This window comes from Achromobacter sp. 46006 (assembly GCF_059761975.1).
Map to the genome: position 1 here is coordinate 1 of NZ_JCBANN010000047.1, position 43,511 is coordinate 43,511.

Annotated in this window: 31 protein-coding genes, 1 pseudogene and 1 riboswitch; of the genes and pseudogenes, 18 read left to right on the top strand and 14 right to left on the bottom strand. The window is 66.9% G+C overall.

What is annotated here, in order from left to right:
* On the bottom strand, positions 1 to 975 hold a 975-nt coding region (locus AC6LKG_RS19540), incomplete at its 3' end, for a DUF2157 domain-containing protein (protein WP_498167090.1).
* A gap of 62 nt (positions 976 to 1,037) precedes the next feature.
* Between AC6LKG_RS19540 and AC6LKG_RS19545 the strand changes: the two genes are divergently transcribed.
* From AC6LKG_RS19545 to AC6LKG_RS19565, 5 genes are all read left to right on the top strand, one after another.
* Complete coding sequence (locus tag AC6LKG_RS19545; RefSeq protein ID WP_498167093.1) at positions 1,038 to 3,689, top strand: DNA topoisomerase III; 2,652 nt, start codon at positions 1,038 to 1,040, stop codon at positions 3,687 to 3,689.
* Between the two features lie 133 nt (positions 3,690 to 3,822).
* On the top strand, positions 3,823 to 4,881 hold the full coding sequence (locus AC6LKG_RS19550; protein ID WP_498167094.1) for an ABC transporter substrate-binding protein: 1,059 nt from the start codon (positions 3,823 to 3,825) through the stop codon (positions 4,879 to 4,881).
* Positions 4,881 to 5,651 carry an ABC transporter ATP-binding protein gene (locus AC6LKG_RS19555; protein ID WP_498167097.1) on the top strand — a complete coding sequence of 257 codons (771 nt, stop codon included), beginning with the start codon at positions 4,881 to 4,883 and terminating at the stop codon, positions 5,649 to 5,651. Before AC6LKG_RS19550 ends, AC6LKG_RS19555 begins: the two co-directional genes overlap by 1 nt.
* A gap of 7 nt (positions 5,652 to 5,658) precedes the next feature.
* On the top strand, positions 5,659 to 6,513 hold the full coding sequence (locus AC6LKG_RS19560) for an ABC transporter permease (RefSeq protein ID WP_498167100.1): 855 nt from the start codon (positions 5,659 to 5,661) through the stop codon (positions 6,511 to 6,513).
* A gap of 14 nt (positions 6,514 to 6,527) precedes the next feature.
* Complete coding sequence (locus tag AC6LKG_RS19565) at positions 6,528 to 7,310, top strand: SDR family oxidoreductase (protein WP_498167103.1); 783 nt, start codon at positions 6,528 to 6,530, stop codon at positions 7,308 to 7,310.
* Positions 7,311 to 7,415: 105 nt separating this feature from the next.
* On the opposite strand, the gene ilvB is transcribed toward AC6LKG_RS19565, so the two are convergent.
* Complete coding sequence (ilvB, locus tag AC6LKG_RS19570; protein WP_498167105.1) at positions 7,416 to 9,239, bottom strand: biosynthetic-type acetolactate synthase large subunit; 1,824 nt, start codon at positions 9,237 to 9,239, stop codon at positions 7,416 to 7,418.
* Between the two features lie 93 nt (positions 9,240 to 9,332).
* On the opposite strand from ilvB, the gene AC6LKG_RS19575 reads away from it, so the two are divergent.
* The gene (locus AC6LKG_RS19575; protein ID WP_498167107.1) at positions 9,333 to 9,803 is read left to right on the top strand and encodes an Lrp/AsnC family transcriptional regulator; all 471 of its coding nucleotides are present in this window, start codon (positions 9,333 to 9,335) and stop codon (positions 9,801 to 9,803) included.
* A gap of 121 nt (positions 9,804 to 9,924) precedes the next feature.
* Here AC6LKG_RS19575 and AC6LKG_RS19580 read toward each other — a convergent pair whose 3' ends face one another.
* Positions 9,925 to 10,845, bottom strand: coding sequence for a bestrophin family protein (locus tag AC6LKG_RS19580; RefSeq protein ID WP_498167109.1), 921 nt, complete (start codon positions 10,843 to 10,845; stop codon positions 9,925 to 9,927).
* A gap of 109 nt (positions 10,846 to 10,954) precedes the next feature.
* Between AC6LKG_RS19580 and AC6LKG_RS19585 the strand changes: the two genes are divergently transcribed.
* Positions 10,955 to 11,476 carry an SET domain-containing protein gene (locus tag AC6LKG_RS19585; RefSeq protein ID WP_498167111.1) on the top strand — a complete coding sequence of 174 codons (522 nt, stop codon included), beginning with the start codon at positions 10,955 to 10,957 and terminating at the stop codon, positions 11,474 to 11,476.
* Between the two features lie 638 nt (positions 11,477 to 12,114).
* Positions 12,115 to 12,272, top strand: a riboswitch (FMN riboswitch).
* 108 nt (positions 12,273 to 12,380) lie between these two features.
* On the top strand, positions 12,381 to 13,100 hold the full coding sequence (gene ribB, locus AC6LKG_RS19590) for a 3,4-dihydroxy-2-butanone-4-phosphate synthase (protein ID WP_498167113.1): 720 nt from the start codon (positions 12,381 to 12,383) through the stop codon (positions 13,098 to 13,100).
* Positions 13,101 to 13,208: 108 nt separating this feature from the next.
* On the opposite strand, the gene AC6LKG_RS19595 is transcribed toward ribB, so the two are convergent.
* Complete coding sequence (locus tag AC6LKG_RS19595) at positions 13,209 to 14,417, bottom strand: MFS transporter (protein ID WP_498167116.1); 1,209 nt, start codon at positions 14,415 to 14,417, stop codon at positions 13,209 to 13,211.
* Positions 14,418 to 14,569: 152 nt separating this feature from the next.
* On the opposite strand from AC6LKG_RS19595, the gene AC6LKG_RS19600 reads away from it, so the two are divergent.
* Positions 14,570 to 15,250 (top strand): TetR/AcrR family transcriptional regulator, encoded by a 681-nt coding sequence (locus tag AC6LKG_RS19600; protein WP_498167118.1) that lies wholly within the window; start codon positions 14,570 to 14,572, stop codon positions 15,248 to 15,250.
* Between the two features lie 43 nt (positions 15,251 to 15,293).
* On the opposite strand, the gene AC6LKG_RS19605 is transcribed toward AC6LKG_RS19600, so the two are convergent.
* From AC6LKG_RS19605 to AC6LKG_RS19630, 6 genes are all read right to left on the bottom strand, one after another.
* Positions 15,294 to 15,791: a nucleoside 2-deoxyribosyltransferase gene (locus AC6LKG_RS19605; RefSeq protein ID WP_498167121.1), complete on the bottom strand. Its 498-nt coding sequence runs from the start codon at positions 15,789 to 15,791 to the stop codon at positions 15,294 to 15,296.
* A 4-nt stretch (positions 15,792 to 15,795) separates the two neighbouring features.
* The gene (locus tag AC6LKG_RS19610) at positions 15,796 to 16,365 is read right to left on the bottom strand and encodes a flavin reductase family protein (protein ID WP_063583036.1); all 570 of its coding nucleotides are present in this window, start codon (positions 16,363 to 16,365) and stop codon (positions 15,796 to 15,798) included.
* 11 nt (positions 16,366 to 16,376) lie between these two features.
* Entirely contained in the window at positions 16,377 to 16,829 is a 453-nt protein-coding gene (locus tag AC6LKG_RS19615; RefSeq protein WP_498167123.1) for a nuclear transport factor 2 family protein, read from the bottom strand.
* Between the two features lie 161 nt (positions 16,830 to 16,990).
* Positions 16,991 to 17,602: an NAD(P)-dependent oxidoreductase gene (locus AC6LKG_RS19620; RefSeq protein WP_498167126.1), complete on the bottom strand. Its 612-nt coding sequence runs from the start codon at positions 17,600 to 17,602 to the stop codon at positions 16,991 to 16,993.
* Between the two features lie 164 nt (positions 17,603 to 17,766).
* On the bottom strand, positions 17,767 to 18,693 hold the full coding sequence (gene panE / locus AC6LKG_RS19625; RefSeq protein ID WP_498167129.1) for a 2-dehydropantoate 2-reductase: 927 nt from the start codon (positions 18,691 to 18,693) through the stop codon (positions 17,767 to 17,769).
* Positions 18,694 to 18,920: 227 nt separating this feature from the next.
* Positions 18,921 to 19,835, bottom strand: a complete 915-nt coding sequence (locus tag AC6LKG_RS19630) for a rhodanese-like domain-containing protein (protein ID WP_498167132.1) — start codon at positions 19,833 to 19,835, stop codon at positions 18,921 to 18,923.
* A gap of 449 nt (positions 19,836 to 20,284) precedes the next feature.
* On the opposite strand from AC6LKG_RS19630, the gene AC6LKG_RS19635 reads away from it, so the two are divergent.
* The 9 genes and pseudogenes from AC6LKG_RS19635 to AC6LKG_RS19675 all read left to right on the top strand — a co-directional run.
* On the top strand, positions 20,285 to 21,316 hold the full coding sequence (locus AC6LKG_RS19635; protein WP_498167135.1) for a BMP family protein: 1,032 nt from the start codon (positions 20,285 to 20,287) through the stop codon (positions 21,314 to 21,316).
* The gene (locus tag AC6LKG_RS19640) at positions 21,313 to 22,842 is read left to right on the top strand and encodes an ABC transporter ATP-binding protein (protein WP_498167137.1); all 1,530 of its coding nucleotides are present in this window, start codon (positions 21,313 to 21,315) and stop codon (positions 22,840 to 22,842) included. The genes AC6LKG_RS19635 and AC6LKG_RS19640 overlap by 4 nt, the downstream gene beginning before the upstream one ends.
* Before the next feature lie 31 nt (positions 22,843 to 22,873).
* A complete protein-coding gene (locus tag AC6LKG_RS19645) occupies positions 22,874 to 23,947 on the top strand; it encodes an ABC transporter permease (RefSeq protein ID WP_020925735.1) in 1,074 nt (357 codons plus the stop codon).
* Between the two features lie 10 nt (positions 23,948 to 23,957).
* Positions 23,958 to 24,908 (top strand): ABC transporter permease, encoded by a 951-nt coding sequence (locus AC6LKG_RS19650; RefSeq protein WP_054418758.1) that lies wholly within the window; start codon positions 23,958 to 23,960, stop codon positions 24,906 to 24,908.
* A gap of 16 nt (positions 24,909 to 24,924) precedes the next feature.
* Positions 24,925 to 26,199, top strand: coding sequence for an amidohydrolase family protein (locus AC6LKG_RS19655; RefSeq protein ID WP_498167140.1), 1,275 nt, complete (start codon positions 24,925 to 24,927; stop codon positions 26,197 to 26,199).
* A 13-nt stretch (positions 26,200 to 26,212) separates the two neighbouring features.
* Entirely contained in the window at positions 26,213 to 26,431 is a 219-nt protein-coding gene (locus AC6LKG_RS19660) for a type VI immunity family protein (RefSeq protein ID WP_498167149.1), read from the top strand.
* 115 nt (positions 26,432 to 26,546) lie between these two features.
* Complete coding sequence (locus AC6LKG_RS19665) at positions 26,547 to 26,909, top strand: hypothetical protein (RefSeq protein ID WP_049070384.1); 363 nt, start codon at positions 26,547 to 26,549, stop codon at positions 26,907 to 26,909.
* Complete coding sequence (locus AC6LKG_RS19670; RefSeq protein ID WP_063580940.1) at positions 26,909 to 27,541, top strand: ATPase; 633 nt, start codon at positions 26,909 to 26,911, stop codon at positions 27,539 to 27,541. The genes AC6LKG_RS19665 and AC6LKG_RS19670 overlap by 1 nt, the downstream gene beginning before the upstream one ends.
* A 226-nt stretch (positions 27,542 to 27,767) precedes the next feature.
* A pseudogene (locus AC6LKG_RS19675) lies at positions 27,768 to 28,070 on the top strand (amidohydrolase family protein); the annotation flags it as partial.
* Between the two features lie 973 nt (positions 28,071 to 29,043).
* Here AC6LKG_RS19675 and AC6LKG_RS19680 read toward each other — a convergent pair.
* From AC6LKG_RS19680 to AC6LKG_RS19695, 4 genes are all read right to left on the bottom strand, one after another.
* Positions 29,044 to 29,361: a MafI2 family immunity protein gene (locus AC6LKG_RS19680; protein ID WP_169537794.1), complete on the bottom strand. Its 318-nt coding sequence runs from the start codon at positions 29,359 to 29,361 to the stop codon at positions 29,044 to 29,046.
* Positions 29,358 to 31,628, bottom strand: a complete 2,271-nt coding sequence (locus tag AC6LKG_RS19685) for a hemagglutinin repeat-containing protein (protein ID WP_498167142.1) — start codon at positions 31,626 to 31,628, stop codon at positions 29,358 to 29,360. Before AC6LKG_RS19685 ends, AC6LKG_RS19680 begins: the two co-directional genes overlap by 4 nt.
* A gap of 799 nt (positions 31,629 to 32,427) precedes the next feature.
* Positions 32,428 to 33,027: an immunity 42 family protein gene (locus AC6LKG_RS19690; RefSeq protein WP_498167143.1), complete on the bottom strand. Its 600-nt coding sequence runs from the start codon at positions 33,025 to 33,027 to the stop codon at positions 32,428 to 32,430.
* A gap of 1 nt (position 33,028) precedes the next feature.
* The gene (locus AC6LKG_RS19695) at positions 33,029 to 43,486 is read right to left on the bottom strand and encodes a hemagglutinin repeat-containing protein (RefSeq protein WP_498167146.1); all 10,458 of its coding nucleotides are present in this window, start codon (positions 43,484 to 43,486) and stop codon (positions 33,029 to 33,031) included.
* Positions 43,487 to 43,511 lie beyond the last annotated feature (25 nt).

Sequence of the window (43,511 nt, forward strand, 5' to 3'; positions counted from 1 at the left end):
GGCGGGCGCGGCAGCGGCGGCGGCCCGCGGCGGCTGGGCCAGCCCGCGCAGCCAGCGCGCGGCCCACACGCCTTCGGCCATCAGCAGCGCCGCCAGGGGCAGGGCCGCCCAGACGCCGGGCTCCAGGCGCAGCAGCCATTCGCCGACGATGCGCAGCGACACGCAGATGACGCCAGCCACCAGCATGGCCAGGATGACCAGGTCGCGGCGGCCGCGCTGGTAATAGAAACCCAGGCCCAGCGTCACCGCGATCCAGGCCAGGCCGTTGACGGCGCCCAGGCCGCGCGACATGCCGTTGCCGATCACCAGCACCGTCACCATCGGGCCGAACACCAGTGCCGTCACCAGCGCGCTGATCACCAGCGCCGCCAGGACCCGCGGCCCGACCAAGGTGCTGGCGCGCCAGCGGTGCGCGGCCAGTTCCCAAGCCAGCAGCAGCGCCAGGTTCCAGCCCGCCACGATCAGGCTGGCAACCTGGGGACCGCCCAGAATCAGCCACCAGGTGAAGGCCCGCTCGCCCAGCCACAGGACCAGGGCCACATTGGTCACCAGCGCCCACAGCAGCCACACCGCCTGGCTGGCCGCGGCCAGGGCCCAGGGCAGCAGCAGAAGCGCCCACCAGGCGAACAATTCCCAGGTATCGGCGCCAGTCTGGTAAGTTTGACCCAATAACGCGAGCAACGCGCCCAGCAGGATGCCGGCCAGGGCCAGCAGCGCGCCGGGGATGCTGCGGCGCACGCCCGGGGTGCCGCGCAGGCGCAACCCGGTCCATGCCGCGGCCAGCGCACACAGGGCCAACAGCCCCTGCGCCCCGGCGAAACGCTGCACTTTGGTCATGTCCTGCCAGTTCGCGGCAACCCAGCAAATGGCGGCGCTGCCGAGCAGCAGGACCCCCAGCCAGAGGGTGCTGCGCGCCAGGAATTGGCGCCATGCGTGAAGTTCCGATCCCACTTGCCGTTCAATGCCGACTTGCATATCGCGAAACTCCGATCTTATTATCCGCGCTACTACGGCGGGTCTGCCGCCACTGGATACACATGAATAAAACGCTGATTATTGCCGAGAAGCCCTCGGTGGCCCTTGATATATCACGCGCCTTGGGAGGCTTCGCGCGCGAGGGCGACTATTTTGAAAGCGAACGTTACGTCCTGGCGTCCAGCATCGGGCATTTGCTTAGCTTGGTCGCGCCCAACGATCCGGTCAAGGGGAAGTGGAGCTTCACGCACCTGCCCGTAATTCCGCCTGAATTCGAGCTGGGGCCAACCGACAAGAAATCGGCCGAACGCCTCAAGTTGCTGGTGCGCCTGGCCAAGCGCAAGGATGTCGATGCCATCATCAACGCCTGTGACGCGGGGCGCGAGGGCGAACTGATCTTCCGCTACATCATTCAGTATGCGGGCGTGAAGAAGCCGATCCAGCGCCTGTGGCTGCAGTCCATGACGCAGGCCGCCATCCGCGAGGCCTTCGCCAACCTGCGCGACGACAGCCAGCTCAAGCCGCTGGAGGCCGCCGCCCGCTCGCGCGCCGAAGCCGACTGGCTGGTGGGCATCAACGGCACGCGCGCCATGACCGCCTTCAACAGCAAGGACGGCGGCTTCTTCAAGACGCCGGTGGGCCGGGTGCAGACCCCCACGCTGGCCATCGTGGCCGAGCGCGAGGAACGCATCCGCCGCTTCGTGCCGCGCGACTACTGGGAAGTGCGCGCCACTTTCGTAGCCGCCGCCGGCCTGTACGAAGGCCGCTGGATCGATCCGGACTTCAAGAAGGACGAGCGCGACCCCGAGAAGCGCGAGTCGCGCCTGTGGTCGCAGGCCGCCGCCCAGAGCGTGGTGGCCGCCTGCCGCGACCAGCCAGGCAGCGTCACCGAGGAATCCAAGCCGTCGACCCAGATGTCGCCGGCCCTGTACGACCTGACCTCGCTGCAACGCGAGGCCAACGGCCGCTTCGGCTTCTCGGCCAAGACCACCCTGGCGCTGGCCCAGACCCTGTACGAACGCCACAAGGCGCTGACCTACCCGCGTACCGATTCGCGCTATCTGCCCGAGGACTACATCGGCACGGTGCAGGAAACCATGCGCGCGCTGGCCACGGGCGGCTCCAATGCCGTCGGCGGTCTGTCGCGCCATGCCCAGACCGTGGTCAGCCAGCACTGGGTCAAGCCAAACCGCCGCATCTTCGACAACAAGAAGGTGTCGGATCACTTTGCCATCATCCCGACGCTGCAGATCCCGCACGACCTGAGCGAGGCCGAGGCCAAGCTGTACGACCTGGTGCTCAAGCGCTTCCTGGCGGTGTTCTTCCCGGCCGCCGAATACCGCGTCACCACTCGCATGACCGAGGTGCAGGGCCATCGCTTCCGCACCGACGGCAAGGTGCTGGTCAATCCGGGCTGGCTGGCCGTGTACGGCAAGGAAGCCCAGGGCGAGGACGCCAACCTGGTGCCGGTGGGCGACGGCGAGACCGTGCGCACCGAGGACGTCGAAGCCGTGGGCCTGACCACCAAGCCGCCGGCGCGCTTTAACGAAGGCACGCTGCTGTCGGCCATGGAAGGCGCCGGCAAGCTGGTGGACGACGAGGAACTGCGCGAGGCCATGTCCGAACGCGGCCTGGGCACGCCGGCCACCCGCGCGGCCATCATCGAAGGTCTGCTCAACGAGGTCTACCTGCGCCGCGAGGGCCGCGACCTGGTGCCGACCGCCAAGGCGCGCCAGTTGATGACGCTGCTGTCGGGCCTGGACGTGTCGGAACTGACCTCGCCCGAGCTGACCGGCGAATGGGAACACAAGCTCAAGCAGATCGAGCAGGGCGCGTTGGACCGCCAGGCCTTCATGCGCGAGATCGCCCAGATGACGCAGGTGATCGTCAAGCGCGCCAAGGAATACGAGCGCGACACGGTGCCCGGCGACTACGCCACGCTGCAGACGCCGTGCCCCAAGTGCGGCGGCGTGGTCAAGGAAAACTACCGCCGCTACGCCTGCACCAACTGCGACTTCTCGATCGGCAAGCATCCGGGCGGGCGCACCTTCGAGCTGCCGGAAGTCGAGGAACTGCTGGCCAAGCGCGAGATCGGTCCGCTGCAGGGCTTCATCAGCAAGATGGGCCGGCCGTTCGCCGCCATCCTGCGCATCAGCGGCGAGTACAAGCTGGAATTCGACTTCGGCCAGAACGACGAGGACGACAACGAGGCGGTGGACTTCTCCGGCCACACGCCGGTGGGCAACTGCCCCAAGTGCCAGTCGCGCGTGTTCGAGCACGGCATGAGCTACGTCTGCGAGAAGTCGGTGGGCCCTGAAAAGAGCTGCGACTTCCGCTCGGGCAAGGTCATCCTGCAGCAGGAAATCTCGCGCGAGCAGATGGAAAAGCTGCTGACCGACGGCCGCACCGACCTGCTCGACGGCTTCGTGTCCAGCCGCACCAACCGCAAGTTCAAGGCCTTCCTGGTGCGCCAGCCCGACGGCAAGATCGGCTTCGAGTTCGAACCGCGTCCGGAAAAGCCTGGCCGCGGCCGCGCCCCGGCCAAGACCGCCGGCGCCGCCACCAAGACGGCGGCGAAGAAGGCGCCGGCCAAGAAGGCCGCGGTGAAGAAGACCGCCACCAAGACCGCCACGAAAACGGCCACCAAGACGGCGACCAAGACCGCCGCCAAGAAGGCCGTGAAGAAGGCCGCGCCCAAGAAAACCGCGGCGTAAGCCGCCGCGGTCTACACTTGCGTGGCACGACGAGAACGCCCGGGCAACCGGGCGTTTTCCATTGTTGGACGGCAGGCGCCGCTGCGGTATTGTTGACGCCAAACAACCACACACGTTCGAGACCGAGGAAGACATGAGCACGAGCCCCCACTTCACCACCCGCCGCCGCGTGCTGGCCGCAACCGGGGCGCTGGCCGGCGTCACCCTGATCGGCGGGCGCGTCGCCTTCGCCCAGCCCAAGCTGGGCCGCGTGGTCTACGGGCAGGGCAGTATCGACCCGTTCTTCGCGGCCGGCTACGTGGCGCTCAAGAAGGGCTATTTCGGCGAAGGGGGCCTGGAGGTCGAGTACCTGAATTCGCAGAGCGGCCCGCGCACCAACCAACTGCTGGCGGCCGGCCAGATCGCCTTCGGCGCCACCGCCGCCACCGCCGCGCCGGCCCTGACGCTGGCCGGCAAGGCGGCCACGCTGGTGTTCGGCTTCGACCGCAAGCTGACCTACGCCAACGTGATCGTGCGGCGCGAGGACTTCGACAGCGGCAAGATCAAGTCGCTCAAGGACCTGGCCGGCAAGCGCGTGGGCGCGACCCAGCCGCAGTCCAGCACCTGGCTGATGGCGCTGTACCTGATGCAGAAGGCGGGCGTGGCCGACAAGGTCGACATCCGCCCCCTGGGCGACCTGGCCACCATGCTGGGCGCGCTCAAGACCGGCTCGGTGGCCGCCAGCATGGCCACCATGTCGATGATGGAACAGGCCCGGCAGGAAGGCTGGGGCGTGCCGATCTTCGACGCCACCACGGAAGCCTCGTGGAACGAATTCATGGGCGGCGACGTGCCGGGCATCGCCGCGCTGACGCTGCAGGACACCATCCAGAAGCGGCCCGAGACCGTGCAGGCCTTCGTCACCGGCCTGGTGAAGGCGCAGGACTTCATCACGGCCCATAGCGCCGCCGAGATCACCGACGTGATCTACGACGATTATCTGAACGCCTTCCCGCGCGCCGCCATCGAGAAGACGCTGGGCGTGTACAAGGACACGGTATTTCTGAAGGACAACCTCATCACCGAGGACGCCTACAACCGCATGACCGCGATCATGGGCGACGGCCGCCAGTTCTCGAACGACGAGATCAAGACCGTGCCGTACGCCAAGTGCGTCGACATGAGCTTCGTGCGCAAAGCGCGAGGCCTGTGATGATCACGCTGGACCGGGTGGGCAAGGCCTACCAGACGCGCCAGGGCACTACCCACGCGGTGGGCGAGGTCAGCCTGGAGATCGCGGCGGGCGAGTTCGTGTCGATCGTCGGCCCCTCGGGCTGCGGCAAGAGCACGCTGCTGAACATGATCGCCGGCTTCCTGCCGCCCACCACCGGCCGCATCATGGTCGACGGCCGGGTGGTCGATGGCCAGGTGCCGCCGGCGCTGGGCTACATTTTCCAGAAGGACACGCTGCTGCCGTGGTTCAGCGTGAGGAAGAACGTGGCGCTGGGCCTGAAGTTCCAGGGCGTGCCGGCCGCGCGCATCGCCAGCCGGGTGGCCGAGCTGCTGGAGCTGGGCCACCTGACGGCCTTCGCCGACGCCTTTCCGCATCAGTTGTCGGGCGGCATGCGGCGGCGCGTGGCGCTGCTGATGAGCCTGGCGGTGGAGCCGCGCATCCTGCTGCTGGACGAGCCGTTCGGCGCGCTCGATACGCACACCAAGACCCACCTGCACCGCGAGTTGATGGAGATCTGGCGCAAGCTGGGCCAGACCGTGGTGCTGGTCACGCACGACCTGGACGAGGCCATCCTGCTGTCCGACCGCGTGGTGGTGCTGTCCGGCCCGCCCAGCCGCGTGCTGCTGGACGAGCGCATCGCCATCCCGCATCCGCGCGACGTCTTCACCCTGCGCGAGACGCCGCAGTTCGTCACCCACGTGCAAAGCCTCTGGAGCGTGCTGGGCCAGCAGTTCCGCGCCGCCGCCTGATTCCGCCATGACCGCCCCCGAATTGACCGATACCCTGCAGGACCAACTGCGGCTGGACCGCCGCGCCAGCACCTTGCGGCGCCTGCGCATCACCTTCTGGCAGGTGCTGATCCTGGCCATCATCCTGGGCTCCTGGGAAACGCTGACGCGCATCCCGTGGTTTACCCAGAACACGCTGTTCGATCCGTTCTTCATCAGCCAGCCGTCGCGCGTGGCGCTGCGGCTGTGGGAATGGCTGCAGCCCGGGCCACGCTCGGTCTGGCCGCACCTGTGGCTGACGCTGCAGGCCACGCTGGTCGGGCTGGTGGTGGGCGTGGGCAGCGGCTTCATCGTCGGCATGACGCTCAGCCGCAGCCGTTTCCTGGCGGACGTGTTCAACCCGTTCATCGTGGCCTTCAACTCGATGCCGCGCATCGCCTTCGTGCCGCTCATCACCATGTTCTTCGGCCTGGGGCTGGCGTCCAAGGTGGTGACATCGTGGTTCGTGGTGTTCTTCCTGGTGTTCTTCAACACCTACAAGGGCGGACGCAGCGTCGAGCGCGAGCTGGTGGACTTCTGCCGCACGCTGGGCGGGTCGCCGCGCCAGATCCTGTGGCGCGTGCGCATCCCGACCGCCGCCGCCTGGACCTTCGCCGCGCTGCCCAACGCCATCAGCTTCGCGCTGATCGGCGTGGTGCTGGCCGAGTTCGTCGGCTCCACCACCGGCATGGGCTACCTGATGATCACCGCGCTGGCTACACTGAACGCCACCGACATGTTCGCCGCGGTCACGCTGCTGTCCATCGTCGGCATCGCGCTGGTGTACTGCATCACCTGGCTGGAACGGCGGCTGCTGCACTGGGCGCCCGAATTCCGCGAATGAACCGAGCCGCGACCATGACGACTTCCTTGCCCTATCTGCGCAACTTCGACCTGAGCGGCCAGGTCGCGCTGGTGACCGGCTCGGCCCGCGGGCTGGGCTTCTGCATCGCCCGCGCGCTGGCCGGCTGCGGCGCGCGCGTGCTGATCAACGGCCGCAATGAGCAGGCCGCGGCAAGCACCGCCGCCGCGCTGCGCGGCGACGGCCTGGACGCGCACGCGCTGGCCTTCGACGTCAGCGACGATGCGGCCATGGCGCGGGCGTTCGCGCGCATCGACGCCGAACATGGCCGCCTGGACATCCTGGTGAACAACGTCGGCGCGCGCAACCGCAAGACGCTGGCCGACACCAGCGCCGCCGAGATCCGCGAACTGATCGACACCGACCTGGTGGCCGGCATCCTGCTGGCCAAGCACGCCGCCGAGCGCATGGCGCGCCAGGGCGGCGGCCGCCTGATTGCCATCACCTCGGTGGTGGGCGAGCTGGCGCGCGCCGGCGACGCGGTCTATCCGGCCGCCAAGCAGGGCCTGACCGGCATGGTGCGGGCGCTGGCGGCGGAGTTCGGCGGGCGCGGCATCACCAGCAACGCGATCGCGCCGGGCACCTTTGCCACCGAGACCAATGCGCAGATGGTGGCCGACCCGGGGGTCGGCCCGCGCATCGCGGCGCGCAACCCGACCGGGCGCTGGGGCGAGCCGGAAGAGATCGCCGGCGCGGCGGTGTTCCTGGCGTCGAAGGCGGCCTCGTACGTGAACGGCCACGTGCTGGTGGTGGACGGCGGCCTGTCGATCCAGTTCTGAGGACGCGCTGCCAGCGCCGTAAAAACGAAGGGGCCCGCAAAGGGCCCCTTCATCATTCCGGCGGTCCCGGCAGGGATGTCCGCCTGCCCGGCAATCACCGCCGACTCAGGTCGTCTCGTCCTGGTACCAGACGCCTTCGGCCAGCATCATCTTGTGATGGCCATGGCCGGCCGGCATCATGGGGAAGCAGTTCTCCTGCGCCGTCACCGCCACGTCGAGGAAGTAGGGACCGTCGTGCGCCAGGCACTCGGCCAGCGCCGCGTCCAGTTGCGCCGGGTCCTCGACCCGCGCCGCGCCCCAGCCGAAGGCCCGCGCCAGCGCCACGAAGTCGGGCAGCGAAGCGTTGTAGCTGTGGCTGTAGCGGCCGCCGTGGATCAGTTCCTGCCACTGGCGCACCATGCCCATATAGCCGTTGTTGCACAGCACGACCTTGACGGGCGTCTGGTGCTGCATGGCGGTGGACAGTTCCTGGATGTTCATCAGCACCGAGGCGTCGCCGCTGACGCACACCACGGTCTTGTCCGGATGCGCGACCTGCGCGCCGATGGCGGCCGGCACGCCGTAGCCCATGGTGCCGGCGCCGCCGGAGGTGAGCCAGCGGTACGGCTGGTCGAAGCGCAGGTATTGCGCGGCCCACATCTGGTGCTGGCCGACGTCGGTCGAGACGATGGCGTCGCGCCCGGCCAGCGCCGCGTTCAGGCGCGACATCAGGTGCTGCGGCAGGATGGCGTCGGCCGCCGGGGTATAGCCCAGGCAGTCCTGCGCGCGCCAGGCCTGCACCCGCGCCCACCACGGAGCCAGCCGTGCCGCATCGAGCGGCCCGCCCAGTTCGGCCTGCAGGGCGCGCACCAGCGGCAGGCAGTCGCCCACCAGGGCCACGTCCACCCGCACCACCTTGTTGATGGAAGCGGGGTCGATGTCGATGTGGATCTTGCGCGCATGCGGGCAGAACTCGGACAGCTTGCCGGTGATGCGGTCGTCGAAGCGGGCGCCGATACACACCACCAGGTCGGCGTTGTGCATGGCCAGGTTGGCCTCGACCGTGCCGTGCATGCCGAGCATGCCGACGAACTGCGGATCGGAAGCCGGGAACGCCCCCAGGCCCATCAGGGTCAGAGTGCAGGGCGCGCCCGTGGCGCGCACCAATTCGGTGAAGGCGGCGCAGGCCTCGGGACCGGCGTTCACCAGCCCGCCGCCGCCGTAAAAGATGGGGCGCTTGGCCTGGGCGATCAGCGCGGCGGCGCGGCGCACGGCCGACTGCGGCAGCTTGGGCGCCAGCTTGCCCGACTGGCGCCGAGCGCGCAGCGCCGCCAGGCGCTGTTGCGAGGGCGCATAAGGCTCGCCGTCATCGGCGTCGCGCGGCACGGCCAGTTGCACGTCCTTGGGGAAATCCAGCAGCACCGGGCCGGGACGGCCCTGGCGCGTCAGTTCGAAAGCGCGGGCGGTGACGTTGGCGACATCTTCCACCGAACGCACCTGGGTATTCCACTTGGTCACCGAACGAGAGATGCCGATGGCATCGCATTCCTGGAAGGCGTCGGTGCCGATGGCGCTGGTGGCCACCTGGCCGCTGATGCACAGCACCGGGATCGAATCGCACATGGCGTCCAGCAGGCCCGAGGTGGTGTTGGCCATGCCGGGGCCGGAAGTCACGAACACCACGCCGGTGCGGCCGGTGGTGCGGGCATAGCCCTCGGCGGCGTGCACGGCGGCCTGTTCGTGGCGCACCAGCACGTGGCGCAGGCGCGGCTCGGCGTAGAGCGCGTCGTACAGCGGCAGCACGGCGCCGCCGGGATAGCCGAACACGGTGTCCACGCCGTGCGCAATCAGCGTTTCCAGCAGAATCCTGGCCCCATTCGCGGGGGGAGTTTCAGGGGCGGCAAGCGCGGCGGCGACGGAGGGGTGCAGGCGATCGTTCATGCTATCCATCTTATTGGGAATCCGGGAGAATATTTATCTTCTTTTCCACGAATTGCCGGCAAACGCAGTAAATTTATCTTTGGATCGGAGGAATCAAAGAAAATGAACCTGGACAAGTTTGATTTGGCGATTTTGCGCGTCCTGCAAGAGAACGCCCGCGCCAGCCTCAACGACATCGGCGCGGCGGTCGGCCTGTCGTCCACGCCCTGTTGGAACCGCATCAAGCGCATGGAGGCGGCCGGCGTGATCCGCGGCTACACGGTCGACATCGACCCGGCCAGCCTGGGCTTCATGGACACGGTCATCGTCCACGTGACTCTGGAAAGCCACAGCGAGGAAACGCTGTATGAATTCGGCCGGGCGCTGGCGCAGATCCCGGAAGTGCTGGAAGCCTTCCTGGTGTCGGGCGACTACGACTACTACATCCGCATCGCCGTGCGCGACACCCGCGACTACGAGCGGCTGCTGCGCGAGCAGCTGTACCGCATCCCCGGCATCCGCCACAGCAAATCCTGCTTCGTATTGCGCCGCCTGAAGGAAACCATGCTGCCGCTGAACGGGCCGGCCAGTTGAGCACGCGCGGACGGGCGGCGAGGGCGGCGCGGACGCGCCGTGAACGGGCAGGGCAACGCGTCCTTCGTCCCCGCGCACACGCATGGCGCACCGCCGCGGCATGCACGGCGCCGCGGCGATGTCAGCGCAGCACGCAGTCCACCGGCTGCGCCGGCTCGGGCAGCGGCCGCACGCCCAGCCCGTCCAGCAGGTCGATCTCGATCACCCGCGCCAGCGCCGACAGCGGCAGGTCGTTTTCCTCCAGGCCGAACGGATCTTCCAGCTCGTCACCCAGCGCATCCAGCCCGAAGAAGGTATAGGCGATGATGGTGACCGCCACCGGCATCAGGTATTCCAGCGTGCCCACCAGCCCGAACGGCAGCAGCAGGCAGAACAGCCAGGCCGTGCGGTGCAGCAGCAGCGAATAGGCGAACGGCGTCGGCGTGTACTTGATGCGCTCACAGGCGGCCTGGATCGCCGCGCACTGCGCCACGCGCTGGGTCAGCGCCTGATAGAGAATGTCGGTCAGCTCCCCGCGCCGCAGGCAGGCCGCCAGGTCGCGGTTGATCGCCAGCAGCAGCGCGTCGGGCACATTGCGGTTGCCGGCCAGCGTGTCCAGCTCGTCCGGCTGCACCCAGGGCCGCACCGCTTCCAGCACGTCCTGGTCGCGCAGCCGCGCCGCCAGCGCATAACCGAAGCCGATGCAGCGCCGCACCAGCCTTTCCTGCACCGGATTGGCGGTGCTGGCCGCCAACAGCACCGCGCTCTCGCGCGCCAGGCTGCGCGCCTGCACGATCAGGTCGCCCCATTGCTTGCGCGCTTCCCACCAGCGGTCGTAGCAGACGTTGTTGCGAAACCCCATGAACACCGACAGCGCCAGCCCGAACAGCGAAAACGGCACCGCCGACAGGTGCGTGGGCGAGAACCATTGGCGGTGGTACATCCACACCACCACGCACGACAGCAGCGTAATGACCAGGATGCGGCTGAAGATGCGGGGAATGATCGAACCGCGCAAGACAAAGAACAAAGCCAGCGCGGAAGGCCGCGGACGGACAATCATGGTGCGGGTAAACAAAATAACGGGGCGGCGCCCACTATACGCCTGTCATCGTGTCATGAGCGCGCCGATATAATTCTGTTTCGTCTCACCGCCACACTGCCGCCACTCAATGACCTCCGAAGACACCCCCATCAAGCCCTGGTACGTCGTGCGCCGCTCCAAGCTGCACGGCAACGGCGTCTTCGCCGCCCGCAAGATCCCCGCGGGCACCCGCATCATCGAGTACGGCGGCGCCCGCATCAGCGCCAAGGAAGCCGACCGCCGCCACCCCACCAACCCCGACGATCCCTTCCACACCTTCTTCTTCGCCCTCAGCTCCGGCCGCGTCATCGACGGCGGCGACCAGGGCAACGACGCCCGCTGGATCAACCACTCCTGCGAGCCCAACTGCGAAGCCCAGGAAGGCAAGCACGGCAAGCGCGTCTACATCGTCGCGCTGCAGGACATCCCGCGCGGCACGGAACTCTCCTACGACTACGGCCTGGTCCTGGACGGCCGCATCACCAAGGCCCTGAAGGAAGGCTACAAGTGCCTCTGCGGCACCCCGCCGTGCCGCGGCACCATGCTGGCGCTGCCCGAAAAGAAGAAGAAAAAGAAAAAGGCCGAAGCGGAAACGGAAACCACGAAGTAAGCAAGCGGCGCGGGCGCCAACAGCACAGCCACAACGGCTGCGCTCGCCCAACACCCGGTATCCAGCCCGCCCCAACCACGCTCGCGCCACCGCCATGCGGCCCGCGGCCGAGGCGATACCCGCCCCGCCCGAATCTACGGCCCACCCATCACCAAGACCACGCGACGCCCATCCCTAACGCCAGCCGCTGCGCCGCCACGCCGGCCCGGCAGCCAACCCGGCACCGCCCCGACGCAACACACCCAAATGCCAAAGAAGGCCGCCCGCGCGGCCGCCTTTGGCGACCCCGCAACCCCCTCCGACCCAGCCCGGCTCTTGGCCAAAACGCCAAGCAAGCCACCCGCCCCCACGCCCGTGAAGTGACAACCGACCGAGCCGGGGGTGGCGGGGCTTGGGGGGAGCGGGGCGTGTAGATGCGCCCAACGGAAACCGAAGGGAGCCGAAGGCGGACGAGGTTGAGGCAGGGGCAGTCCGGAGCGAACGCTCCGGACCGCAATCGTAGCCCCGCTCCCTCCAAGCCCCGCCACCCCCGGCGTCTTAAGAACCCAACCCCAAAACCCCACGCGCAATAAGCATATTCAGCTCCACCCCCAAGACCAGCGTAAAATCCCCGATGTCGTTAACACGACAAACAAGCAGTACGTCTTCAGGGCGGGGCGAAATTCCCCACCGGCGGTATGCCAAGCAATTTGGCGAGCCCGCGAGCGCCCGGCGTCCTTCACGGAGGACACCGGGGTCAGCAGATCTGGTGAAATGCCAGAGCCGACGGTCACAGTCCGGATGAGAGAAGATGTGCCGTCACACGCCCCCTGTCCGCGCCCCACACGCGCGGGCATTCGGTTTGCGTTCGGCTGTCGATTAGCCCTGAAACGTTTTTCGCCCACTTTTTCGCGAGAGCGTTTCAATGTCCAACGTTACCCTTACCCCGCAGTCCCCCATCCCCAGCCTGGCCGCCCAGCCCTTCGCCGTGCGCCTGCAACGCGCCCTGCATCACCTGCGCCTGGGCCGTCCCGTCATCCTCATGGATGACTTCGATCGTGAAAACGAAGCCGACCTAATCGTCGCCGCCGACAAGCTGACAGTACCCGTCATGGCCCAGCTGATCCGCGACGGCAGCGGCATCGTCTGCCTGTGCCTGCCCGGCGAAACCCTCGACCGCCTTGACCTCGCCCCCATGGTCCAGCGCAACCAGAGCCGCTTCGCCACCGCCTTCACCGTCTCGATCGAAGCGCGCGAAGGCGTCAGCACCGGCGTGTCGGCCGTGGACCGCGTCACCACCATCCGCGCCGCCATCTCGCCCACCGCCCAGGCCGACGACATCGTCAGCCCCGGCCACGTCTTCCCGCTGCGGGCCCAGCCCGGCGGCGTGCTGGCCCGCCGCGGCCACACCGAAGGCTCGGTCGACCTGGCCACGCTGGCCGGCCTGCGCCCGGCCGGCGTGCTGTGCGAACTGATGAACGCCGACGGCACCATGATGCGCGGCGCCGCGCTCGAGCGCTATGCCGCCCAGCACGGCCTGGTCGCCCTGACCATCGCCGAACTGGCCGACCACCTGCGGCAACTGCGCGACGGCCAGGCCCAGCCGGTCGATGACGAAGTGCTGGAAATGGCCGCCACGGTCTGAACGTAAAAGGGCGCCCACGTCAGCGGGCGCCTTGATCGTCAATCGATACGCCAGCCCCAGGCGGCAGCCCGGTCCGGGCCACCGCCGGGTCAGCGCAATGCCGCCGCCTTACGCGGCGGCCGCCCGGCCGCGCAGCGCCATCGCCACCAGCACCGCGCCCAGCGCGCACGCCCCCCCCAACGCATACACTGCGCCGTAGCCCTGCACGCCGGCCAGCCAGCCGGCAACGGGGCTGGCAATGCCCAGCGCCACGTCCAGGAACGCCACATACGCCCCCATGGCCGCGCCACGGCTGGCCGGCGGCACCCGGCGCACCGCTTCCACGCCGAACGCCGGGAACGCCAGCGAATAACCCGCGCCGCTCAACAGCGCGCCGGCAAACGCCCACGCCGGCGTCGGGCCCATCCAGATCAGCCACTGGCCGGCCGCCTCGATCAGCACGCACACCAGCGCCACGCGCGCGCCACCCAGCTTGTCGGGCAACCCGGCGAAGAACAGCCGCGCCACGATGAAGCCCACGCCGAACAGGCTGAACATCCACGCCGCGCCGTCCCAGCCGCGCTGCGCGAACAGCAGGCTGATGAAAGCGGTAATGACGCCAAAGCCGACGCTGGTCAGCGCCAGGCCCAGGCCCGGCAGCATCACCATGCCCAGCACGCGGTAGAACGGCGTACGCGCGCCGCCGGCCGCTGGCACCCCGCGCTGCGGCAACACCAGCGCCAACGCCAGCATCGGGATGAACACCGTGGCCCAGGCGATGCCTTCAAAACCGGCCGCGCCGTACAAGCGCATGCCGGCGGGCGCGCCCAACCCGAACGCGGCGTAGATCGCCACGCCGATCCAGGCCATCACGCGGCCCGCGTTCTGCGGCCCGACGCGGCCCACGCCCCAGCTCAGCGCGCCGGTGACGATCAGGCTTTCGGCGCAGCCCATGAGGGCGCGGCCGGCCATCAACGCGGCCAGCGCCGCGCGCGGTTGCGCTGCCTGCGCGTTGGCCAGCAGGTACAGCAGACCCGCCACCGACCCCAGCAGGAAGCCAGTGACCACCGCGCGCCTGGCACCGCGCCGATCGGCCAGCGAACCGGACCAGGCGCGCGACAGCAGCGCCGCCGCGAACTGCAGGCCGGCCACGATGCCGACCACCAGCGCCCCCTGCGCCAGCACGCCGTCGACGTACAGCGGCAGCACCGGCATGGGCAGGCCGACCATGAAAAAGCCGACGAAGACCGCCAGCGCCAGGGGCAATATCTGCATGAAAACGGGACGCGCGGTCCCGCCGGCCGCGGGCAGCGCCGTGGCCGTCGATGAAGTCGACATGAGGATTCCTTGAAAGGGGAGAAACGGCGCAGTGTGGCCCGCTCGTCGCAATCGACGATGGCATAATCGGCCGGTGCTCGACGCGATTCCAGTTGCGTATCGAAATTTTATGAGCCGGTGCTCAGGTTTGAAACTCGCTTTCCCCGAACTCCATGACATCCATCCCGCAGCCCCGTAAATCGCCACGCCAGCAACGTTCGCAACAGACCGTGGACACCATTTTGCAGGCGACAGCTCGCGTTCTGGCCGAGCACGGCTACGCCGGCACCAACACCAACCGGATCGCCGAGACCGCCGGCGTCAGCGTCGGTTCGCTGTACCAGTACTTCCCCAACAAGAACGCGCTGATCGCGGCGCTGCACGAGCGCCACGACCAGCAGATGCTGGCGCTGATCGACCAGGTGCTGGACGGCAACCCCGCGGCCACGCTGCGCGAACGGGTCGCGGCCATCGTCGCCGCGTCGCTGCATGCGCACCTGCTGGAGCCGGCGCTGCACCGCGTGCTGGAACGCGAATTCCCGCTCTTTGACCAGCCGCGCGACCACAGCCGCGCCGACCAGGACATCCACCGCCGCATGCGCCACCTGCTGGAACTGCACCGCGAAGAAATCGCGCAGCAGGACCGCGAGCTGGCGACCTACGTGGTGTTGCGCATCATGGAGTCGCTGGTGCACGCGGTGGCGCTGGAGCCGCCGGCCGGGTTCGATCCGCGGCAACTGGAACGGGCGGTGGTGGACGCAGTGATGGGATACCTGGGCACGCCGACCGCCAGCGTCAAGGCCCGGGCCAAGCGCGCCACGACCCGCCAGCCGAGTCGCGCCAGCGCAGCCTGAAGCCGGGGATGACGGCGGGCGCCGACGGCCCGCCGCTGGCGCGCTAACCGAGCGCCATGCGCGCCAGGCAGTCGGCCGCGTCGCCCACCACGATGCGGGCGCTGCACGCCAGCATCAGGTTCAGGTTCAAGCCGAAGTCCTCCACCGTGCAGCCCTGCGCGTCCACCGCGCGCGCCGCATCGTCGGCGGCCACGCCCACGGCGACCTGCTCACGCACGCTGCCGGCCTGCGACGTATAGCCCCACACCGGCTTGCCCAACGCGATGGCGTAGCCGACCTCGAAGGCCGTGCCCGAATCGGGTTCGGCGCCACGGAACGGGTTGAGGTTGGCCATCACCAGGTCGGCGCGCTGGATCATCGCCGCGTTGGCCTGGTAGATCCATTGCGCCAGCGCGGCGCCGGACAGACCGGCCGGCGGCGTGTTGTCGAGCGGGTAGAGCCCCTCGAAGCCATGCGCGGCCGCCAGCGCCTTGAGCCGCTCGCCGTGCGCCACCGCGTCGGGCAGGAACACATCGAAGCCGGCAAGGTAGACGCGGCGCATGGGCTTACTCCGGATCGGCAACCGAGAACGCTTCGCCGGTGGCGAAGAACGAACCGCCCGCGACGTAATGCACCGAGCGGCGCGCGTCGTCATTGAAGTGCCAGCGGTTGCCGGAGAACACGTCGGGCGCGGCCCAGGCGGCCACCACCTCGCCGATGAACAGGTCGTAGGCCTGCTGGTTGTGCGGTTCGGGCACCACCTTGCATTCGAGCCAGCCCAGGCAGCCTTCGACCAGCGGCGCGCCGATCTTGCTGGCGGCGAAGGTGGCCAGGCCGCTGGCCTTGAACTTGTCTTCGTCGCGCCCCGAATGCGAGCCGACCTGCAGGGTGGCCTGCGCCTGCGCGCGCGACGGAATGCACAGCGCGAATTCGCCGGAGGCTTCGATCAGCGTGCGCGTATGGGTGTTCTTGTCCACCACCACCAGCATCTTGGGCGGGCTGAAATCCAGCGGCATGGCCCAGGCGGCGGCCATGACGTTGCGCTCGGCGCCGTGGGCGCTGGTGACCAGCACGGTGGGGCCGTGGTTCAGCAGCAGGTAGGCGCGCGGCAGGTCGACGGGTTCGATGGCGGACATGAGCAGCCTGTTCAGAACATGGTGTTCTTGTTGGCGGGGTTATCGGGGATTTCCTGGCTGACGTCCCAGTGCTCGACGATCTTGCCGTTCTCGACCCGGAAGATGTCGACCACGGCCTGCCCGCGGTCTTCGGGGGATTCGCGCCACAGGTTGTGGATCATCACCAGGTCGCCCTCGGCGATGACGCGCTTGATGTCGACCGTGGCCTGCGGATGCTGCTCGAAGTAATGCGGGAAGAAATCCACCATCGGCTCGACGCCGTCGCGCATGTAGGGGTTGTGCTGGATGTAGTTCTTGCCGACATACAGGCGCACCGCCTCGTCGATCTCGCGGTCCTGGAACATCATGCGGAAAAACGCCAGCACGATGTCCTTGTTGGACTGCGGCGCGGCGGCCTGTACCGGCGCCACACAGCTGGCGGCCAGCAGCAGGCAAAGGGCCAACGATTTGAACTTCATGCTCATACTGACTACTCGAGGATCGTGACGCCGGCTGGCGGTTTGCCAGTTTACAAACAAAACCAGCCAATTCGACCCTGCCGCCATTGCGGCTTTCGCCGGAAAAATGGCGCGGCCCCTTGGGTCCAAGGAGCCGCGTCGGGCGATCCAGGGCGGGGCGGACGGAATCAGTAGCCCACGGTGAAACGGCGGCGCGAGTGCTTGGGCGTCTCGATCTCGTCGGCCAGGGCGATGGCGTAGTCTTCCATCGATATCCAGCTCTTGCCGCCGGCATCGACCAGCAGGCTGTCATCGCCAAGGCGGAATGTGCCGGTGCGCTCGCCCGGCTCGAACAGCGCCGCCGGCGACAGGAAGGTCCAGTTCAGCACGTTTTCCTGGCGCAGCGTGTCCAGGAACACCACACCGGCGCGCGCCTCGGGCTTGTAGGCGTCGGGAAATTCCGGCGTGTCGATCAGCATCTTGCCGGGCGCCACTTCCAGGCTGCCGGCGCCGCCGACCACCAGCAGGCGCGGCACGCCGGCATTTTTCACGGCGGCCAGCAGCGGCTTGGCGTCGACCGACACGAAGCGCGAGGCGCTGACCACGGCGTCATGGCCCTTGAGCAGCGGCGTCAGCGCCTGCGGGTCGGTGGCGTCGCCCTGCTGGACGGTCAGGCCGGGCAGGGCGTTGACGTCGCCCGGGTTGCGGGCGATGCCCGTGACCTGGTGGCCGCGCTTGAGCAGCTCGTCCGCCACGCGCGAGCCGACGCGGCCCGTGATTCCGATCAATGCGATTTTCATGGTGTTGCTCCTGGTAGGTGGGCCCCGGACGATGGCCGCGACAGGCGGCGCTGCGTGGTCCGGGGCACAGGCAAACCCATACTATTCGGCCGGATCGGATCCCGGAACCCACGGGCGCGGAAGAGTTTTTTGCAATCCGTGCACCAATGGGCCCAGGCACGCCCTCAGGCAGCGGCGCGCTGCGCCTGGTAGACCTGCAAATGCGTGTAGGCCGTGCGCAGCGTGGTGGAATCCACCCCCAGCGTGCGCGCGCGCCGCACCATGTCGCCGACGATGTGGTCGGCCTCGACCGGCAGACCCTGGCGCAGGTCGCGGAACATCGAGGCGGTCATGGCCTGGGACGGATCGGTCAGGATCTTGAGCGCGTTGGCGTCGGCCTCGGGCCGCACCGCGTGGCCGCTGGCGGCGGCAACCGCCTGCGATTCGCGCAACAGGCCGCGCACAATGTCGGCGCCGTCGTCGGTGGCGGCGATCTGGCCGACCGTGCCGCGCATCAGGCAGGTGGCGGCGGCCAGCGTCGTCAGGAACACGTATTTTTCCCAGATGTCCTGATGGATGTCCTCGCTCAGGCGGCTGACGTATTCGCCGCCGGCCAGGGCCTCGGCCAGCGCCTCGCAGCGCGCGCTATGGGCAGGCCCGGCGCGTTCGCCGAAGACGATGCTGGCGTGCTTGCCCAGGTGGATCACCTGGCCTTCGGGGCCGAGCGTGGCGTTGATCTGGCACAGCCCGCCCAATACCCGGTGCGGCCCGAATTCGCGGTCCAGCACGTCGTATTGCAGCACGCCGTTCATGATCGGCAGCACCGCGGTGTCGGGGCCCACGGCGGGGCGGATGGCGTCGATGGCGCTTTGCAGGTCATAGGCCTTGCAGCTGAGCACCACCACGTCGTAGAAGCCCGTCAGCGTGTCGGCGGTGGCCAATTGCGGCTGCAGCGTGGCGTCGCCGAACGGGCTTTCGATGCGCAGCCCCTGTTCGCGCAGGCGCGCGGCGCGGGCCTCGCGCACCAGGAAGGTCACGTCGGCGCCCGCCTGGGCGGCGCGGCCGCCAAAATAGCCGCCGGTTCCGCCGGCGCCCAAGAACAACAACTTCATGCCTGTCTCCCTGGCCCGTCAAAGGCGCGGGCCGATGGCGCCATTATGCGCCCGTGGCGGCGCCGGGCGCGGACCGAAACCGCGCGGGCGCCCATGGCCCGGACAGACGCCGGCGCGGTCCGCCAAAGGCCCGCATCCAGGTGGGTGGAGGTAGAGGGGAACGATCGCGGGCCGATCGCCCGCGCGGCGCGCGACCGGTGGCCGCCGTCACGCCCCCGGGCACGATGTCAGGCCGGGTACGCGTGGCGCGCCCAGGCTTCGTAGCCGCCGCGCAGCGCCCAGGTCTTGGGGTAGCCGGCGGCGCGCAGCCGCGCGGCCAGCATCGCGGCCGAGACTTCGTTGGGGCAGGCGCAATAGACCACGATGTCGGCCTCTTCGCTGCCCGCTTCCAGCGCCGGCAGCGGCGCGCGCAGGTCGACGGCGATGGCGCCGGGGATGCGGTCTGCCTCGCGCGCCGCCTCGGGCCGCACGTCGAACACCAGCGCCTGGCGGCCATCCTGGCGCCACTGCATCAGCTCGTCCACCGACAGCCGCGGAATCACGCGCAGATTGCGCTTGAGGATCCAGCGCCGCAGACCGCGCGCGCTGATGTACAGCGCCAGCACCGCCGCCAGCAGGGCCAGCCCCATGGGGCCGTAGGTGCCAAGCACGTCCAGCACGTCGTTGACCACGCCCTGGAACAAGCCGCCCAGCAGCAGCGCCGATCCCGCCCAGATCATGGCGCCCACCAGGTCATAGGCCAGGAAACGGCGGTACGGCGTGCCGGTCAGGCCGGCCATCACGGTGGACAGGGCGCCGGCGCCGGGCAGGAACTTGCAGACCAGCAGGGCGCGCACGCCGATGCGCAGATACAGGCGCTGGGTCTGGCGGATGCAGGAGTCCTGCGACAGCGACATCCTGCAGATCACGCCCAGCAGGCGCGAGCCGTAGCGCTGGCCGGCCGCGTACCAGAGCGAGTCCGCCAGCAGGCAGGCGCAGGTGGCCGCCAGCCACGGCACCAGCCAGCCGGCCGCGCCGGCCAGGGCGCCGGCGGCGATCAGCATGGGATAGGCGGGCACGGGCAGACCCGCCTGCTCGACCAGCACGTTGGCGAAGACCAGCCAGCCGCCGTACTGCTCGAGCAGCAATTGAATGTCTTGCATGATGGATTCCGGCTTGCCGCGCACGGGCGCGGCGCTATGCGGGGAATTTTAGGCCCGCGGCCGCGCCGATGGCCGCCTGGCGATAGACCTCCAGGGCCTTTCGGGCCCATTTCAGCCGCAACGGGCTGTTCCACCCGCAAAGTGTCCACGCACCGCAACGGTGCGCACCATGCCGGTGCCACGTTTCCCCGCCGGGGTGCCTATAATCCCGCCCGGCCATCCGGATTCCCCCGACTTGCCGCGGGAATGCCGCATGGCATACAACTTGCTTCGCCAGGACTGGCCGCGAACCCGCCCATTCGGATGGGACGCGCCGCCCGGCGCGCCCCCCATCCGATGACCGATCCCACGCCCTCGACCCCGCCCGCCCACGCGTGCCGCGCCGCGACGCCCGGACATCGCCGCCATCTCCCCCACTTCCGTTCCATCCTCGCGAAGGAGACTCCCGCATGAAATCCTTTTCCCTCCCGGCCGCCGGCGGTATCGCCCGCCGCAGCCTGCTGAAGCTGGCCGCCGCCACCGCCGGCGCGCTGCTGCTGTCGGCCGGCGCCCAGGCCCAGGCGCCCGCCAAGACCAAGGTTGCCGCCATCTACACGGTGCCGGTGGAACAGCAATGGGTGTCGCGCATCCACAAGGCGCTGACCGCCGCGCGCGACCGGGGTGAAATCGAATACACCTTTTCGGAGAACGTCACCAACGCCGACTACGAGCGCGTCATGCGCCAGTACGCCGAGCAGGGCAACAAGCTGGTGGTGGGCGAGGCCTTCGCGGTCGAAGCCGCGGCCCGCAAGGTGGCCAAGGACTACCCGCAGACCGCCTTCCTGATGGGTTCCTCGGGCAAGCCGCAGCAGCCCAACTTCTCGGTGTTCGACAACTACATCCAGGAACCGGCCTACCTGACCGGCATGATCGCCGGCGGCATGAGCAAGAGCGGCAAGATCGGCCTGGTGGGCGGCTACCCCATCCCCGAAGTGAACCGCCTGATGCAGGCCTTCATCGAAGGCGCCAAGGAAATCAACCCCAAGGCCGAGTTCACCGTGACCTTCATCGGCTCGTGGTTCGATCCCCCGAAGGCCAAGGAAGCCGCCTTCGCCATGATCGACAAGGGCGCGGACGTGCTGTACGCCGAGCGCTTCGGCGTGTCGGACGCCGCCAAGGAACGCGGCAAGCTGGCCATCGGCAACGTCATCGACACCCAGCCGCAGTACCCCGAGACCGTGGTGGCCTCGGCGCTGTGGAGCATGGAGCCGACCATCGACGAGGCGCTCAAGCAAGTCAAGGCCGGCACGTTCAAGGCCGCCGACTTCGGCCAGTACTCGCTGATGAAATACAAGGGTTCGTCGCTGGCGCCGCTGGGCACCTTCGAAAACAAGATCCCGGCCGACCTGATCGCCAAGGTGCAGGCCAAGCAGAAGGCCATCCTGGACGGCAGCTTCAGCGTGCAGGTCAACGACAAAGAACCCAAGTCGTCGGCACGATGAACCAAGCGCCTCTCGCCCTGCGGCTGGCAGGGATCACCAAACGCTTCGGCAGCCTGACGGCCAATGACGATGTCTCGCTGACGCTGGCGCAAGGCGAAGTGCTGGCCCTGCTGGGCGAGAACGGCGCCGGCAAGTCGACCCTGGTGTCGATCCTGTTCGGCCACTACGTGGCCGACGCCGGCAGCATCGAAGTCTTCGGCCAGCCGCTGCCCCCGGGCCGCCCCGACGCCGCGCTGGCGGCGGGGGTCGGCATGGTGCACCAGCACTTCACGCTGGCCGACAACCTGACCGTGCTGGACAACATCATGGTCGGCACCGAATCGCTGTGGAAGCTGGCCTCGGGCCGCGGCCAGGCGCGCCGCCGCCTGGTGGAACTGGGCCAGCGCTTCGGCCTGGGCGTGGATCCGGACGCGCGCGTGGGCAGCCTGTCGGTGGGCGAGAAGCAGCGCGTCGAGATCCTCAAGGCGCTGTACCGCGGCGCCAAGGTGCTGATCCTGGACGAGCCCACCGCCGTCCTCACGCCGCAGGAAGTGCAGGACCTGTTCGCCACGCTGCGCGGCTTCGTCGACGAGGGCCTGGCCGTCATCTTCATTTCGCACAAGCTGGACGAGGTCATGGCCGTGTCGCGCCGCGTCGCGGTGCTGCGCCAGGGCAAGCTGGTGGCCGAGCGCGAGACCGCCGCCACCACGCCGGCCGAGCTGGCCGAGCTGATGGTGGGCCGCAAGGTCGCCATGCCGCACGCCGAAGCCATGGCGGCGGCCGGCCAGGCCGCGCCGGTAGTGACGCTGTCGCAGGTCACCGTGCGCGACCCGCGCGGCGGCGCGCCGCGCCTGGACAGCCTGGACCTGGTGGTGCACAAGCATGAGATCGTGGCCATCGCCGGCGTCGCCGGCAACGGCCAGCAGGCGCTGGTGTCGGTGTTGACCGGCCTGCGCCAGCCGGCCGACGGCACCATCCGCCTGGGCCCCGAACACGCCGCCGCGCCCACCACGCCGGCCGGCTGGACCGCCGCGCACGTGGGCCGCATTCCCGAGGACCGCCACGGCGAAGGCATGATCGGCGACAGCCCGCTGTGGGAAAACGCCATCGTCGAAGACCTGAAGGACCCGCGCTTCTCGCGCTTCGGGCTGATCCGCGCCAAGGCCGGCCGCGCCTATGCGGCGGCGCTGGCCAAGCAGTTCGACGTGCGCGCCGCCTCGCTGGATGTGCGCACCCGCAGCCTGTCGGGCGGCAACATGCAGAAGCTGATCCTGGGCCGCACCCTGGCGCGCGAACCGCGCTTCATCGTCGCCGACCAGCCCACCTGGGGCCTGGACATCGGCGCGGTGGCCTACGTGCGCGAACAGCTGCTGGCCGCGCGCCGGCGCGGCGCCGGCATCCTGCTGGTGTCGGAAGACCTGGAAGAGATCTTCGCGCTGGCCGACCGCATCGCGGTGCTGTGCGGCGGCAAGCTGGTCGCCGACAAGCCCGTCGCGCAATGGACGCCCGCCAGCGTCGGCCTGGCCATGACGGGCACGCGCGCCTGACGCCAAGCCCCCTCTACTGAGCATTTCTCGAATGAAACTGATCCTGGAACGCCGCCCCGAGCCCAGCCGCACCGCGCTGGCCCTGGCCCCGATCGCGGCCATCCTCTTTACGCTGGCGGTGTGCACGCTGCTGGTGGCCTGGGCCGGCGCGCCGGTGGGCCGCACCTACGCGCTGCTGTTCGAAGGCGCGTTCGGCTCCAAATTCGCGCTGTCCGAGACCCTGACGCGCGCCACGCCGCTGATGCTGACCGGCCTGGCCTGCGCCGTGGCGTTTCGCGCGCGCTTCTACAACATCGGCGCCGAAGGCCAGCTATACCTGGGCGCGCTGGCCGCGGTGGCGGTGGGCGGCCTGCACGACGGCACCGGCTTCGACCTGCCCCTGCCGGCGCTGTTCGGCGGCATGATGCTGGCGGCGGCGCTGGCCGGCGCCTTGCTGCTGCTGATCCCGGCGCTGCTCAAGACGCGCCTGGGCGTGGACGAGGTGGTGACCACGCTGCTGGGCAACTTCATCGTGCTGCTGTTCGTCTCGATGATGCTGGACGGCCCCATGAAAGACCCGATGGCGATGGGCTGGCCGCAATCGGTGGCGCTCAACCCCGACCTGGAGCTGGGCAAGCTGATCGAGCGCACCCGCGCCCACACCGGCCTGCTGTGGGCCGCCGGCCTGGCGCTGGGCCTGTGGCTGCTGAACCGCTACACCGTGTTCGGCTTCCAGATGCGCGCGGTCGGCGCCAACGCGCACGCCTCGCGCTTCCTGGGCCTGCCGGTCAACCGCGTGATGCTGGGCACGGCCATGCTGTCGGGCGCGCTGGCCGGACTGGCCGGCGCCATCGAGGTGGCCGGCCGCACCGGCTACGTCACGCTCGACATGTCGCCGGGCTACGGCTACACCGGCGTGGTGGTGGCCATGCTGGCCGGCCTGCACCCGCTGGGCGTGATCCTGGCCAGCATCTTCGTGGCCGGCATGCTGGTGGGCGCGGACAGCATGAGCCGCGCCATCGCGGTGCCGAACTACATCGCCGACGTCATCGTCGCCACGTCGTTGCTCGCCATGCTGGTCGCGACGCTGTTCGCGCAGTACCGCCTGCGCCGCAACCGGGCTTGAGGAGCACGCCATGGAATGGATGGATCTGTTGAGTTCCGCGGCCTTTTGGGTCGCGGTGTTGCGGCTGGCGACGCCGCTGATCCTGGGCACGCTGGGCGTGCTGCTGTGCGAGCGCGCCGGCGTATTGAACCTGGGCATCGAAGGCATCATGGCCGCCGGCGCCTTCACCGGCTGGCTGGTGGTGTACCTGGGCGCGCCGCTGTACGTGGGCGTGCTGGCCGCCGCGCTGGCGGGTGCCGTGTTCGGCCTGCTGCACGCGGTGCTGACGGTGCCGCTGGGCCTGTCGCAGCACGTCTCGGGCCTGGGCGTGACGCTGCTGGCCACCAGCCTGAGCTACTTCGCCTACCGCGTCACCTTCCCCAGCGTGAACACGCCGCCCACCATCACGCCGTTCGCCGAAATGAAATTCCTGGACGGCATTCCGCTGATCGGCCCGGTGCTGGCCGGGCAGACGCCGATGACGCTGCTGGCGCTGGCCGCGGTGCCGATCCTGGCCTGGGTGCTGAACCGCACCCCGGTGGGCCTGGCGATCCGCATGGTGGGCGAGAACCCCGCCGCCGCCGAGGGCCAGGGCCTGTCGGTAACGAAACTGCGGATGGGCGCCATCGTCGCCGGCTCGGCGCTGATGGGCGTGGCCGGCAGCTTCCTCACGCTGGCGGCCTTCAACGCCTTCTTCTTCAACATGGTCAACGGCCGCGGCTGGGTCTGCGTGGCGCTGGTGGTGTTCGCCTCGTGGCGGCCTGGCAAGGCGCTGCTGGGCGCGTTGATCTTCGCCTTCTTCGACGCGCTGCAACTGCGGCTGCAGCAGGGCGGGGCGGCGCTGCCGGGGCTGCCCGAGCTGCCCTATCAGGTCTACCTGATGCTGCCCTATATTCTGTCCATCCTGGCCCTGGTGGTGATGGCGCGCCGCGCCGCCTACCCGCAGGCCCTGATGAAGCCCTACCGCAAGGGCGAACGGTGATCCACAAGGTTTGACTATGCTCGATCTGATCCTCAAGAACTGCACGCTGCCGGACGGCCGCCAGCACATCGACATCGGCGTGGCCCAGGGCCGCATCGTGGCGCTCGAACCGGCGCTGAAGGCCGAGGCCGCGCAGACCATCGACGCCGCCGGCCAACTGGTGACCTCGCCGTTCGTCGACGCCCACTTCCACATGGACTCGACCCTGTCGTTCGGCCTGCCGCGCGTGAACCAATCGGGCACGCTGCTCGAAGGCATCGCGCTGTGGGGTGAACTCAAGCCGCTGCTGACGCAGGAAGCGCTGGTCGAGCGCGCGCTGGCCTATTGCGACTGGGCGGTGGCGCGCGGCCTGCTGGCGATCCGCTCGCACGTCGACGTGTGCGATCCGCGCCTGCTGGCGGTGGAAGCGCTGCTGCACGTGCGCGAGCAGGTCAAGCCGTACCTGGACCTGCAACTGGTCGCCTTCCCGCAAGACGGCGTGCTGCGCGCGCCGGGCGCGCTCGACAACCTGAGGCGCGCGCTGGACATGGGCGTGGACGTGGTCGGCGGCATTCCGCACTTCGAGCGCACCATGCAGGACGGCGCCGAATCGGTGCGCATCCTGTGCGAACTGGCGGCCGAGCGCGGCCTGCGCGTGGACATGCACTGCGACGAAAGCGACGACCCGCTGTCGCGCCACATCGAGACGCTGGCCTATCACACGCAGCGCCTGGGCCTGCAGGGCCGCGTCACGGGCTCGCACCTGACCTCGATGCACTCGATGGACAACTACTACGTGTCCAAGCTGATCCCGCTGATGCGCGAGGCCGGCGTGTCGGCCATCGCCAACCCGCTCATCAACATCACGCTGCAGGGCCGTCACGACACCTACCCGAAGCGCCGCGGCATGACCCGCGTGCCCGAGCTGCTGGCCGCCGGCGTGCCGGTGGCCTTCGGCCACGACTGCGTGATGGACCCGTGGTACAGCCTGGGTTCGGGCGACATGCTGGAAGTGGCGCACATGGGCCTGCACGTGGCGCAGATGACCGGCCAGGACGCCATGCGCGCCTGTTTCCAGGCCGTCACGGCCACGCCGGCGAAGATCCTGGGCCTGGACGAGACCGGGCTGGAAGTGGGCAAGCGCGCCGACATGGTACTGCTGCAGGCCCGCGACCCGGTCGAAGCGCTACGCCTGCGCGCCACGCGCCTGATGGTGCTGCGCGCCGGGGAGGTCGTGGCGACGACGCCGCCGGCCACGGCGACCTTGAACCTGCCGGGGCGGCCGGGGCAGGTGAGTTTTCAGGTGCGCTGAGGATGTAGGGGGACTGGCCCATGGCGGCTTCGGCTTTGTGCTGCCCCCCTCCGAATGGCACAGCGACCAACCGACGGAAGCCTTTGCGTCAGAACAGGCCCGCGGCGTTGACTTGGGGGCACCGGTATTCTCTGCCATGGTGCGCAAACCCGACACGCTCAAGACGATGTCTTGGCTCACTGCAATCAATCGCGACATGGTGACGCGGCGCGGTTTATCCGGCCCCATATAAGAAAAGGGCGGCATGAGCGGCCCAAGAGGGCAATTAGTGATAAAAGGCCAAAAAGGGTAAAATTGACCAAGAGGCCATCAAGGCCGATTCGAAAGCCCTCGTTGGGAGAACGATCATGGCTGCTTCCGCATTGCTCGCTGAACCTATCGCCCGCCTGCCGGCGAAGCCTGCTTCGGCAGTCAAGAAGGACGGCTGGCGGGGTGTCGTCCGCAGTCTTGCCGCCGCCGAAGGAAAGCTCGTCGTCACAAACCACGATGAGCCGGAGGCCGTGATCATGACGGTGGCCGAGTACACACGCATCATAGACGCGCTGAACGCTGCCCAGGCCGCCGTGCCGGACCCGGTCGAAGAGCTGCGCCGCAGCTTCGATCAACGACTTGCCGCGCTGTCCGCCCCCGACGCGGCTGAGCGCCTGCGAAGCGTTATGCGCAACCCAGGCCCGTTGGCTGGCCGAGTTAAGGCCGGCTCCACGTTTTGATGGAACGCCCAATTCTGTATGTGCTGGCGGGAGTGAATGGCGCCGGCAAAAGCTCAGTGGGCGGCCATATCCTGACTCAGGCCGGCATGGCCTGGTTCAACCCTGACACCTTCGCTCGAGAGCTTGTACAGCGCTTGGGCCGGTCCCAAGATCAGGCCAATGCGGAAGCGTGGGCGGAAGGGGTGCGGCGGCTGGACGCGGCAGTCGCGGCGGGCGGGTCGTTCGCCTTCGAAACCACCCTGGGCGGCCAGACCATCGTGGAAAAGCTCATCGCCGCGGCGTCGACCCACGATGTGCTGGTCTGGTACTGCGGCCTGCGCGACGCCGAGCACCATATTGCGCGTGTGCAAGCCCGGGTGGCGCGCGGTGGCCACGACATCCCCGAAGAACGCATCCGCGAGCGCTGCAAGACGTCCTACCGCAATCTGCTGAAATTGATGCCGCACCTGGTCAGTCTGCGGGTCTACGACAACAGCGTGGACGTGGAGCCTGGCGAGGCCGTACCTGAGCCGGCTCTGGCCCTCTACGTGGACGATGGCCAGGTGCTCTATCCCACTTCGCTAGCGGAGATGCGGGACACGCCCGATTGGGCGAAGCCGCTCGTTGAGGCCTCGTTGTCGGCCAGCGAGTAGCGCAGCCTGAACGCAGCGCAGACATAAGGGGAACAGGGGCGTAAACGGACACGGGACCGGCCCGGACCCAGGCGTGGATCAGATCAAGGCGGCCGCGCACAGGGGCGCTGATTGCTCAACGTGTAATTGCGCGCTCAACTTATCCAACGTGCCCACTACTAGCGATAGGAACGGGTCCGAGAAGTCGGGCTGCACGCCGTGACATTCCGTCAGCAGGCGCAATAGCGGACGAATCGTGGCGCAGATGACCGGGCAGGACGCCATGCGCGCCTGTTTCCAGGCCGTCACGGCCACGCCGGCGAAGATCCTGGGCCTGGACGAGACTGGGCTGGAAGTGGGCAAGCGCGCCGATATGGTGCTGCTGCAGGCCCGCGACCCGGTCGAGGCGCTGCGCCTGCGCGCAACGCGCCTGATGGTGCTGCGCGCCGGGGAGGTCGTGGCGACGACGCCGCCGGCCACGGCGACCTTGAACCTGCCGGGGCGGCCGGGGCAGGTGAGTTTTCAGGTGCGCGAGAGAGTGGAGGCATGAATTGCACCGATGGGACGCGTGGCGTTGCTGATGCCATGCCTGCGGCACGGCTCGGCGACCGGGCCTGCGCGGCTTCAAGTCCTCCTTGTTAATGGCGCAGCTGCTGCAGCGATAAGGTCATTAGCAGTGCACCCGCCGAAATGCTGACGAGCGGCCGCCGATCCTTTCGCATTAAATTACTTGAAAACATCAGGTATCCGTTCTTTTTGTCTTTCCCAAGACCAATCTTTTGGCTTCTTGTCTGTATGAAACCATTCCTTCCCTCTCGCTAACCAAGCGTTTCTAAACCTTACGATCCCTGCAATGGTGGCGTCTTCATAGCCAAACTCCACCCCACAGCAAGAGCATATTTCAAACGTTGGCACACGCCCATCCTCCCCATATTGGGGATAGGGTTGTTCCAAACCACAAACACGGCAAAGAAATAATCCAGATTGGTTGAATAACCATGTTGCTTAGGATCAGGTCGGAACATTGTTCTAGGGGCACCATCCGCAGCTTTAACCGCAAAAGTATTCGTTGCCTGATCATAGAACAGCGTGTCTCCATTCGTACGCGTCTTGGTGAGAACATTCGCCGGAGGCTTGCTGACAAGTATTCGGTGGTACGTCTTTTGCACCTCCAAGAGTCGACGCCTTACTGGAGCCAACAGCGCCCACTGCCGCCGCTGCCCCTGCTACACTCGCCTTCGCTATCTCGTTCCACGCAAGCTGCTTGGCCTAATCGCCTCCCAGCAAAAGGTAATTCTTGATCGCAGTATTGCGATCCGCATCAAGCATTACCAACGCGGACAGCTTTAGAATCGACCACTCCTCCCATTCGGAAGCGCTCAGCCCACCGTCGCTACGCAGCTTTTCTTCCAAATTTGCAATTCGGCTGCTGTACTCCCCGAGCTGCGCCGTTGCTGCTTCTATTTCTGCCTTACAAACGTCCACGCTTGCGCACTGAGTCAACGCCTTTCGACTCCGATAGTCTAAATGTCAAAACACTCTCTGCGCCGGTATACAACCCTACCTACATCCGAAAGCCCCGGAAGGCGTTCACGTCCCACGATCAACTCAGATCTGCAGCTCAAACTAGAACTCTGATACGCCGTATATTGGCAGATAACATCCTCAATCTCATCAGCGTCCTCTTCGTTGCTCTCTTCAAGATAAAACTTCAATACCCACTCGCCGTCATCCCATAGCAATGCAACCATTCTAAAATTGGCTGATACTGCACCCACCAACGCTTGAGTGAGCATTAAAACTTGAAAATTCCATTCCTCCAACGCAGGTTGATTACTCATTTTTGACTCCAGTTTGGATTTGTAGGAACAATGCTCGGACTCTTTGTGCCCTTGATAATAAATACATTGGTTGCCTGATCAGCTATACCAACACCGAGATTAACATTAGTTCCAGTAACGCCCTCAAATCTGACTACTGGAAATCCCTGGGCATTTTTCCCTAGGATTTTCACTTGCCCGGCATGGTAAGCATCAAGCACTCTTTGAGCATCAGAGATGCTGTTTAAGAATCCACCGCCTCCCCGTGCCTCAAGCTGTTGAGTTCCAGCAATATGGCGAAGCTGCTTCTGGCTTATCTTGGTGGAGACATCAGGAAAATCTTTCGATGTAAGTACTCCTTTAGCACCTCCAAGAGCCGACGTCTTACTGGAGCCAACAGCGCCCACTGCCGCCGCAGCCCCTGCTACACCCGCCTTCGCTATCTCATTCCACACAAGCTGCTTGGCCTGATCGCCTCCCAGCAAAAGGTAATTCTTGATCGCAGCATTGCGATCCGTATCAAGCATTACCGACGCGGATATCTTTAGAATCGACCACTCATCCCACTCGGAAGCACTCAGCCCGCCGTCACTACGCAGCTTTTCTTCCAAATTCGCAATTCGGCTGTTGTACTCCCCGAGCCGAGCCGTTGCTGCATCTATTTCTGCTCGACAAACTTCCACGCTTGCGCACTGCGCCAACGCCTTTCTATTTCGATCGTCGATCTCCTTATACTTTTTCGCGACACGCCGTTCGCATTGCGTGTCGAACTTGCATTGCGCCTTTTCTTGAATTCGCGCTTGATGTTCCGGCACGCTCAAGGCGTTGTTTTCCGTCTCATTGATCGCTGCGAAAACCGCCTCGGCGCCAGACACGCCCGACGCTTCCGCAATCCCCGCCACCAGCGAACCGATCAGGTTGCGACGCAGCTCCTTCTCTTCCGGGGTCATCTTCGAGGCATCGCCCGCCAACAGCGCATTCAGCACCGCCCCGGAACCCGCGCCCAGCGCGCCCGCGCCGCAATCGCTGCCTTTGCCTGCCGCGCCCGCGCAACCCACGATCGCGTGCATGGCGGCGCGAGCCGTCTCCGCCATGGGGCCGTCGCCCAACGCCGAGACGATTTGCTTCACGTCGGATGCCGCCAATCCTTGCAGATAATTGACTGCGGTCGCCTGGATCGCGTCACCCGCCGCGCCGGTCACATTGCCGCTCACAGCCCCCAAGATCGCAGTCAGCCAGCGACGGCTCTCGCCACCCGGCCCCCACGTCTTCGCATCCTCAAAAGCTTGCTTTAATTGATCTCGACGCGGCCCCTCAGGCTCGTTCTTCAGCGCATCTTCCAGCGCCTTGGCTTGCCTGGCCCGAGTCTCCAGGAACTGCCCGACCTGCTTCTGAGCCTCCGACGCAATCTCGAACCCCGCCTCGATCTTCTCCTTGTCGAAGATCGGCTTGAGCGCATTCAACGTATCCGACGACGTGTCGCGATTCAGCGCGGCGACCGTTTTCGCCGCCGTCATCCCCCTCAAATCCTGCTGCGCAGCCTCATCGTGGATCACGACGCTGCCGCCGCTGATCGCGCTGCGCGTGGTCGAGCTGGCTTTGCCGGAAGCGCCCGCGACAACAGGCAGGCCTGCCGACGCCCCGCCCTTGTCGCCCGGTTCCTGCGCCTTGTCGGCGCCGCCCGCCGCCTGGCTGTTGGCGTTCGCGGCTACGTCCGCTTTGCCCGCGTCGCCTTTCTTGGGTGCGCCCCCGCCGTCGCCGCCCCAGCTATAGCCCCCGCTCAGGGCGATCTGGTCGGCCTTGTACCGGGCCGTGTTCTTTACCTCCCGAACATCCAGCGTGCCCGTGCCGAGCGCGTTTCGGCCTTCCAGCGCCGCGCGCTCGCTGCTGGATATCACCGCGCCGACCAAGGTCGTGTTTCGCGCGATATCCAGTTGGAAGCCGCCGTCGCCCGCCTTCAGGCCGGCCTGTTCGCTGGCGGATCGAAAGTCGCTGTTCATCCGGCCTTGGGCGACGTAGCCCGATACGGAACTCTTGCAGTAGCCGTACACGCAGATGTTGGCCTTGACGCCGATGCTTTGCTGCTTGGCGTCGTAGGTGCTGGCGTCCTGCAGGGTCTCCAGGCGCAAGTCCTCGCCCACCGACGCGATGATCCGGTCGGCCCGACCGGTCGCACCGACCAAGGAGGTGTCAGCGCCGGATCGCAACGCCAGCGTCTGTGCCAGCACAGGCGTCCAGACTTGTGCGATCAGCACCAGCCCAACAACGAGGGAACGCAGCGCAGACATAAGGGAACAGGGGCGTAAACGGACCCAGGCGTGGATCAGGTCAAGGCGGCCGCGTGCAGGGGCGCTGATTGCTCAACGTGTAATTGCGCGCTCAATTTATCCAGCGTCCCCCGCTACTAGCGATGGGAACGGGTCCGATAAGCCGGGCGGCACGCCGTGCTATTCCGTCGGCAGGCGCAATAGCGGACGAATCCCTTCGCCAGGGGCGCGGTATTAGATCGGCAGCATCCACGAGTGGGCATGACAACCAGACACGGCGACGAGACTAGAAGACTGTCCTACGCCAATGCCATATCTTCCATCCACAATTTTCATTGCGGACTTTCACTCTATCCAGAAAAGTGCTTTAGGCATAACGATACGATGCGCCACAAATGACTCAGGTCATTCAGCAGCCCGACATTTCACTTTTCAAGCGCGCGCATAAACTTTTCGACTTCAGCGGCATCAAGATCTCGATATTCTGAGATCAGGCTTGAACCACGCATGAATCTGACCATATCGCAATAAGCCGCGTATACCCATGGCAACGATCGCCAGACCATGCCCGGTGACCGCCGTCGAACCGAAGGCCGTGGACGCATTGCGATCAGTCGTGCTGCGGCTCTTGCCGGCGCCCAGGCTGAGCTTGATGCTGACACCACCTGCTTTGTCGATTGAATTGCTGATCTGGCGGGCGAGTTCGAAGCGGTTGCGCGTGTCCTGCTCGATGCGTTCGCCCCTGCACTCGGCTTGGGCTATATGGGATCACACAGGCAGCCTACCAAGAATAGGACGAAAACCCTTAATTCTTAAAAAATCAGGCCGATTCCGCCCCGCCTGGGATCGTTGACGAAATCAATTTCAAACCTTTTTTTCGCATTGCCAAATCATATTCCCTGACTTTCCTCACAATCTCCTTAACGGCATCAACGCTCATAAATACCTCAACCACCTCGGGATTTGGAATCCTTTCCCAGAAATTTCGGTCATCAGGGCCGGGCAGCAGCCTCGCCATTTTCGCGCCGATTATTCGAACAGTATCGTTGCATGCCACACAAAAAACATGACTCCTGAAATCTTCAATATTTACCGTTGACGCTTTATACAGAAATATATTACCAATGCCATCCAGATTTTCGACATCGTCGTGATAGTCCGGATATGCCAACTCAAACATTAAATTGAAGGCTTCTTCTTTACTCATTTTGAAGATTTCGCAATTTTCCGGTGGCGAAACTAATGCGCTATACCCCAAAAAATCACGAAGATCGACGTCTAGCGTTGAAGTAACCAGCTCATCCGGAAACATTTTTCCATCCAGCATGAAATGGAATAAACCGTACTTAAAGGTTTCGGTGCTCCATTCCGGAACATATTCAATCAACACAGCAAATTCGTAAGGATTGCCAAAAATCAATTTATTTCCCCTTTCCAGGAAAATTGAAGAACCTTCTTATTTCGATTGGAATGTAATCTTTTTCTAGACCATTCCTTTTATCTCCCGTACTGCCTGACCAGTGCCAAGTTCCATCATTTGAATCAGAGAATCGATGAATATTCCCTTCCGCATCCTTTGCAAATCGCTGCCCCTCCTTTCCCTGCACCGAATTGGCAAACAAGTCCAGAGAATTCCTTGGCTCTAATCCCGCGTTGGACCTGCTTGCAGTTTGACCTGGCGTGTGCTTTGGACTCGATTCATAAACCAACCCATTGGAAGCAGTTACGGGCTCAGGGGCAGGCAATGCACTGCCTTTCCCCTTCTGTCCAATTGGCGCTTTCGTATTGCCGGATATCTTATTGGGCCGGACAGCCCCCACTGCCGCAGCAGCCCCAAGCGCTCCTTCCGTGGCAATGCTATTCCACGCTTCCTTCTTTGCCTCTTCCGAGCCCGCCAAGATCGCCCGCTGCAGAACCTCATTACGGTCGCTCAGGATGAGCAGGCTCATGCCCTTGACGGCCTTCAATTCCTCACGGTCCGCCTCGCTCAGACCACCTTCCCGCCGGCTTTTCTCCAGTAGCTCGCTCGCGCGCGCGTCGTAGCTGGCGGCCAACGCCGTCAACTTCCGCGCGTTCTTCGTGCACTCCGCGCCTTCACAATCCACTAGCTCGGCACGCTGCTTTTTGCTGAGATCAGCGTATCGATCCCTCACCTCATCCCGGCAAGCAGTGTCCTTGCACTGCACCCACTCCCGGATACGCGCCTCCTGCTGCAAGACGGTCAGATGATTGCTCTCAGTCTCTAACGCCGCCGAATAGGTGGCGACCACCGCATCGGCGCCCACAGCCGTCGATATCCCGGCCACCAACGACCGCACCAGATTGCTGCGTTGTTCCTTCTCTGTCGGATTGAGCTTCTTGCCATCCTCATCGAGCAAGGCGTTGAGCACGGCCCCCACTCCGGCTCCCAGCGCACCCGCCGAGCAATTGGCACCCGTGCTCGCGGCACCCGCGCATCCCACAATCGCATGCAGCGCGGCACGCGCGGCCTCGCCCTTCGGGCCAGGTTCCATCTGTGCAACGAGCTTTTTGACCTCCGTTGCACCTAGCCCTTGCAGATAATTGACCGCGACGGACTTCACCGCGTCACCCGCCGCGCCGGTCACATTGCCGCTCACAGCCCCCAAGATCGCAGTCAGCCAACGACGGCTCTCGCCACCCGGCCCCCACGTCTTCGCATCCTCAAAAGCTTGCTTTAATTGATCTCGACGCGGTCCTTCGGGCTCGTTCTTCAGCGCATCTTCCAGCGCCTTGGCTTCCCTGGCCCGCGTTTCCAGGAACTGCCCGACCTGCTTCTGAGCCTCCGACGCAATCTCGAACCCCGCCTCGATCTTCTCCTTGTCGAAGATCGGCTTGAGCGCATTCAACGTGTCCGACGACGTATCCCGATTCAGCGCGCCGATCGTTTGAGTCGCCGTCAGTCCAGTTAAGTCCTGCTGCGCGACTTCATCGCGAATCACGACATTGCCGCCGCTGATCGCGCTGCGCGTGGTCGAGCTGGCTTTGCCGGAAGCGCCCGCGACAACAGGCAGGCCTGCCGACGCCCCGCCCTTATCGCCCGATTCCCGCGCCTTATCGGCGCCGCCCGCCGCCTGGCCGTTGGCGTTCGCGGCTACGTCCGCTTTGCCCGCGTCGCCTTTCTTGGGTGCGCCCCCGCCGTCGCCGCCCCAGCTATAGCCCCCGCTCAGGGCGATCTGGTCGGCCTTGTACCGGGCCGTGTTCTTTACCTCCCGAACATCCAGCGTGCCCGTGCCGAGCGCGTTTCGGCCTTCCAGCGCCGCGCGCTCGCTGCTGGATACCGCCGCGCCGACCAAGGTCGTGTTTCGCGCGATATCCAGTTGGAAGCCGCCGTCGCCCGCCTTCAGGCCGGCCTGTTCGCTGGCGGATCGAAAGTCGCTGTTCATCCGGCCTTGGGCGACGTTGCCCGACACCGAACTCTTGCAGTAGCCGTACACGCAGATGTTGGCCTTGACGCCGATGCTTTGCTGCTTGGCGTCGTAGGTGCTGGCGTCCTGCAGGGTCTCCAGGCGCAAGTCCTTGCCCACCGACGCGATGATCCGGTCGGCTCGACCGGTCGCACCGATCAAGGAGGTGTCAGCGCCGGATCGCAACGCCAGCACGTTGCCGGCGCTCACGTCGGCATAGGTCCAACGGGTGTCGTTGCCATCGGCACGGCCACGAGCGCCGCTGACGCCGATGGTGACCATGACGCCAGCCCCGTTCTCGCTGTCGGCCGACACGCCGATGCCCACGCTCGCGCTGGAACTCTTGTTCTTCGTGTTCTGCTCGAAGGTGTTTTGCGCGGCCCGCAGCAGGAGGTTCCCATCGGCCTCAAGCAGGGCATTGCCGCCCGCCGACAAGCGCGATCCCGTGAGCGTGATGTCCGAGGCCGACCCCGCGCCCTGGGCGAGGAGGGTGAGGTCCTGGCCGGCGGCCACCGTCGATCCGGCCGTCGACGAAGACGCGCGGTCCGTGGCGCTCTGGCTCTTGCTGGTGCCCAGGTCGATACTGAGGCTGACGCCGCCCGCGCTTTTCGGGTCCGCCATCACCGCGTCGTAGGCATTGAGCGCGGCAAGGCCCGTGGTCGCCAGGGCCAGGCCCTGCATGACCTTGTTGTCGGTCTTGCCGGCGGCCTCGTTCATCCGGCCGGCGGTCTGCATGGCGCTGATCAGCGGCGCGCTGGCGTTGATGCTGACGCCGGATTGCTTGACCTCGTGCAATTCCTTGTCACGCGTGGTGTCGAGCGCCGCGGCGATATTGATGCCACGCCCGGTCAGCGTCACATCGCCCTGGCGCGCCAGGACGTTGCTGCCCGTCACGTTCAGCGCGCGCTCCGCGCGGATCAGCGTATCGCCTTCGACGCTGCCGACGGTGCTCGCGGTATGGAACACGTTCTTGCCGTCGAGCGAGTCGGTTTGCCTACGCGTGCCGTAGCTCAGCCCGCCCATCGCGCCCAAGCCGGACTGCTTGTCCTGCTCGTAGTGGCGGATGTCCATGCTGTTCGCGCCGGCGGCAATCTTCACATCGCGTGCGCCCGAGACTGTCAGGCCATGCTGCGCACCCAGGTTCGAGCCGGTGACCGCCACGTCCCGGCCAGCCATCAGCACCGCCGTGTCGCCGGTGAAAGTCGTGGCCAGCGCCCGTTCGGTCGTGATGGCGTTGACCATGTGGTTAGACCGGCTTGACAGGAAGCCGCGCTGCTTGCTGTAGGACTCGATGTAGGAGTACTGCGTTTGCACGCCCGCCGCCGCGTTGATGTCGCGTCCGGCGGCTACCGCCAGATCCTTGCCCGCCGTGACGTCGCCCGCGCGCGCGTTGACGTCTCGGCCGGCCGTCATGGTCAGGTTGCCTCCGGCGGCGACCATCGCGCCGATCTCGCGGCTGGTGTTCAGTTCGTAGCGGTTGCGCGGGTCGCGCTCGATGCGCTCGCCCTTGCGCTCCGTCAGGGTGGTCATGTTCAGGTCGCGGCCGGCTTGCAGGCGCTCGTCGTCCCTGGCCGTGATTTGCGCCGCGATCAAGCTCAGGTCGCGCCCCGCCCGCGCATCCAGGCTGCCCGCGTCGATCCGCGCAATGCCCGTCAGATAGGTGCCCCATGTATTGCTGGCGCGTTCGGACGCTGACGTCGAGGTCAGCGCGATGTCTCGTCCGGCACTCAGGCCAACCTTGTCGCCCTTGATCAGCGACACGAGATTGGTCAGGTCTTCGCGCGCGGCCAGATCGACGCTACGCGCCTGCAGGGTGCCGTCGGCCTGGTTGACTATGTTGCCGGCGCGGACCACCATGGCTTGGCGCGCCGCGACGGTGCCACTGTTCACGAAGGCATCCTCGGCGGCAACGTCGACATCGCGCCCGGCGATCAACGTGCCATCACCCTTCAGGTCGTCCTTCCTGACCAGGAGGTACACCTGTGGAACCAGCACCGACTGCACACTGCCATCGGCCAGCGTCACCGGTTGCTCGATCAACCACACCAGGTCGGTGGTCAGCAGCCGCTGCTGGGCCTCGGTCAGTCTCGCGCCCAGCTTGACGCCGTGAGTCCGCGCGAACCGGGCGCCGGCCGCGAGCAACGCCTTGTACTGCGCATCCTGATTGCTGTAGTTCTCCAGGAAGCGCTGGCCGCTGGTGGCAAGGATCTGGTCGGATACCACCTTTTGTTCATGGAATCCGTCGCCCAGGCGCCTGGGCTGGCCCGCTGGCGTGAGGAACTTGGCGCCCGGCGGAATCAGGTCGTCCCAGCCGCCCAGATGTGCCACCGTCACGGCGTCCCCCGCGCCTGCCGCATCACCGTTCAGGCGAGCGGGAGGCGGTTCCAGGGCGGGGTCGCCGGGCAAGGTCCCCGACCCGGCGCCGGGCTGCCGCAGGAGATCGATCAGGTAATCGCTGGAGACGTGGGCGTGGCCGGCAGTGAAGCGCGGATCGGTCGTCGCCAGATAGGGTGCCTGCGGTTGCCCACCGACCACGAAGAGCTGATTGTCGGGAACGCCGGCCGGACGGGCAACGGTGCGGACTGCCTTGCCGTCGGGCAGATCGACACTGAGGACGCGCACCGGCTGCGGCGCGTCAATCGGGGGCGCTCCAGGCGCGGTGCCCGACAGCGTCACGACGGCGCCGCCCGTCGCGCTGGCGACCGGAACTTCAATCGCTTCGGCCGCCAACGTGTTGCTGTAGGGGCTGCTGCTTTCCCAGCGCGTCGATTTGCGCGCGTGAAGCTGCTTCTCGAAGCTCAAGGTCATGACGCCTTCGCGCGTCACGGTGCGCGTGCCGCTGACCCCGATGTTGTTGATGGCCGGGCCGGCCACCGTGAGCGCGCCCCCGGCGGCAATCTGGCTTTTGTCGTTGGTGACCGAACCCGCCAGTGTCATCGCTGCGCCCGACAGGATCTTGCCGGGATCAGACGTCACCGTCCGGGTCTGAACGACCGTCTCATTGACGCGGTAATACATGAAGGCGTGTTGCCAGCGGCTGTTCACGTCACGGTTGAAGGCCTTGATGCGCGTGTCCAGTTCGAGGTGCCGCGCCTTGTAGGCGGCGTAGGCTTGCTGATAAGCGGCGAGGCGCGCGGCGTAGGCTTCGCAAGCCGGGGATTTGCCCTTAGCGCATCCCGCCGGCTCGGTTTCGCTCCACTCCGGCATCGGGCCGGCGGGCGGTGTGACCCCGAATACCGACCAGATCCGCGCATCCGGGGCATAAGCGAAAAGGTCTTGCGGGATATCGCAGTCATCGTCGGCCATCCCCGCGCAGCCCAGTTCCGCCGGGGTATAGGAGGGCGCGATCGGCCAGGTGGTCGCCGTCGGGTCCAGGCGCCAGTCTCCGTACCAGTTCGGCACGCCATAATCGAACGGCGGCCCATAGCGCGAGGCCGGGTACTTCTCGCTGGGAGGCAATAGCAGCAGCCAGCTCTGCTTGCCCACGCCCTGGGCGGGATTCTGCGAGCAGATTCCCCGGTACTCTTGGCACACCCAGAAGAACTCGCTGCCGTCCATCAACGGCCCGAACTCCTGCTGGTCCTGATTGACCCGCCGGAAATAGAATTTCGGCTCGGACGAAACCTGTTCAGTCCGGCTCGCATAGCTGGGATTCAAGTTTTCGATCAATGCCGCGGCAATGCTGGCCTGGGCGGCCGCCTCGATCGTCGCCGCGCTGTTGCGCAGCAGCGCGGCCTGGCCGGTGGCGGTTCCCGCCGCATCCAGCGTGCCGCCCACTCGTAAATCTGCCGCCGAGTAGATCAGGGCCCCCTGTTCGTTGGCGACCGAACCGGCACCCAGATCCATGCCCGCTCGCGAGGCAATCACCGCCGAGCCCTTGGTTCCAACCGTGTTGACCAGTTTGCCGGCGCTGATCGACACCTGGTCGCCGTAAATGCGGCCCCGGTTATCCACCAGGCCGGCAGCAATGCGGGTTGTCTTGCCATCGATCAGGCCGTCATTGAGCAGTCCATTGGCGACATCGATCGTGTTGCCACGGCCGGCGATCCATTCCCCCGTTTCATGGTTGGCGAACGATTCGGCGTGGAGGCCGAGATCACGCCCGGCGCTGATGCGTGCCCGGTTATCAAGCGCGCCGCCGAGCTTCAGTGTCAGGTCACGGCCCGCGCTGATATCACCGTCCAGGTTCAGCGAGCCCGTATGGTCCAGGAACAGGTCGCCGCCGGAACGCAACACGCCCAGCTCCTGCGATGCCTTGATGCCGAGCGTCAGGCTCCGGCCGGCCGCCAGTTCGCCTTGACCGTTCTGCAGAACGTCGGCCTCGATGCTGGCATCGCCTTGCGAGGCGATCCGGCCGCCAGTGTTGGCAATATCACGGGCCTTGAGCGACAGGCCTTCGACGGCGTTGATCGCGCCGCCCTGATTGTTGATGCCATCGGCCTCGACGGCGACCATCCGGCCAAGCACACCGCGAGCCGGCACGGCCAGGGCCGTGACCGCGCGGTTGTCCAGGCTTGCCGCCGACAGCGACAGTCTGCCGTCCGCCTGGATCAGACCGCCTCGGTTGTCGACTGCGCCCGGGGTGGCGATGGCCAGATCGGCGCCGGCGAGCGTTCCGTCGCGGTTGTCGATGCTGGCGGCGTCCACGCGCGCATGGCCGGCGGCAACCAGCTTGCCGTTCGTGTTGTCCAGGCTCGCCCCCAGTCGGATGCGGGCTGCGCCCGTGGCTGTGAGCGTGCCACCCGGGTTGCGCAGGCGAACCGCCGACAGATCCAACGCCCCGGCGTGCAGGAGGGCCCCGGCCGTGTCGATGTCGCCCGTGACGGCCAGCGTCATCTGGCCCATCGCCGACAGCGCGCCGCCGCCAAGCCGCAACCCATGGGCGGCCAACGTCATGTCCTTGCCGGCCAGGCTGACGCCAGGATGCAGGATCGTGCCCGCGTCGGCCTGGAGGCTGCCTGGCAGGCTCAATCCGCCGTCGGCATCGACACCGGCTACAAAGTGGCCGGCGTTGTGCAGCAGGCCCGGCACGTGAACGCGCAGATCGCCGGCGGCGAGCACCGAGCCAGTATTGTTCAATGCGGTATTGGCGCTCAGGTCCGCCTGCGCGCCCGCGGCGGCGATACCCGCATGCGTCAGTGTGTCGCCGGCGGCCAGGGCCAGTCCGCCGCCCGCTTGCAGGCGGCCGCCGGCCGCAATCCGCAGGTCGCGGGCAGCCGTGGCCGCGAGCGTGCCTTGCCGCGTGGCGATCACCCCATCCAGCCAGGCATCGGTGCCGGCCTGTAACGACTGATCCTGGCCGGCGCTGCTGCTGCCCGACATCTGCAATGCGCCGCCCGTGATCAGCTCGAGCGAGCCGCCCGCTTGCTGGCGCGATGCCGCCCCAAGCAGGGCGTCACCGTGCGTGGCGGTCAGCAACAGATCGCCCTGCAAGGCCGCCACCGTGCCTGCGATCGACAGGCGCTCGCCCGCGCTCAGCGATTGCACCCGGCCTGCCACGGCACGGCCCGCGATCGCCATCGAACGACCGGCGGCACCCGTAAGGGAGTCGCCCGCCTGGATCAGGCCCTTGTCGCCCACCGCCACGTCGCGCCCGCTCACCGCCAGGCCCGCGTCGCTGGTGGCCACGCCGTCCAGGCGCGCATCGCGCGCCGCGCCCAGCGTCAGTTCCTCAACCGAGGCCAACGTGCCCGCAACGCTCAGGTCGCGGCCCGCGCGCAGGTCCAACCTGCCGGCCGCCCGCAAGTGCGCGTCTTGCCCGATCCGCAGATCGCCCACATCCTTGCCCGCCGTGATGTTCAACAGACCGTTGGCGATCGTCTCGCCGTTCAGCACCGCATCCAACATGGCTGATAGGCGAATGTCGCTTTCGCCTTGAATAGCACCGTCGGCGAGCAGCGCGCCATCGGCTCGCGCGGTCAGCCATCCGCCGGCCTGCATGGCGCTGGATGCCGCCAGTTTCAGATCGCCGCCGCTGGCCAACGTGAGCGCGCTCCCGGGCGCCAGCAGGTCGCCGTCAAGAAGCAGGTCGCTATCGGTGCGCAGACTGGCACCGCCCCCAGCGATGGCGGTGCCGGCCAGTGCCGCCGCGCCGGCGGTCATGTTCAACGCGCCATCGGCCTGCGTCCACGCGCCGCAAGCAGCGACCAGCCGCTCGCCCGCGTTCAGGCGCATGCCGCCGACGGCGACGCTCTGGCCTTGCAGGGTCAGGTTCCGGCTTGCCCCCAATGCCAGATCGGCCTGCGATGACAGGATTCCCGCGCTGGTCAGCGAACCGCCGGCCAACGCATTCAATGGGCCGCCCGCCAGGACGCGGCCGTTCACGCCCACCGACAGGTCCTGGCCGGCATCCATGGCCAGCGGGCCTCGTGCCGCGGCGACCAGGCCCTGCACGTCCAGCGTGCCGCCCGTTTGCACATTCGTGCCCTCATTGCCTCGCAACTCGCCCGCGACGGCGACCGCGCCGCCCGCGCGCAAGCTTGCCTGCTGCGCCGATGCCAGACGGCTCGCTTCGCCAATCCGCGCATCGCCCCGCGCAAGCAAATCCAGCGCACCGGCGGCGGCGATCTCACCGTCGACGCTCATGTCTTGGGAGGCGGCGAGATTGACGTCCGCAAGCGACACCAGCCTGCCATCCTGGCGTAGGCCGCCCCCGGCGCGCGCATCCACTCCCAGGCCTTGCAGGCGGCTGCCCGCCGCTAATCGCAAGTTCCGGCCAGCGTTCAGGCGTGCCCGGTCGCCGAAAGCACGCGCATCGCCCGCCACCCGCAGGTCTCGCGCAGCGTCCAGGACCATGCCACCGTCCGCCATCGCCGCGCCGTCCAGCGCCATATCCTCGCCAGCCTGGATGCGCAACGCGGTGCCGGCCCGTTGTGTCGAAGTTGTAGCCACGACGATCCTGCCAAGGGCCTCGACCGACAAGCGCTCTGCGGCCAGCAACGTACCATCGATCACTGCGTCCCCAGCCGCGCCGATGGTCAAAGCCCGCGATGAAGAAACCGTGCCCGCGGCGGTGAAGTTGCCCCGGGTGCGCAGGTCGACCGCTCCGCCCGACTGGACGCTGCCATTCGATCCGATGAATAGATCACCGCTTGCGACCAATGCCAGCGGTCCGATGCCGGTACCGGCGTCGCCTTGCAGCGCCAGACCGCCACCGGCCGTCGCCTCGACGCGCTGATTGCCGCGCAATTTGCCCGATGATCCCTGCACCAGATCATTGCCACTTGTCAGGCTCAGTACCGCGTCGGTCAGGACCGCGCCGCCCAAGGTCATGCCCCGGCTCGCCCGCATCGTGACGTTGCCGGCCGACTGCAATTGCGTTCCAGGCTCCAGGGTCACGTTCCCCTCGGCCGCGGTCAGCAGCGTTCCTGCCGCCACCACCTGTTGCGGTAACAGCAGGTCACGCCCGGCTTGAAGCGTGACGCCGTCCTTCGCGGACACCACGCCGCCCACCATGGATACGCCGCCGCGCGAGTAGGACGGCTTGCCCGATTGCGCTTCCGCCTGCGCTGCGGCACCGCCATCGGTGGTTACGCCCCGCGCGGGCTGCGGCGTCGCGGCCTGACCTGCCACCGTCAGATTCCGGCCAGATTGCATGCGCGCGTCCTGGCCCGACGTCAGCAGTCTTGCCGACATTGACAGATCCCTGCCCGCAGCCACGTACAAGGCGCCCTGCGTGCGCAGGCTGCCCTGCGCGCCCACCGCCACATCCCCGCCCGCGTCAATGCTCAGCAACGCGCCGGCGCCGACCGCGCCCGGCACCGTGACATCGCGCGTGGCGGCCAGGGTGGCGGCGCCTGCCGCCTGTGCCGCGCCCTGCATGGCCAGGTCGCCGCCGCTGCGCATGCGCAGATCGCCGGCCGCCTGCACGGTGGCGCGCGGCGCAATGCGCACATCGCCGGCGGCATTGACTTGCAGATCACCCGTCAGCGCGGCCAGATTGCCGCCGATGTTCACCCCCACGCCGGCCTCGGTGCCGATCAGGCGGATGCTGTTGGCGTACATGCCGCCCAGCGCGGCGGTATCGAGCGCCACGCTGGGCGCGGGGCCATCACCCGCCTGCGCGGATACGGCGTCCGAACCATAGTCAACGCGCGATGCGCCAGCCGTCACGTTCAGCCGGTTCGCCCAGATGCCGGCGTTGATCTCCAGCGTGCGCGCGATCAGGTCCACCTGGCTCAGGTTCATGCCGTTCAGGCCTTGCCCTTCGACCGCGAGCCGGCCCCCCGTCACATCGAAGCCAATGCCGCCGTCCGGCCCGACGCGCGGCTTGCCGGTGGTCAGGGTGGCGCGGTCCGCGTTCAGGAATCCGCAGCCATTGCACGTAATGCCCGCCGGGTTGGCGACGATGATGTTGGCCCGATTGCCAGCCACTTCCAACGTGCCGAGCAATTGCGACGGATTGGGCGCGGTGACCTGGTTGAGAATGGCGCCCGCATGCCGATTGCCGAGCATGGGGTTGCCCGGCACTTGTCCGGCC

Excerpts from the sequence above, each read along its gene's own strand:
- AC6LKG_RS19595 (WP_498167116.1), bottom strand. The coding sequence starts at position 14,417 with ATGTCGACTTCATCGACGGCCACGGCGCTGCCCGCGGCCGGCGGGACC.
- AC6LKG_RS19560 (WP_498167100.1), top strand. The coding sequence starts at position 5,659 with ATGACCGCCCCCGAATTGACCGATACCCTGCAGGACCAACTGCGGCTG.
- AC6LKG_RS19605 (WP_498167121.1), bottom strand. The coding sequence starts at position 15,791 with ATGCGCCGCGTCTACCTTGCCGGCTTCGATGTGTTCCTGCCCGACGCG.
- AC6LKG_RS19545 (WP_498167093.1), top strand. The coding sequence starts at position 1,038 with ATGAATAAAACGCTGATTATTGCCGAGAAGCCCTCGGTGGCCCTTGAT.
- AC6LKG_RS19620 (WP_498167126.1), bottom strand. The coding sequence starts at position 17,602 with ATGAAAATCGCATTGATCGGAATCACGGGCCGCGTCGGCTCGCGCGTG.
- AC6LKG_RS19655 (WP_498167140.1), top strand. The coding sequence starts at position 24,925 with ATGCTCGATCTGATCCTCAAGAACTGCACGCTGCCGGACGGCCGCCAG.
- AC6LKG_RS19635 (WP_498167135.1), top strand. The coding sequence starts at position 20,285 with ATGAAATCCTTTTCCCTCCCGGCCGCCGGCGGTATCGCCCGCCGCAGC.
- AC6LKG_RS19565 (WP_498167103.1), top strand. The coding sequence starts at position 6,528 with ATGACGACTTCCTTGCCCTATCTGCGCAACTTCGACCTGAGCGGCCAG.
- AC6LKG_RS19585 (WP_498167111.1), top strand. The coding sequence starts at position 10,955 with ATGACCTCCGAAGACACCCCCATCAAGCCCTGGTACGTCGTGCGCCGC.
- AC6LKG_RS19650 (WP_054418758.1), top strand. The coding sequence starts at position 23,958 with ATGGAATGGATGGATCTGTTGAGTTCCGCGGCCTTTTGGGTCGCGGTG.
- AC6LKG_RS19630 (WP_498167132.1), bottom strand. The coding sequence starts at position 19,835 with ATGCAAGACATTCAATTGCTGCTCGAGCAGTACGGCGGCTGGCTGGTC.
- AC6LKG_RS19685 (WP_498167142.1), bottom strand. The coding sequence starts at position 31,628 with ATGTCTGCGCTGCGTTCCCTCGTTGTTGGGCTGGTGCTGATCGCACAA.
- AC6LKG_RS19610 (WP_063583036.1), bottom strand. The coding sequence starts at position 16,365 with ATGTCCGCCATCGAACCCGTCGACCTGCCGCGCGCCTACCTGCTGCTG.
- ribB (WP_498167113.1), top strand. The coding sequence starts at position 12,381 with ATGTCCAACGTTACCCTTACCCCGCAGTCCCCCATCCCCAGCCTGGCC.
- AC6LKG_RS19600 (WP_498167118.1), top strand. The coding sequence starts at position 14,570 with ATGACATCCATCCCGCAGCCCCGTAAATCGCCACGCCAGCAACGTTCG.
- AC6LKG_RS19670 (WP_063580940.1), top strand. The coding sequence starts at position 26,909 with ATGGAACGCCCAATTCTGTATGTGCTGGCGGGAGTGAATGGCGCCGGC.
- AC6LKG_RS19645 (WP_020925735.1), top strand. The coding sequence starts at position 22,874 with ATGAAACTGATCCTGGAACGCCGCCCCGAGCCCAGCCGCACCGCGCTG.
- AC6LKG_RS19640 (WP_498167137.1), top strand. The coding sequence starts at position 21,313 with ATGAACCAAGCGCCTCTCGCCCTGCGGCTGGCAGGGATCACCAAACGC.
- AC6LKG_RS19575 (WP_498167107.1), top strand. The coding sequence starts at position 9,333 with ATGAACCTGGACAAGTTTGATTTGGCGATTTTGCGCGTCCTGCAAGAG.
- AC6LKG_RS19665 (WP_049070384.1), top strand. The coding sequence starts at position 26,547 with ATGGCTGCTTCCGCATTGCTCGCTGAACCTATCGCCCGCCTGCCGGCG.
- AC6LKG_RS19555 (WP_498167097.1), top strand. The coding sequence starts at position 4,881 with ATGATCACGCTGGACCGGGTGGGCAAGGCCTACCAGACGCGCCAGGGC.
- AC6LKG_RS19680 (WP_169537794.1), bottom strand. The coding sequence starts at position 29,361 with ATGAGTAATCAACCTGCGTTGGAGGAATGGAATTTTCAAGTTTTAATG.
- AC6LKG_RS19550 (WP_498167094.1), top strand. The coding sequence starts at position 3,823 with ATGAGCACGAGCCCCCACTTCACCACCCGCCGCCGCGTGCTGGCCGCA.
- panE (WP_498167129.1), bottom strand. The coding sequence starts at position 18,693 with ATGAAGTTGTTGTTCTTGGGCGCCGGCGGAACCGGCGGCTATTTTGGC.
- AC6LKG_RS19580 (WP_498167109.1), bottom strand. The coding sequence starts at position 10,845 with ATGATTGTCCGTCCGCGGCCTTCCGCGCTGGCTTTGTTCTTTGTCTTG.
- ilvB (WP_498167105.1), bottom strand. The coding sequence starts at position 9,239 with ATGGATAGCATGAACGATCGCCTGCACCCCTCCGTCGCCGCCGCGCTT.
- AC6LKG_RS19695 (WP_498167146.1), bottom strand. The coding sequence starts at position 43,486 with ATGCTCGGCAATCGGCATGCGGGCGCCATTCTCAACCAGGTCACCGCG.
- AC6LKG_RS19615 (WP_498167123.1), bottom strand. The coding sequence starts at position 16,829 with ATGAGCATGAAGTTCAAATCGTTGGCCCTTTGCCTGCTGCTGGCCGCC.